Here is a 50,581-nt window from a genome sequence, read left to right on the forward strand (position 1 = left end):
AGAGCGGCAAGAAGAAGGTCGTGCTTGAACTAGGCGGCAATGCTGCGGTGATCGTCGACCACGACGCCGATCTAAACCACGCGCTCGAACGCATCATCTTCGGCGCCTTCTATCAGTCGGGCCAGTCATGCATCGGCGTACAGCGCATCATAATTCATGAGGACATATACGATCGGTTCCGGACCATGCTCGTCGAAAGGACGAAAACGCTGGTGGCGGGCGATCCCAAGGACCGCAAGACATTCATCGGTCCCATGATTTCCGAGAAGGAAGCCAGGCGGCTCGAAGGATGGATCCAGTCTGCCCGTGAGGCCGGAGGCAAGCTGCTCGTCGGCGGACAGCGCAACGGCGCCATGCTGGAAGCCACGCTGATGGAGGACGTGCCGGCCGGGTGCGACGCCGTACGCGAAGAAGCCTTCGGACCGCTGGCGATCCTCTCGAAGTTCAGCGACTGGAACGCAGCGCTGAGCGAAGTGAACGATAGCAAATTCGGCCTTCAGGCAGGCCTGTTCACCCGAGACATCCACAAAGTGCTCAACGCCTGGGACGATCTCGATGTCGGCGGCATCGTCGTCAATGACGTTTCATCCTACAGGGTCGACAACATGCCCTATGGGGGCGTCAAGGATTCCGGTCTCGGCCGTGAAGGTATACGCTTTGCGATGGAGGATATGAGCGAAATCCGCAACATGGTCATTCGGCGCGGCTGAGAGCGACCGGCCTGCAGATAGACGTTCAATCCGTCTCGCCTTTTTGGCGCATCGACGGTCCTAGAGCGCGCTGCGTTAAATCTGAATCGGTCAGCGCGCTGCAAGTTTTTTTATCGCATCGTTTTGGCGCAAAACCGGTTCCCACCCTTCGACAAGCTCAGGACAGGCTTTTGCGCACGATGCTCTAGTGGCTTTCCCACGATGCCAACATGGCTTCCGCATCCAGTGTCGGCCTGATGGCCGAAGGTGTTCGGGAAAAGCGCGGGGCCGGTGCCGCGTGGTGGACCCCGTCCCTCTCCACATAGGTCTCGCGCGCGCGCAGGTGGGGGTGAGAAAATGATTGCTCGAGCGTCAATACCGGTGCGACGCACGCGTCCGAGCCGTTAAACAGTTCGGTCCAATAGGCCTGGGTTTCGGCAAGAAAAGCCTGCTGCAAGGCGGCCGTCAGCATCGGCCATTGGCTCCTATCGTCCTGGCAGTTGCCAAGCGCCTGCAGACCCAGCTTCTCCAGCATTTCGTTGAAGAACTTCGGTTCCAGCGAACCGACCGCCATTTCCCTGCCGTCCTTGCAAAGATAGGAACGATAGAAGGGGGCGCAGCCGGCGAGAATGTTTGTCTCGCGCTCGACAGATATGCTTCCGGACGGGATCAACCCGGCGAACATGGTCATGAGCGACGCCACGCCATCGATTATCGCCGCATCCACCACCTGCCCCAGTCCGGATTTCTCGCGCTCGAAGAGAGCGGCGACAATGCCCAGCGCAAGAAACATCGAGCCACCGCCAAAGTCTCCGACAAGATTGAGCGGGACGGTGGCAGGTTCGCTGGGCTTGCCGATCGCCGCAAGTGCACCCGTCAGCCCGATATAGTTGATGTCATGGCCGGCCGTCTGGGCAAGTGGTCCATCCTGTCCCCAGCCCGTCATCCGACCGTAGACCAGGCGCGGATTCCGCTCGAGCATTTGCGCAGGGCCGAGGCCAAGTCTTTCCATCACCCCGGGCCGGAACCCTTCGATAACGACGTCAGCCTTCGCCGCGACGTCGAGGCAAAAGGCGCGACCGGCTTCAGACCGGATATCCACCGTTTTTGTCGCGCGGCCACGGTCCGCGACCGGATTGGCCCAGCCATTCCCCCCCTCCCGGTCAATCCGCAATACGTCTGCCCCCATATCGGACAGCAGCATGGCACAATGAGGACCGGGCCCGATGCTGACAAACTCGATCACGCGAACACCCGCGAGCGGACCGGTCGCTGACGTCTCAACCCGCGCAGTCGTCATGACATGCCTCCCTCATCTACACCGCGATCATCGCGTTCATCCGGTTCCGGATGATCGATTGCGCATCTTCGACTATCCGGTCCACCAAGGTCTGGCAGGTTGGGATGTCATGGATCAGCCCCTGGCTCTGGCCCGCCCAGACCAGTCCGGCATCAAGATTGCCCGTTTCCAGCGCCTCGCGGCCGAGGGCGCCGCCCACAAGCGGGCGGATATCCTCGAATTCGGCATCAGGCCTGGCCGAAATTTCCACGACACGATCGGAGACGCTGTTCTTGGCCACCCGCCCGGTATTATGAAAGCGCCGGAAAATCAGGTTTGTGGCGCGCTCGTCATTGGCGACGATAAACTGCTTTACGGCATCGTGTATCGGAGCCTCCTTCGTCGCGCAGAAGCGTGTTCCCATATTGATGCCTTCAGCGCCGAGCGCAAGCGCCGCCGCCAGGCCACGTCCGTCGGCAAAGCCTCCGCTCGCGATCATCGGGATGGAGATCTTGTCGGCCGTCGCCGGGATCAGCACCAGCCCCGGGATATCGTCTTCTCCCGGATGACCGGCGCATTCGAAGCCGTCAATCGAGATGACGTCGACGCCCATTTTTTCGGCGGAAACCGCATGCCGCACGGCAGTGCACTTGTGGATCACGGTGATGTCGTGGCCCTTGAAGTCATCGACATGCTCCTTCGGTTTGTACCCTGCGGTCTCGACTATCTTTACACCGCTTTCGATGATGGCCTTGCGATACTCCGCATATGGCGGCGGGGTGACGGAGGGAAGAATGGTCAGGTTAACCCCGAACGGCTTGTCCGTCATGGCCCGGCACCGATCGATCTCGCGCCGGAGATCGTCGGGCGTCGACTGGGTCAGCGCAGTCAAAATCCCAAGACCACCCGCGTTGGACACGGCCGACGCCAGCTCGGCGCGACCGACCCACATCATGCCGCCCTGAACGATCGGGTGCTCAATTCCGACCAGTTCGGTGAATCGCGTTCGCAATGCCATTAAAGTGCCTCCATGATCGTCACATCGGCAACACCGCCACCCTCGCACATCGTCTGCAGACCATAACGCTTGCCTCGCACACAGAGCACGTTGGGGACCTCTGCTCCCATGTCTGCGGGATGCCATTGCGCGAATTGCCCCTTGCGCTTGGTACCCGGTGTCCGCACGGCATCCATTATATAGGCCTCGGCCATTCTTAGACTCCTCTGAAATCGGGTGTACGTCTGGCGAGGATGGCGGCTAGGCCCTCGCGGAATTCCGCCGATGCGCCTGCGGTGCTGATCGCCCGCACTTCCCGCTCAAGCTGCGTTTCAAAGCCGCTCGAATAACCCTCCTGCAAAAGCGCCCGCGTCGCTCCGACCGCGCAGACCGCGGCCGCGGCAAGCCGTGACGCGGTTTGGCGCCCTTCCTCGTACAGAACCTCGTCATCCACGGTGCGCGTGATCATTCCGATCGCTTCGGCTTCGTCGGCGTTTATGCGGCGGTTCGTAAATATGATCTCCTGCGCCTTGCGGAGCCCTATGAGCCGGGGCAACAGCCAGCTCAGGCCGCCATCCGGCGTCAAACCCAGCGCCCCATAGGCGGCGGTGAAGTGCGCAGAGCGCGCCGCCAGTACAACGTCACCTGCGATTGCGAGGCCGCAGCCGGCTCCGGCAGCAGGGCCGTTGACGAGAACAAGCATTGGCTTGGGCATCCGCGCAAACCGCGCCAGCGCCATATGCAACGTCCCCGCGAGTTCGCTGAGCAGCGCCGGAGCCTGATCGCCTGCGGAGGCAAACGTGCCGACATCGCCACCTGCGCAGAACAGCCGGCCCGCTCCCGTGAGAACGACACACCGAATGGCCGTATCGGTTTGGCAACGGATCGAGGCTTCGACCAAGGCGCGAGCCATGGCCAGGTCGATAGCGTTTCCCGCTGCGGGGCGGTTCAACGTCAGCCAGGCTATCCCTTCGGCCACCTCGGTGATCAGCGGCTCCTCCGCGCACTGCGCCGAAGAGGCCGGACCGCTCATTTCGGCGCCATCCGGATAGCGCCGTCGAGACGGATTGTCTCGCCGTTCAGCATTGGATTGGCGATGATGCTTTCGACCAGTTGCGCATATTCTTCTGGCGCACCCAGTCTGCTCGGGAACGGAACCTGACTGCCCAGCGAGTTCTGCGCCTCCTGGGGAAGGCTCTCGAGAAGCGGGGTCAGGAACAGGCCAGGCGCAATCGTCATCACGCGGATGCCGTAGCGCGCAAATTCGCGCGCAATCGGCAATGTCATGCCAACCACGCCACCTTTTGACGCCGCATAAGCGGCCTGGCCGATCTGCCCTTCGTAGGCAGCGACCGAAGCCGTATTGATGATGACGCCCCGCTCCTCGCCGATCGGATCTGCCATGGACAGACGCGCCGCAAACTTTGACAGGACGTTGAAGGTACCAATCAAATTGATCGTTACAATTTTGGAGAATTCGCCGAGCGGAAGCGCGGCGCCGTCGCGACCGATCACCTTGGCCGGAGGGCCGATCCCGGCGCAGTTGACGAGGATCCGCGCCTTGCCGTGCAGCCCCTCAGCCTCCTGAAGAGCGGATTCAACAGCGTTTTCGTCAGTAACGTTTACCGCAACGAAGTGCCCCCCGATCTCTTTTGCGAGCGGGGTAGCCAGATTCGCGTTCAAATCGAAGATCGTGACTTTCGCACCGGCGGCGGCAAGGCGCTTTGCCGTTGCACCGCCCAGACCGGATGCGCCCCCGGTAACGATTGCTGCTACACCTTCAATGTTCATTCTCAGTCCTCTATCAGAGCATTTCAAACGCCATGGCGGTAGCTTCGCCGCCGCCGATGCACAGGCTGGCCACGCCCCGTTTCAGCCCGCGCCGTTCAAGCGCAGCGAGCAGGGTTGCGACGATCCGCGCGCCCGATGCCCCGATCGGGTGGCCCAGCGCCGTCGCACCGCCATTCACGTTGAGCTTGTCGTCGGGGATCTGAAGATCGGTCGCCGCGATCATGGCGACAGCGGCGAATGCCTCGTTTACCTCGAAGAGGTCCACATCGCTAACCGACCAGCCGATTTGCGCGAGCAGCTTTTCGATGGCGGCTACCGGGGCCGTTGTGAACAGCGAGGGCGCATGCGCATGAGCCGAACAGCCGATCACCCGCGCAATAGGCGTCGCGCCAAGACGATTGGCAATGCCCTGACGCGTAAGAACAAGGGCGGCGGCGCCATCGGAAATGGATGCCGAACTGGCCGCCGTTATCGTTCCGTCAACAGCGAAAGCGGGCTTCAGATTTGGTATCTTGTCCGGCTTGGCCAGTCCGGGCTGCTCATCCGTATCAACTATTATAGAGCCGTCGCGCGCGCTGACTTCTACCGGCGCGATCTCGCTGGAGAAAGCACCAGAGGAAATGGCCTCGCGCGCCCGCTCCAGCGAACGAATGGCAAAGGCATCCTGCATCGCGCGGGTGAACTGATAGGCGTTCGCCGAATCCTGCGCGAAGGCGCCCATGGGCTTGCCCGGTGTGTATGCGTCTTCCAGGCCATCCATCATCATGGTGTCAATAATGCGATCATGGCCGATCCTCGCGCCGCCGCGATGTTTGCCGAGCGCGTAGGGCGCATTCGTCATACTTTCCATGCCGCCGGCAACAACGACGTCAGCGGCTCCTGCCTGCAGAGCTTCGACTGCCATGATCGCCGCCTGCATGCCGGAACCGCACATCTTGTTAATTGTGGTCGCCTGCACGCTTTCTGGGAGGCCCGCACCAAGCGCCGCCTGCCGCGCGGGCGCTTGACCCAACCCTGCTGGGAGAACGCAGCCCATGTAGATGCGATCGATGCTCGACCCGGCTACGCCCGCTCTCTCGACCGCAGCCCGGATCGCGACCGATCCAAGCTCAGTCGCCTTCACGGAAGACAGCGCGCCCTGAAACGCGCCCATTGGCGTGCGGGCGTAGCTTGCTATGACAATGGGATCACCAACCATGTTCAGTCCTCACAAAGAGCGTGCGATCACCATCCGCTGGATGTCGGACGTGCCTTCGTAAATCTGGCAGACCCGAACATCGCGGTAGATTTTCGCGACGCCAAATTCTTCTAGATAGCCGTATCCCCCCAGTGTCTGAATAGCGCCAGACACGACGATTTCGGCCGTCTCCGATGCGAAGAGCTTCGCCATCGATGCCTGCGCCAGTGCGGGCAGCCCCTCGTCCCGCAACGCCGCGGCCGAAAGGACGAGCTGCCGGGCCGCTTCAAGCCGGGTCGCCAGATCAGCGAGCCGAAAGCCGACCGCCTGATGATCGATGATGGGTTTGCCCATGGACACGCGCTCTTTCGCATACTGGGTCGCAATATCGAGTGCAGCTTGCGCCATCCCCACGCATTGCGCCGCGATACCGAGACGGCCGGTTTCCAGATTGGAAAGCGCAATCCGATAGCCCTGGCCGACCTGCCCGAGAACCAGCTCATCCTCGACAAACAGATTTTCAAACCGCAACGCGCAGGTGTCGGAGGCGACCTGGCCAAGCTTGTGCTCAACCTTGTCGACGATATAGCCGGGCCGATCGGTCGGCACGAGGAACGCGCTCATTCCCTTCTTGCCGGCTGAAGCATCGGTTACGGCAATCACCATGGCCAGTCCGGCTATCTTGCCCGAGGTGATGAACTGCTTGGCTCCATCGAGCCTCCAGCCGCCGTCGACCTTCGTTGCCCTGGTCCTGATCGCCGACGCGTCCGAGCCAGCATCCGTCTCGGTGAGTGCGAAAGCGCCGATGCACCGTCCCGAAATCAGTTCAGGCAGGAAGAGAGCCTTCTGCTCCGCTGTCCCATCCCTGAGCAGCCCGGACACCATGATAGAGTTCTGAATGGAAACGATCGTAGACAGCGCGCCATCAGCCGCCGCAATTTCGATGAGAGCCAGCGCGTAGGAAACATAATCGCTGGCCGCCCCGCCATATTCCTCCGGCGCCACCATTCCCAGCAGCCCAAGAGCGGCGATACGCTCGAACAGGCCGTCGTCATAACCGCCCTGCTGTTCGAAATGCGACGACAGGGGGCGAATTTCCTCCTGCGCGAATTCGCGAACGGCGTCGCGTATGGCGACCTGCGTCTCCGACAGAATCACGAAACCTCCAAATATTGTACGAACTGAGGACTACGTTGCATAATGCACAGTTTCTTGCAGCTTGACATGACCGCACCAAGATCACGCAAGGCCGAGCGCGTCTTTGGCGGCGACATAGCCCCATAGCAGCGACGGCCCGACACTGGCGCCTGCGCCGGGATACTTGCGACCCATTACAGATGCGGTGGATATGCCGGTGGCATACAGACCGGGGATGGCGGTGCCATCCTCCTTGAGCACGCGGGCGCGAACGTCCGTGACGACGCCTCCATACGTACCAACATCCCCCGGATAAACCCGGAAAGCATAGAAAGGCGCGCGTTCTATCTTTCCTAGCGTCGGTGTGGGGCTGTTGAACGGATCGCCAATGAAGCGATCATATGACCTTTCCCCTCGATGGAAATCTTCGTCGACTTTGCGGTCCACAAAACCATTGAAGCGTTCTACCGTGTTTCGAAGAGTGGTTGCCTCCATCCCTAGCCTCCTGGCCATCTCGTCGAGATCGTCTGCCTTGACCAGGAACCCCTCATCGAACCACCGTTTCGGCTTTCGCGCACCGGGCAGCGTCTCTGCCAGCATGTATCTGGTGATCGCGTTCGTGTCGAAAAGCGCCCAGCTCGGTACGGCAGGGACAGTCCTGTTACGCTCAAGCATGTGCTGGCAATATTCCATATAGGAGCCGGATTCGTTCATGTAGCGGACGCCGCTCTGGTCGATCACGATCACATGGGGAAGGCCAGTGAAGAGATGGACGCCCGGCTTGATATCATGTTCACCGATCCCCGGAACCATCGCCGTCTGCGAACCGACCATTTCATCCATCTGGGCGACGGCTGCGCCATGGCGCATCATCTCCTCAATCATTTCGCCCGTGTCGCCCGGACAGGTGCTTGTCCATTCGACGGAAGTACCGGGCTGATATTTATCCCTCATCCGCTGATTTCTGGAGAAACCGCCCGCATTCACGAGCACGCCGAGGCGGCCCGCAATCCGCCAGGGGATGCCGCCACGCGTTATGACCACGCCCTTCACCGCGTCGTCCTGCACGATCAGTTCCGTAACCGCCGCATCGGTCCGAATGTCAGTCCCCGCTTTCAACGAAGCCTGCAACATTCGACCCTGAAGAGCTTCTCCGGCCGTTACCCATTGCTTGCCCGTCAGTTTCGCAGTGAACATCTTCCAGCCAACTTTGGCGGCCATCCGTTTCAGGCGCCAGGACTGCTTCACATGTTGAAGCGCAAAGGCATCCTCGACCAAGACGGCCATCGGTATCCAGCCCGGCCGCAGCTTCTTGCGCCATGGACCCAATTCATTGACGTTGAATAGCTGGGCGACCACGGTACGACCTACAGCAAGCCCGCCAGACAACTCATCATAATAGTCCGGCCAGTATCTTGCTGCCTGCAGCTTGACACCTTGACCGACCAGAAAATCGACCAGCTGCGGCGACTGCTCGATATAGCCGTGCCGCCGCTCGCGCGAGGCTCCGGGTGTATCGTTATGATCACCGACTACAGCGTCGAAATAGAGCTTGGCCTTCTCGTCGCTTTCATCGATGCCAGCCTGCTTCATGAACCGGTTGTTCGGCAGCCACATTGCGCCCCCGGAGCGCGCGGTCGTGCCGCCGATGAGATCGGTCTTCTCCAGAATTACGACGCTCTTGCCCTGAGAGCGCATCATCAGCGCGGCCGCCATCGAGCCGGCTCCGCTGCCGACGACCACGAAATCGAACGTTTCGTCGAAGGCTTCCATCTCCCTGATTTCCCCTCATGGAAGGTTCTCGCACGCTGTCAGATCCAAGCGACAAGAAGGGGTTTGCACGCCTTTTCGCGAATGCCGCCTGAGCACAGCAATAATTGTCGGCTTCCGGACGCTTTAGAGCGCGCTGCGTTAATCTGACGCAAGACGCGCGCGCTCTCTTTGTTGTCGCATCGCTTTTGCCAAAAGCCGGTTCCCACCCTTCGCCAAGCTCAGGACAGGCCTTTTTGGCACGATGCTCCGGTTGGAAATATCACCCAATTGCAGATCAGGCCGCCTGCATCGAAAAGATTATATTTCGGGCAAGATGCGTATCGCAGAACTCGTTAAGCTCGATGATCTTGTCACCGGAGAAGACAATTCGCCACGCATAGACGTTTCTATAGGCTCTGCCCGTTACCGTCTGGCCGTCCGATTTTCCGAAAATAACCACTTCATCGCCCTCAGCAACTACGGACGTGAACACGAAGTGCATGCCATCTACGGTGACTGAGCGGATCAGGGGCACACCACCTGCCAAAAATTCCGGAGCCGCCATGCGGTTGGGGATATCCCCCCCGCTCTCGAAAATGGGTGTCTGGTCCATAAACTGGACATGGAAGTCATCTGAAATATGCGACCGGACGAATTCGGCATCACCGGCATCCAGCGCCAACATAAAAGCTTTGGCTGTCTCTTTCCGTGTCTCAATATCCACTTACTCGCTCCGTCTGTTTCTCGTTCGTCGCGCACTCGCCGGGGCGAATGGAAACCATCCGAACGACTGGATCGCCGTTCCAATCTTCGCAACATCCAGCGTTCTGAGCCATTGCCGACTATTAACACCGCCAGATTGTGCCAGCTGGCTAGACCAGCGCCTCAGACGGCGAAGATAGACGAATGGGGGCAGTGCTCTTGCCAGTTAGAGACATAATCTTGACCGCGCGGAGCAAACATCCCTGTGGTGGCCCGAGCACAAACCGATAATCCAAAGCGCGCAGCGTTGAATCTGACGCAAGACGCGCGCTCTATCTTTTGTTGTCGCATCGTTTTTGCCAAAACATGTTCCCACCCTTCGACAAGCTCGGGACAGGCCTTTTTGGCACGATGCTCCAGCCCGCAAATCGCCTGCACTTCGCGACAGCCCTATTTCCCTAACCGCATCAGTTCCGCGCGGTAGCGAGCAGCCCAGTGATCACCTGGTCGGAAAAAAGCTCTAGGAACCAATGAGGATAGCGCGGTTCACCTGCACTGACGGCATCCAGTGCCGCGCACTGCTCGGCGCTGAGCCGAACGTTGACGGCCTTGAGTGTATCGGCAAGCTGATCGGATTTGCTGGCTCCAAGCAATATGCTTGTGACCGGTTGCCGCTCCAGCAGCCATGCAAGTGCGATCTGAGCCAGACTAGCTCCGTGCGTATCAGCAACCTGACGCATCACATCGAGCGTCGCGTAGCTTCTATCGACATCCATGGGCATGGCAGGGAAATCGGCAGCACGCGTACCTTCGTCCGGCTGCGCGCCGCGACGATATTTGCCTGTCAGGAATCCGCCGGCCAGCGGGCTCCACACCGTCAGACCAAGACCATAGTGCGCCAGGGCGGGGAGCAGCTCATCCTCAATGTCGCGCCCTACCAGTGAATAATAGAGCTGGCCGTGGGTGAAAGGGACGAGGTTGTTTGCTCGCATCATCTCCATGGCCGCCACGACCCGCCAGGCCGACCAGTTCGAGAAACCGAGATAGCGCACCTTGCCTGCGCGAACGATCGCATCGAGTGTGGAAAGCGTCTCTTCCAGGGGCGTATTGGAGCATTCGCGATGGACGAGATACACGTCGATCCAGTCCGTCCCCAGCCGCCGCAGACTTGCATCGACGGAGGCCAGGATGTGGCGCCGTGTCAGCCCGGCATCCAGGGGTTGCTGAGAGGAGCGTCCACCCACTTTCGTTGCGATCACCACATTCTGCCGGTGAGGGGCCAATGCCTTCCCCAATATCTCCTCAGACTGACCGCCGGCATAAACGTCCGCTGTGTCGAAGAAGTTTACTCCTGCGTCGATCGCCTGGCCGACCAATCCATCGGCACTGTCAGGGTCCACGTTGAACAGCGAAAGATCGCGATTGCCGCTACTGAAGGTCATGGCACCAAAAGCAAGCCGCGACACGAGCAGGCCGCTGTTGCCCAACAGTCTGTATTCCATCGCTTGCTTCTCCAACGTCTCATCGGCCCCACGCGCCAAGCAGGCAGCTAGGGTCAGGACCCATTGATTATCGGGCTGCAATGTGATTCAGGCGCGCAGTAAGGAGCCTGAGAGATGCGTGATTTGTTTTGGCTGACGGACGAGCAGATGGCTCGGCTTCAGCCCTATTTTCCGAAAAGCCATGGTCGCCAGCGGGTTGATGATCGACGGGTGTTAAGCGGGATAATCTTCGTCAATCGCAATGGATTACGGTGGTGCGATGCGCCAAGGGAATATGGCCCGGCGAAGACGCTTTATAACCGCTGGAAGCGCTGGGGAGACAAGGGTGTCTTCGTCCGGATGATGGAAGGCCTAGCCGCACCGCAGGCTCCCGAACGCAAGACGGTCATGATCGATGCAACTTATCTCAAAGCCCACCGCACGGCGTCCAGCCTGGCGGTAAAAAGGGGGAAGCTGGACGCCTGATCGGGCGCACGAAGGGTGGCATGAATACCAAGCTGCATGCCGTCACCGATGCAAACGGTCGCCCAATCAGCCTCTTCATAACCGCAGGTCAGGTCAGCGATTATACAGGGGCCGCCGCCCTGCTCGACACCCTCCCCAAGGCACAGTGGCTGCTGGCTGATCGGGGTTATGATGCGGACTGGTTCCGTGATGCCTTGCGGGAAAAGGGCATCAAACCCTGCATTCCGGGCCGTAAATCCCGGAACAAAGCCGTCAAGTACGACAAGCGCAGATACAAACGCCGCAACCGCATCGAGATCATGTTCGGTCGCCTCAAGGACTGGCGGCGTATCGCAACACGCTATGACAGATGCCCAACCGTCTTTCTCTCGGCCATCGCCCTCGCTGCTACCGTCATCTTCTGGCTCTGATCAATGAGTCCTGACCCTAGAGCGCGCTGCGTTAAATCTGGATCGGTCAGCGCGCTCTAAGTTTTTGTTTTACCGCATCGTTTTGGCGCAAAACCGGTTCCCACCCTTCGACAAGCTCAGGACAGGCTTTTGCGAACGATGCTCTATAGGACGGCCAAACAGATTTATACGTCAATGAGCGGGCAATGCGCTGTCGGCCTTCGGTGAAAGCGGCAGTCAACATGTCGATCAACCACCTTCAAGCCGAGCGGTAGGGCGTGATCGTTTCCGCTATCCCCATATATATATCGGCCATGTCGAGCGCATCGGTCATCGTCATCCGGTCGGTTCCGGCACGTGCATCTAATTCATTTTGGACATCGGTAACGTTATCGCAGTCGACATCATAGATCGCGAGGTAGTTCCATCGGGAGCCTTCCCGCATGCGAAACCGCTCCGCGCCCACGATGCCCGGAATGTCCATAACATCAGGCAGGTGAACGTCATCATACCAACTGTTGAACTCGGCGTCGCGACCATCGACAGCATTGGTTAAAACCACCATCTTGAATTTTGCCATGTCCTCGCTCCCAAAATGAATATTGTCTACCTGGTTGGTCGTCCGCGACTGTATGTCATAACCATTTTATCTGACAATCATGTAGGTATATTTCGTCGGGTGTTTATTGCCCTTGAATTTTTGGTTCGTCACCTGGTTTCAGGGTTCCGGATTGGTGAGTTTACCGGTGATACGGATGCCTGCGCCGTCTAGGTTGTATGATTTGTTCATGAAAATGAGTATGGAGGTGAGGGCCTCTGCGGCGGCGGAGTTGACGAGGGCACCTGCGTGCAGGCCCCGCAGCCCGGCGTGGCGGGCAAGTTCGATGACCTGGGTCCGGGCGGCCTTGTCGTCTCCGAACACGAGGACGTCGCAATCGACCTCCTCGTCGGTCGCGAGTTTATGGGCGGCGACGCTGTGGAAGGCCGAGACCAGCGTGCCCTGCCCGCCGAGCAAAGCTTCCGCCCGCACCGCGGCGCTGCCTTCGACGGGAAGCTGCACCCGCATCACCTTGGGCGGCACGAGCGGAACCGTGGTGTCGACCACCAGCTTGCCGGCCACATGAGGCGCGATCTCGCGCAAGGTCGCTTCCTGCGCGCTCCACGGCACGGTGACGACGATGATATCGGCCTGAGCGGCCGCATCGGCATTGGCAGCGCCCGACAGGCCAAAGCCGAGTTCGGCCGCCTTCTCCTGCGCACCGGCGGCAGAGCGCGACCCAAGGATCACGGTGAGGCCCGATTTTGCCCAGCGCCGCGCGAGCGCCGCGCCCAGATTGCCGGTCCCGCCGATGACGGCGATCGTGCCGAGCATAGTCACGCGGGCACCCGTTCGGCCGCTACGGGACCATAAAATGTGGTGCGCTGGCGGGCAAAGCGCCCTGCCGCCGCCGCTGTCGCCTCCATCCTCGCCGCATCGAACAGCTGGCCGTTGACGCCGCCTGCCGACCGGGTGATCGTCTCATCCATCAATATGCCTCCAAGATCATTGGCCCCAGCAGTGAGCGCCTCGCACGCACCATCAGGACCGAGCTTCACCCAGGATGCCTGGATGTTGGGTATGTGCGGATGCAGCGCCAGCCGGGCAACGGCGTGCATCAGCAAGGCCTCGCGATAGCTCGGCCCCGATCGCGCGGCCCCCTTGCGCCACAAGGGTGCTTCCATATGGACGAACGGCAACGGAACGAACTCGGTAAAGCCGCCGGTCTGCTCCTGCAGCGCCCTGATCCGCAACAGATGGCGCGCCCAGTGGTCGTAGCGGTCAACATGGCCGAACATGATCGTCGCGGTCGATCGCAAACCCACCGCGTGCGCCGACCGCATCACATCGAGCCACTGCTGGGTGGAGACCTTGTCCGGGCAGATGACAGCGCGAACCTCGTCGTCGAGTATCTCTGCCGCGGTGCCGGGCAATGTCGCAAGGCCGGCGGCCTTGAGGCGCCCCAGATAGTCCTCCAGCGGCAACCCCAGCGTTGCCGCGCCATGGCTGACTTCGAGCGGGGAAAAGGCGTGAATGTGAATGCCCGGCGCCGCCTGCCGCACGGCACGCGTGATGGCGAGATAGGTCTCGCCATTGAACTCGGGGTGGATGCCGCCCTGCAGGCAGACCTCGGTCGCGCCGCGCGCCGCCGCCTCCGCTGCCCGGCGTGCCACTTCCTCAAGGTCGAGCCGGTAGGCCGCGCCGCGCAGCGACCGCGTGCTTCCTTTGGAAAAGGCACAGAAGCCGCAATGATAGAGGCAGATGTTGGTGTAGTTTATGTTGCGGTTGACGACATAGGTGACGGCATCGCCCACGGCCTCATGGCGCAGCGCATCGGCTGCCGCAGCGATGTGGCGTACCTCTTCGCCCTCGGCGCAGAACAGCCGGACGATATCCGCCTCCGACAGGCCATCGCCGCTCGCCGCCCGGCTGATGATCCCATCGACCGTCGACAAGGCGGCGGAGGGGCCCGGCGCCATGGCGGCTATGGCACTGCCCGATCCGGCGCGCCATCCATCGGTAAAGGGCAACCCGCGCCCATCGACCGCCCGGCGCACCCGCGTGGCCATCGACGGATCCAGCCATTGCTCGGGATCGCGCGCATGACCCGGGCCGATCGCGAGCCGTTGCCGCAGCACGCGCCCTGCAGCGGCGGTTGCCGCGTCGAGGGCGGCAAGATGCGGCCAGGGCGCCTCGGGGTTCACATGATCGATCGTTACCGGCGACACGCCACCCCAATCGTTCACACCCGCCCGCAGCAACTCTCCCAGCTCGTCCGGGCGCAAATTGGGCGGCGCCTGGATCGACATGTCCGGCCCGAGGATGAGGCGCGCGGCCGCGATCGTCCACAGATGCTCTTCCAGCGACGGCTCGGGATGCCGCGCCATCGGCGTGCCGGGCTTGGCCCGGAAGTTCTGGACGATCACCTCCTGGATATGACCGTAGCGACGGTGAAGCGCGGCAATATCGAGCAGCGCGTCGATCCGCTCGCTGCGGGTCTCGCCGATGCCAATCAGAATGCCGGTGGTGAAGGCAACGCGCGCGCGGCCCGCCTCGGCAATCGACGCGAGGCGCTGTTCCGGATGCTTGTCCGGCGACCCGAAATGTGGCCCGCCCCGCTCGGACAGGCGCGCCGCCGACGTCTCGAGCATGATCCCCATCGAAGCGGCAACCGGGCGCAGCATCGCATAATCGCCCGCACCCATCAGCCCGGGGTTGAGATGCGGCAGCAGCCCCGTCTCACTGGCCACCAGCGCCGCCATCTCGCGAAGATAGGACAAGGTCGTCTCGTGGCCCAGCCGGTCGAGCGCGGCGCGCGCCGTTGCAAAGCGCAGCTCGGGCTGGTCCCCCAACGTAAACAGCGCCTCGCGGCACCCCGCCGCCTCCCCCGCACGCGCAATCCGCAAAACCTCGTGGCGATCAAGATAAGGCGCCTCAAGCCGCGACGGCGAGGCCGCAAACGTGCAGTAATGGCAAACATCCCGACACAGCCGGGTCAGCGGGATGAACACCTTGCGCGAGTAGGTGACAAGCGAACCATGGCCCGCAAGCGTCAGCGCTTCGCTCTCCCGCATGAGCTCGTCCAAGGACGCGCCAAGCAGCCAATCACGCCTGGCTTCCAGATCAGGAACTTCAAGACTAGGTCCTGTCAACACGAGACACACCACTCCACCATCTTAACCCGCGAGCATCGTTTACCTGGGGCGGATCGAGATTCGGCCCTAAAAAACTATGCCCAATCCTAACCGGGCCTTTTGGTTACGAAACGCAACTTGCTTTGATCATCACTCCCAGCGCTGCTGCGATCGACAAGGGGCACAGGTCATCACGCGCTATTTGGGCAAATCAGGCATTGCCACTTCGGCGTGCTCGATCCCCGCCAATTGTCCGCCGTCGACAACCAGGTCTGTTCCTGTGATGAAGCTAGCACGGGGCGAAACGAGAAAGGCCGAAACTTCAGCCAGCTCGACCGGATCGCCCTTCCGCTGAACACCTGCCACGTCGATCATGAACCGCATCGGATCGTTCATTTCACCCTCGGTCATGACGGTGTCGACGATCCCCGGGGAAATCGACACAAGCCTGACGCCGCGCTTGCCGAAGCTTCGCGCTTCGCGCCGTACCAGCGCACGCACTCCACGTTTGGACAGCTTGTAGGCCTCCATAGCGCCGGGAACCCGATCCGCGTAGCTGAGACTTCCCCCCGGCGGAAGCGGATTTTCGAAAAGCGCTTCAAGCTCGGGCGCTTCGGGGATGTGCGACGCCGTCGACGCGTAAAGAAGAATCGCGCTGCCCTGTGTCATCAGCGGCCTGACAGCTTCCACAAGCGCCAATGTTGCGTCGAGGTTGATGGCAAGAACCCGCTCCTTGGTACCCATCTGCGGCGCTATGCCGGCCGTATGAACGAGGGCGCCGATTCCACGCGCTTCCGCTGCCGAGACGATCTTCGCGATGAAGGACGGATCGGTGATGTCGCCGGCAATGATCTCTACGTTGGTCCCGTTCTCACGAAGCGGCCGCGCCACCGCTTCCAGTCTGGCGGCGTCAACATCACACAGCAGCAAATTCTTCCAGCCATCGCGCGCGAGACACGCCGCACATTTCGAACCCATTCCCCCTGCGGCTCCGGTAACGACGGCGACGCCGGTCGGCAACGCGCCGCCCGCCCCTTGCCAACCGCTCATCAAGCCACCTGCCGACCGAACTCAACCAGCTGCGGCACCAGCAGGGGCCAGCGCTTGAAAAGGGCTGTCGGATCCTTGATACGCTCGATCCATTCGCGATCGCCCCAGGGCGGGTCGACGATCTGCGCGCCGGGTATCAGCGCAGCCAGTTCTTCCGATGTGGCGCGCGGATGACTGGGGTCTGACACACCACTACGAAAAATGAGCACTGGCATGTTCAATTTTGCCAGATCAGCTCGCGTGATGCACGGCAGCGGGGAGTCGGTGATCATGAAGAACGCTTTCGCCCACTTCTGCATGATATCCCAGAACTGCTCTACATCGTAGGCAAGTATCCGCTCCAGATTGTCCGGGTTGCGCTGGACGCATGGAGCCAAAGCAAAATGTTCCGCTGCGGCACGCATGCCGTCCTTCCGCGCTGCCTCGGCCGGACCGCCGCAGTAGAAGGACGCGAGCACGGACATCCCGGTCCAGCTTCCCGAAATCCACAGCATCGCCAGACCGCTGACGACTTCCGGATGACGCAGCGCGGCAATCAGTGAAACGCGCGAACCGGCCGACCCGCCGACGACCAGCGCAGGCGCCATATCGAGCGCCTTGAGCAACCCGGCCAACACATCCGCGTTGAGAATGGATTCGCTCTCGCCCTCGAAAGAAATATGGGATTCACCGCAATTGGGTCGATCCCAGATGACGACCCTGTATCCGTTTTTGGCTAGTTCTTGAGCGGTTTCCCTTACCCCTGGCGTGTCCTTCGATTCCCGCCCGCCTGGCGTGATGATGGCGTTTTTTTGCCCATCGCCAATTATCTCATAAGCGATATCGAGACCGTTGACGCTGATTTTGGCCACAACCCCATCTCCTCTATATGCTTCGTTTTTCGATTTCGCGCTTATTATATATTGCAGCTCTTGCTGCCCTTGCGAATACCGCATTCAGGCGGTCACGAGGTCCGCGGGCATCTCGATCTTGTAGAGGTCAGCAGCGTTTTCGAACAGGATTTTCCGCTTACGAACTGGATCGAAGCTGCCCAGGGCAGTATCAATCGCCTCGGCGACATTGTCGTACAGGCATGTCGGGTGCGGGAAGTCGGTTTCGAACAATATGTTGTTCTCGCCGATCGTGTCGATCACCTGGCCCGGCGCATCTTTTTCGAACCAATAGCATGCATAGACATTTTGCCGGAAGTAGTCGCTTGGCCGCATTGTGAATTCGGGCCGGTTTTTGGCGACATCGTTCACAGCGAATTGGTGATCGGCCGCTTCCAGCACGAACGGTATCCAGCCAATACCGCTCTCCACCGAAACGAACTTGATCTTCGGATGACGTGCCAGCACGCCAGAGAACAACAGGTCGTTGAGTTGGAACGCGTTCATCAGGAAGCAGTCGGCGCTGCCCCGCGCCCACGCCGATGCAAACCCGTCCACCTTGCACCGCTCTTCAAAATTGAGGCTGGAAAGATCGCCGCTGCCGATATGGAAATTAATCGGCAGATCGGCTTCGACAGCAATCTCCCACAACGGATCCCAGTATCGGTCGCCGATAAATGGAAAGCCGAACTCGTGCGGCGCGCCCGTGAAAGTGATGCCACGGAAGCCCAGATCGACGCAGCGCTTGATTTCCTTGACGGTCTCGTCGACATCCCAAAACGGCACCGCCACGCTCTTCACGAACCGGCGGGGATCGACCGAAGTCCAGTCGACCAGAAAGTCGTTGTATGCCCGCACGCACTCGTTCGCCAGATCACGGTCGTCGCCGGTCAGGAACTGCTGCGCGCCAAAACCGCCCACATTGCCATAAAGAACCTGGGCCCATATTCCCGCCTCGTCCATGAACTTGAGCCGCTCCGCCGAGTCATAAGACGACGTGATGGCGTCTTCGTAATTCAGCGGAAAGGCCGGCAACTCCCCGGCAAAACCCGCCATTGCCGTCAATCCAACGGTCGCCAGCTTGCTATCCCCCATATACCAGGTAGCCGCACCGTTCGCTGGATCCGTGCGAACCTGCGGCACGCGATCCTTGAAACGCGCTGCAACGCGGCTTGTCCAGGTATCGGACGGCTCGGTGATGTGCGCGTCCGCGTCGATGCAAATATAGTTCGTCACTGAAAACCTCGCCAATATTGTGGAGAACGGGCCACCGCTTTCCGGCGGAGCCCCGTACAACCGGTCATCGCCGAAGCGGCGATCTGAGCCGAGGTCATCTGTAACCCGGAAGGCCATTGTGTCAAGCCATATTGTCCAACAAAATTGGCCGCCTCGAACGAACGACATCCCGGTTTTGAGCTTCCGGCAAGCGCTAAGGCGAAGCCCGGCGAGACGGTCACTGCGGCGCCCTGCTTCCGTCACCGGGCACTATGCCCACAGAGCAATATGCGGTGAACCGCTCGGCGAACTTCTATCGAAACGACAGCAGGCCCATAAGCCACAATCGACACGCGCCAAGAGAATATGAACCGTAAAACAATTGGATACTGACCGGCTACACCCAAAAGCCCCTCCCGATCCGGTCATATTTCGTCGAACAATATGACTTGACAATATCGGGGGCGTCGGCAAATCTGAGCCACAGCCTTTTGCGCCGAGACTTGGGCGCATCTCGCATCATGCCATATTGAAACATGCCATATTGAAAAAGGTCAGCCAGAATGACTTCGAAACTTCCCAGTGAATGTATCGAACGCGGTCCCCGCATCAAGGATATAGACTTTGCGCAATTTCGCATGCACGTCTCGACCGATCGCTATCACTGTCCGGCGTTTCATGCGCGCGAACGCGAACGCCTGTGGATGCGCATCTGGCAGGTCGCCGCACGACCGGATGACATCCCCCAACCGGGCGACTGGACCGAATATCGTATCTTCGATCAGTCCTTCATACTCGTCCGAGGCAAAGACAACGTCATTCGCGGCTTTGTTAATGCTTGCAGGCATCGCGGCTTCGCGCTCTGCGAAGGGCATGGCAAGTCGGCCCGCTTTACCTGCCTTTATCATAACTGGTCATACGGCCTCGATGGCAAGCTCCTCGCGGTTCCGAAGCCGGATTACGATGGTCCGGTCGAGGACTTCGTCGGCAGCAAGGACCAGTTGGGGCTTCGGCAAGTCCCGGTTGAATGCTTTGCCGGGTTTATATTCCTGAATCCTGACCCCGACGCCCGCCCGCTGAAGGAGTATCTCGGTGAATTTGCCGATCTCATGGCACCCTACCATCTCGACGAGATGGTGCCGGTAGGCATTAATGTAATCGAAGCCGTCGATTGCAACTGGAAAATCGTAATGGATGCCTTCCAGGAAGCCTATCATCTGCAGGGCATTCACCCGGATTTGGTCTCGACACTGGACGAAACCAACCAGCGTTACGGCTTCTTCGGGGATCATTCGGTAAGTTCTGGCCCGTTTGGGGACGCCAATCTCGAGAATTACGGGCCTGAAGATCAGGCACAGGCAATGCGTCGACTGATGGACAATTTTCCAGGTATTGCCCTCGTGCTGCCCCGCTTCGATGAACTTTTAGACCAGTACCGCAATTCGAACGGGGAACTGGCTTTTCCCGCTGGAGTCACTACGCGAAGGCTTTTCCAGCAGGCGACCCGCGAAAGCCTGGAGGCCAAGGGGCTCGACCTTGCCCAGCTTTCCGACGCACAGATGATCGACAGTCATTTCTATGTCGTCTTTCCCAACATATTCATTTCGGCACGAGCAGGCGAGGCGCTGGTCATCATTTCCTATCCGCATCCTGATGTGACCCTAATCGCTGCAATTGGTGGGTGCTCAATCTGGCCTGGCTGCCTGCCGAGCAGCGCGCCGCAGCGCGCGAGCCGCGAAAAGTCATGGCCGAGGGTGACCACTATCCCTACTTCATCACCCTGGAACAGGATTATGAGACAATGCCCCGGCAACAGCGCGGTCTCAAGAACAATGGGCTGGGCTATATGGCGCTCACGCGGCAGGAAATACGCCTGGCCTATTTTCATTCGGTGGTGGACAGCTGGCTGGAGGTGAAGAAGCCGATCAACGGCTGACGCGGTCTGCTGCCTGCGAGCGCTCACCCTTCGCAATTACACAGGATCGCGCATTGCGCGCTCCGGCAAATTACGGCAAATGATAATGCACATGAGCGATCATTTGAGGAACAAAAACTGGCTGCGCGGAACAGCCGCCCTGGACTATCGTGCGCAAAAGCCTGTCCAGAGCATGTCGAAGGACGGTAACCGGTTTTGCGCCAGAACGATGCGGTAAAACAAAACCTTGGAGCGCGCCGGCTGATTCAAATTTGACACAGCGCGCCCCGGCAGGAAGACATGTGTTGAAGAGGCGCGAGCGCAGATAGCCTGGGTAAAACATTGCCAAGCAGAGTGTCCTGAATTCAGAGGTGCTTGCAGAATAGCAGGGGAGCGAGACATGATTAAAGACCTGAGGTTCATGGTATGGCTCGGCCCGGTTGGCATAGTGCTGATGACGGTCGGCATGATGCCCCTGATGGGCTTTGTACCTCCGCCATCGCCTGCACTCGCTCCCGAAGCCGTCAAGGCACTCTATCTTGATCACTCGATCGGTATACGGCTCGGCGCAATGTCGATGATGTTCGGCGCAATGTGCTTCCTCGTATTTCTCGTTCCGATCTCGGCGGTGATCTACAAGATCAACCGCTCGCTGTGGCCGCTCGCCATCGTTCAGCTCCTTTCCGGCGCATTCGGCACCTTCCCCTTTATCACTGGAGCGGCCTCCCTACAGGTCGCCGCCTTTCGCCCGGACCGCGACGCTTATGCGATCCAGGCATTTTCCGACATGGGATGGTTTTATCTGATCATGACGGCGATGACGATCGTTCCGCAGTTTATCGCAATGGCTGTCGCCGCACTCCGAGACAAGTCCAGCCCGCCCCTGTTCCCGCGTTGGCTGGGCTATTTCAACTTGTGGTTGGCACTTTTATTCCAACCAGCGGTGCTCGCTCCGCTTTTCCAAACCGGCCCCTTTGCCTGGAATGGGCTGCTCAGCTTTTGGATACCCTTCGGCATATTTTTCATCTGGTACCTGGTCATGGTCCCTACGTTATTACGCGCACTTAAGCACCCGGCGTTTGCAGAGGAAGCCTGAGGATTGTTCAGGACGAAGACCAAGGTGGGCAGGCTGCCCGCAGAGCCAGGATGGTGGGCGTTTGTTGCCGGCGATCTGGTCATGTTCGGCATCCTCTTCGCCACCTTCGTCTACTATCGAGCGCTGTCGCCGCAAGTGTACGAGAGGGCGCAAACGCAATTGAGCACGCCCCTGGGCCTGCTCAACACCCTATTGTTGCTGACAGGCTCGCTGTTCGTGGCCCAGGCAGTAAGTGCGTTCAAGCACAAGAGCGACAGGTCGTTCATGCTCTTCGTCGCCGGTCTCGGGACCGGGGTCGCCTTTGTCGGCGTGAAGGTTGTTGAATGGGGAAGCAAGCTTGCCCATGGCATCACTCCGCTGACCAATGAGTTTTTTATGTTCTATTTCACATTTACGGGAATTCACCTCGTGCATGTGGTCGTGGGAATGGGCATGTTGCTGGTTATCGCACTGAAAGCGAAAGGCGGGGTTTTCGCTGACGAAGATCGGGTGTTTGTGGAGATCGGAGGAATCTTCTGGCATCTTGTCGATTTGATCTGGATCGTACTTTTTCCACTCATCTACCTGACGCGGTAGTCGTTAGCGCAAGGCGATTTCCATGCGGTTCTTTGTAGTCTGGCTATTGCTTATAGCGGCAACGCTTGCGAGTTTCGCGATCGGTGAAGACGTAAAAGCCAGCCCGGTGACAACCGCAATCATACTTGCAATTGCAATCGTCAAAGTACGTTTCGTCATACAGGAATTCATGGAAGTGCGGGCCGCGCCGTTGCTTCTGAGCATTGCGACGGATCTATGGGCCGCCGTCCTGTGGGTGGCACTTGTGGCGATACCCTATCTCGTGTGAACGCACGGTTGGGCCAACAAGCGGTCGCCCGGAGAAGATGGGCGGGCGATCAGAACCGAAAAGCCCGGTCTGATCGCCCTTCTTAATCAATATTTGAACCCGATGCGAACCGCGACGGAACGACCGAGCGCGGCCGAGCAAGCCAGCTCGTCTTCCCCGCCGACATTCCGTGTTGTGCCGCCCGCGATTAGCGTGGAAAACGCAGCGGCACCGGCAGAGTGCTGAGTGCTGCAAAAGCCGGGCCGCAGTTTGTCGGTGAGGTTCTTACCCGCCAACCCAACGCTCCATCGATCGTCGGAGCCGTATAGAGTAAGACTGAGATCCACTTTGAGAGCCTCGGACTGGCGAACCTGGGGTCTTGTGGCCGGATCGGAGACTACCGTGATGTATGATGAAGAATACTGATTTTCGTTCGCAAAAATCAGGCGCTTGCCGTTAGCAAGGCCCGCTTCGTACGCGAACCCGAAATTGATCCGCCATTCGGGAGCACGTACAAATGGTATCCCCCTGAGGTCTTGCGAAGTGTAATATCCGATGCGTCCCGAGCCAGCCGGATCCAGAATCGCTCCGGGGGCGTTGGTGGGATCAGGAGCGGGAGCCCACTGCTGGGTGCAGCCTTGGGAAATCAACTGGCCGCCGTAGCACGGCACATTGTTGAGCTTGAGAAACTTGGTCTTGTTCCAGTTGGCGACAAGGCTGAGGCTCAGGCCTTCGACCGCCGGTGGACGGTAATTGAGTTCAAGGTCCACACCATGGATATCCGCCTTGCCCGCGTTGATCGTGCGAACGACGGGCAATCCGTTCTTCTGGAGTTCGTTCACGCCTGTCTGAAGGCCATCATATCGATAGTAGTAGCCTGCTACGTTGAGCGAGAGCGCGCGATCCATCAGGCGCGCCTTGATGCCCCCTTCACCGCCGGTCACCCGTTCGTCACCGAAGCTCTTGTCCTCGCCCGGATTGCCAGGCACCACGATGCTGAAAGAGCCAGATTTATAGGCGCGTTTGGCGGCAGCGAAAACGGTCAGATCGTCGGTCGCCAGATAAGTCAGCGTCAGCTCGGGTGACCAGTTCTTGGAACCGATGTGGTCCGACCCCGGCTTCAGCGCCACCCGCGTGTTGGTAAAGCGATCGAGGACATGAAGCTTCCTCCGCTCGTTCTGCCAACGGGCGCCCGCCGCAATTTCAAGCTTGTCGGTCGCTTGCCAGCGCAGTTGGCCGAAGAACGAAATCGAATCGATATCGATGGTGCTCTTTCCCTTGACCAATTCCGGCGGCAAGATGGGAACTGCCGGAAAGATGGGTACGAGATCGCTCAACAAAAACGATTGATTGCCCAGCAAGAGAAAATCGTTCGAGATTTTGCCCTTCTGATAGAAGGTGCCGGCCGTGAAATTGAGGGGGCCGTCGAAGTCTGATGCAAGCCTGAGTTCCTGAGTGAACTCGCGCCGACGAAAGCGCGTGTCGACCAAGAAGGCGGGGGCTGCATAGCTCGCCGAAGTTGCGTTTACGGACGCGTCCCCCTTGGCATCGTAAAAGCCGCTCAAAGAGGTGAGGGACAGCTGACTGCTCAGATCGTAGTTGAGCTCCAGCGAGCCGAAGTTTTGCCGAAGGGTGTGAAAAGGCACGCCATTGTTGCGTACACCTCGAAAGGCGGCAGGGTCGAAATCGATAATGGTAATCTTCTTGTCGAACTTGCAATCCTCGGCAGGTGAAAAGAAGTTCCAGGGCGCGCCACCGATCGGCCCTGTTCCATCGGGGCATGACGCCAGCTGCAGAGTGGAGCCGTATCTAAATTTGTCCTTGGTGAAGTTGGCTTTAAGTCGAGCGGTGAAATTGTCGGTTGGCTTCCACAGAGTCGTCAGGCGAACAAGATGGCTCCGACCGCCGCCGAGCCTGGAATAACGAGGATTTTTGCCACCAAAGCGGGGTTGCGCAAAGGCTATGTTCTTGAGGTCTCCATCCAGATTGCTGTAGAGAGCCGCGACACGGACGCCCAGCGTTTCGTTGATTGGAGTGGAGATAACGAATTCCCCGCGTTTCTCCCGAGTTTCGAACTCGTAGGAAGCGTTGGCTTTGACCTCAAGCTCTTTGCCCGGATCGGCCGTCTGGAAGGAAATGAGGCCGGCAGTGGTGTTCTTGCCAAAATAGAGCGCCTGGGGCCCCTTCAACACCTCAACCTGCTGCAGATCGAACGCGGCAGCGCGAAACGCAAGTCCGTGGGTCAACTGCAGCCCATCGATCACAAGCGAAACAGATTGGTCGACACCCTGATCGAGAGAGTTCGAGCCGACGCCCCGCAGCGACATCTGCTCGCCGATCGAACCAATTGTGCTGCCACTTGCCAGACCTGGAATGCGCGTTGAAATGTCTTGCACATCGCGGATCTGAAAACGCTCGATCGCGTCGGCCGTTAGGACCTGCTCGACGACAGGCACGCGCAGAACGGACTCCTGCTGTTTTCGCGCGGTGACGATAATTTCGCCGTCCCCACTGCCCTGCTCGGACTGCGCCGCTGCCGGCATCACCGAAAGCGGCGCTACACATAGAACCGCCATCAATGCGGCACCGGCGGCTTTCCTCGAGTCATCCATCACTTGGCATCCTCCCGTTTCGGCGCGAGTATTTCTCGCCATTCTTATGAATTCTGGTCTTATGGCTAACCGGCAAATCATCTGTTGATGCAGCGGCACTCCAGACCTGCCGCCCGAATCTAGCCAAAGCCTGCATGATGTCAAATATTATTGTCCTACAACTTCGCCCTATTGTTTCGTCGGTGTCCGAATGTAATGCGCGTCACTTCCGGTTAGGAAGGGCAGGAAGAGCGCATCCCTGTTGGCGCAGCCCGACATGATCCTCCCTCGGCGCGTTCAGGCCCCGTTTCGCACTATCACACGTCCTCAAAACATGTGCCGCGCGAGCATCTTATCTCGCGCGGCACAAAGGACGGACTGAAAGCCACTCCTCAGAGCCTGACCGCCTTTGATTGAAGCGCCGCAGGCGTTCAATAAAGGCGAAGGCTCATACTTTGGATGAGACCGTGATCGAAGTTTCAGGCGATTCAGCCTGAACCGATCATGGTCTAGTCGTGAAAACGTGAGGTTGCCGCTTTCACGCCACCGCCAGCTGCGGCATCTCGATGTTGTATAGCTTGGCCGCGTTGCCGAACAGAATTTTGTCTTTCACGACATGGTCGAATTTTCCGAGTGCCGTTTCGATGGCCTCCGGGATATTGTCATAAAGACAGGTTGGATGCGGAAAGTCGGTTTCGAAAAGAATATTATCCTCTCCTACGGTGCTGATCACCTGACTGGGAGCGTCCTTTTCGAACCAGTAACATGCGTAGACATTTTGCCGAAAATACTCACTCGGAAGCATTTTGAAGTCAGGACGCGATCTTGACACATCGTTCACCTTGAACTGATGATCGGCCGCCTCAAGCACGAACGGTATCCACCCGATGCCGCTTTCAACGGATACGAACTTGATCTTCGGATGCCGGGCGAGCACGCCGGAGAAGAGCAGGTCGTTCAGCTGGAAAGCATTCATCAAAAAGCAGTCTGCGCTTCCCCGCGCCCAGGCCGATGCGAACCCGTCAACCTCGCAGCGTTTCGGAAAATCGAGAGTGGTGAGGTCACCGCTGCCGATATGGAAGTTAATCGGCAATCCGGTGTCCACCGCCACGCTCCACAGCGGATCCCAATGCCTGTCGCCGATGAAGGGAAACCCGAAATCATGAGGCGCGCCCGTGAAAGTGATGCCGCCAAACCCCAGCTTGGCGCAGCGCTCTATCTCCTTTACCGTCGCATCGATATCCCAGAACGGCACCGCGACGTTTTTCACAAACCGGCGGGCATCAACCGACGTCCAGTCGACGAGAAAATCGTTATAGGCCCTGACACATTCGTTGGCGAGATCGCGATCATCGCCGGACAGGAACTGCTGGGCTCCAAAGCCCCCCACATTTCCATACAGGACCTGCGCCCAGATCCCGGCCTCGTCCATAAACTTCAGCCGCGCGCCTGAATCGTAGGATGCTGGGATTGCATCCTCGTAGGTAAGGGGAAATTCCGGCATTTCACGCGCGAAGCCGGCGGTCGCGGTAAGGCCAACAGTGGCCATCTTGTTGTCGCCCATGTACCAGGTTTCGGCGCCCGTTGCGGGGTCGAGCCTCACCGTCGGGACACGATCCTTATATTTGCTGGAAACCCGGCTGGTCCAGGTGTCACGCGGTTCGGTGATGTGGGCATCTGCGTCGATGCAAAGATATTGGGTCATCTCGTTCCTCGTCATGATCGTTTTCTACGCGGCCGGTCCGCTGCGCCGCCTGCCATTGACAGACTCACTGGACCGACGCCGACCATCGGGAACTTAGATCATAAATATTTTTTGTCAATCAATATTGTCGGACAATCTGCATCATGCCCCCTGGAGGATCAGTGCTGCCGCGCGCCGGGCCATGGCCATCATAGGCGCATTGGTATTACCCGAAACCATGTGAGGGAGCACCGAATTATCCATGACTCGAACGCCTTCTACGCCGCGGACCCGCAGATTCGGGTCCGTGACCGATTGGGGATTGGACCCCATCGCACAGGTACCGATCGTGTGATAGCCGCAACCGCCCTTGGTCGACCACGCGGCGAGCAATTCCTCGTCACTCTTCGTGTCGGGGCCGGGAGACGTCTCGCGCACGATAATATCACGCAGCGGCGCGGCTCCTGCAATCTTTCGTATGTAGCGGATCGTGCCGATGGCCACCGCACGATCATGCTCGGTTGCAAGGTAGTTAGGGCGGATCACCGGCGGCGCCATCGGGTCGCTCGACCGCAGTTTCAACGAACCCCGGCTGTCGGGGCGCGAGATAAAGCCCGCAAAGGCGATTTGCGGAGTATCGCCCGTACCCAAGGGAAATTTCGCGGGATCGATCGTATAGGGAAACAGCAGTATCTGTGAGTCAGGGCGGCCGGGGCCTTCCGTGACCTTGGGGAATATTCCAATCTCGAAAGAGCCCCGGCTCAAGGTGCCGGATCGAGCGGCGTAGTAGGCACTCACACCGGCCAAAAGCCGCCATCCCGAAAAGCGATTATTCTGGCTGAATCTATAGCTGCTGACCTCATATTCAGGCGTCAGCGTGCGGTGCTCGATAAGATTGCAGCCCATTTGCGGAGCATGGTAAATTGGCTGAATGCCCATCGCCTGCAGCTCCCGCGCATCGCCGATGCCCGAGCGCATCAACACGCCCGGCGATTCCAATGCCCCTGCGGACAAAATGATCTCCCGCCCGCACCGATATTCCGTTCCATCGACGCAGCGGAGTCCTGCGACGCGATTTCCCTCGAAGAGAAGCTTGTCTGCGCGTTTCCCCGTGACGACCCTCAAGTTCGGCCGCCGCATGGCCGGCTTGAGAAACGCAACTGCCGAACTCATCCGCTTCCCGCGATATATGGTCTGGGGCAGGAGGCCGAACGCCCCGGCGCCATGATCCTCATTGAGATCCTCGAGCCGCCGCAAGCCTAGGGATGCAAGCGCTGACAGCACAATCTTGTTCAAGGGGTCGTCCGCCGGCGGAAGGGACAGCCCCAACGGCCCGCCCTCACCTCTCCACGCAGATGCACCGAGCGGGTGGTTTTCGATCGCCTTGAAATGAGGGAGCATTTCGCTCCAACCCCAGCCGGGGCAGCCAAGGCTTTCGAGGTGGTCATAGTCCGCAGGCTGCCCCCTGTTATAGACCATTCCATTGATTGCGCTGGACCCTCCGAGCGTCTTGCCACGCAACCACACCTCGCCAACGCCCCCGTTTCCCGGTTCAGGCTCTGTCTGGTAAAACAGGTTTCGCTTCGGATCGCCGACGATCCGTCCGATCCCTTTTGGCATGTGTATATACGGACTATTGTCCGGTCCGCCCGCTTCGACAAGTAACACCGAGTGACGCCCTGATGCAGAAAGCTGGTCCGCAAGCACGCATCCCGCAGACCCTGCACCGACGATTACGAAATCAAACTTCTGCATATGACGGTGTCAACCTTGCTTCTTTACGCGTCAAACAGCACGCGAACTTGCCGAGGTGACCTGAGCTGAAATCCCGTGGCCCGTGGTTCCGGATAGTCAGGATCAAGCCGCAAATTGGGCAACCGGTCCAGGAACGCCTCCAGCGCGCGGGTCATCTCCAGCCGCGCGAGGTGCTGGCCGATGCAGACATGTGGCCCGGTCGAGAAGCCGAGATGGCGATGGGTGGACTTGCGGAAAATGTCGAATTTGTCTGGATCGGGAAAACGGGTTTCGTCACGATTGGCCGACCCGGTCACAATATTGACTGCGGCACCTTCCGGAATGGTAACACCGTCCAAAACCACGTCCCTCGCTGCGGATCGCCAGGTAAAAATGACAGGGCCTTCCCAGCGCAGGGTCTCCTCGATTGCTGCGGGAATCAAGGACCGGTCCTTGCGAATTGCCTCCAGCATGTCGGGATTGGTCAGCAGCGCGGCCAGCAAAGTCCCCGTCGCGCGGAAGGTGGTATCTCCAGCAGCATTAACCAATTGCTTGACAAAGGATATTGCGATTTCACGCGGCAGGCGCTCGCCTTCCACCTCGGCAGTAGCGAACAGGCTTATCAGATCGATGCCTGGCTTTTCGCTGCGGATGTCAATCAATCTATCGAAATATTCTCCGAGGCGGCTTCCCGCTTCGATCGCTTCGTGCGGGTGCGATGGCATGAAGTTCTGTGCCATCGCGAGTTTATGAAAGGTCGCGCAATCCTCTGCAGGCAGGTCCAGTTGCCGATAGACGATCTGAAATGGAAAATGGCTGGTGAACTGGGAAACCAGATCGGCTTTTCCATCGGCACGAAAATCGTCGATCAAACCGGCGATGACCGGATCGATGATCTCCTTCTGCCACTGCGCCACGATCTGCGGCAGAAACGCCTTTTGGAAAAGCCGCCGGTATCGCGAATGCTCCGGCGGGTCCATCATGACGATGCTTCTGCCGAGCGCCGGGCCCAGTGCATCCATGAACAGGGAATTGGAAAAGTTTTCCGGGCTCATGAGCGCACCGGACACCGCCTCATAACCGAGGATCGTGTATTTCTCGTCCGATTTGAATGTCGGGTCGGGTGACCCGGTAAAGATCTCGCGATAGTCGATCTTATGAACCGACTTTTCCCGACGCATGCGCGCTATTGTCGGGTAGGGATCGTCGACGCCCCCCCAGGCGATGTCATCGGAAATAAATGGATTGAAATCCGAGTTATCGAGATCTCTTATTCGCGGCATGTTATACATTGCAATCTCCAGGTAGCGCTCGTCTGCAGCTTTCGATCAACTTTGATATCGCTTGGCGCATTCGTCTTGACCGTGCGGCGCTAGTTGCTGTCGATGCGAGACAGCTATTTATCGATCAGTTCATCCCTGAGCCTGCAGCATCGCCAGCCCCTCGAGAGCCAGACCGTGGCTCAGATTTTCGAGCAGCAGCCGCTTGAGGGGCTGGGTCATCAGCTCACGCGTGTATCGTCGTGCAATGCGTGGGCACGCCGCAATCTGTGCGGCCAGCTCCCAGGCCCGCGGCAAGACATCGACCGGCGCGACAACTTCGTGGACAAACCCGGCCTGAAGAGCCTCGCTTGCGCCTATGATCTGCCCGGTCATAAGGAAATAGCTGCCGCGAGTGGGGCCGAGCAGCGCAGGCCATATCGAATGGGTGCCGTCGCCCGGCACGGCGCCAAGAAGGAAATGCACTCCGTCCTGGAACGAGGAAGTATCCGAGGCCACGACAATATTCGAGATTAGCGGAATTTCGGCATGGACATGGGCTGGCCCGTTGATCGCAGCAATGACCGGTACCTGCACATCAAGCAGATTTTGCAGCAGGCGGAGACCCTCTCGGTGGGTCAATTCCCACGTCGTGGCATTAAATTCTCCCATGCCTACCCAGTCGACCTCATTGCAGAAAGCCTCGCCAGCTCCCGTCAGAATTACGACTTCGTTCTCGGGATCATTGGCAATGTCAGAGAAGCAGTAGCCGAGCTCATCATGGATCTTGGCGTTCCACTTCAGGCTGTTTCCTGCACTATGCAGTTTGACTTCCAGGATGCCGGCTTCCCGGCGCAATGCAATAAACTCGTAGGCATCGCAGTAATCGGAAAATTTGGGCATTCCCCGGGTCGTCATAAGCTCTCTCCCTCCGTGCATGTCCGCGCGTCAGGCGCGGAGATGCTCTTGAAAGGAGCCTTATCTGCAGCTTGATCGAAAGCTTGACGTATCAGGACCAAATCATGATCTTATGACTAAGATTGGCGGGTCCAGCCAACCGCCATCGCCACAGGGACGCGCACGACATGTTGGTCCCTGCAGATGCGCAACATGCCGCCACAGAGCCGATTTTAGAGCGCGCTGCGTTAAATCTGACGCATGACGCGCGCTCTATCTTTTTGCTGTCGCATACCGGTTGCCAAAAACCGGTTCCCACCCTTCGACAAGCTCAGGACAGGCCTTTTTGGCGCGATGCTCTAGTTTGCGAAGGCTTCCTGGGGGAGTTCAGCCCATTGCTTCTTCACGAGCTTGGTATAGCGCTTCATCAATCGCGCCGCTTCGGCTTCCTGACCATTACGAACCGCGCTGACAATTTGCTTGTCGATTTCGATGCTGTCCTGACGATCCACGTTCGAGTAGCGGAGGAATTGCAGGCGAAGAAGGCAAACCAGCATCACCGGCACCGTCGCGGGCAAATGGGCATTGTCGGCGACGCTGATCATCGTATCGTAAAAGTTTCGCCGGATATCGAGATACTCCAAGTCCCCGCCCGAGTATTTGTTCAGTCGAGCCAACAGGGCGTCCAGCAATTTGACGTTGGCACTAGTGTTGAGTTTGACGGCTTTTGCCGCAAGCTGCACCATGAACGGACCGACCACCTCCAGAACCTCGACCAGGTCCATTGTTTCCTTGCGCGTCAACGTGCGCACGTGAGCGCCGCGATTGCGCGAAATTACGATAACACCATCCGACTCCAGACGTTTGAGTCCTTCGCGCAGGGACCCTCGACTGACGCCGAACGTCTTGGTCAACTCACTTTCTATAAGCTTCTGTCCAGGAACGTAACGCCCCGTCATCAATCCGGCGTGAACCGCTTCAACAACGCGGTCGGGCAGTCCTTGCTCTCGATCGCTGTCCGGTGGCCCCTTGGCCGCGGCAACCGCATCCACCGTTGGCTTTTTCGCTCGCATGTCCCTGCCTGCCCCTGAAACTGAAGATCGCTATAGTGCGCCATTGCACGTATCGCCGCGTTTTAAAAGGGCTTCAGTCCCGTCGCCGACCGGAATGCTAGCGATAGAACGGAACAATCTGGACAGACATTCTCGTTCGGCGAACTCGCTATTGCTGCCGCCCCTCGCCTGAGCGCGGCATCAGCCGCTGTGTCAGGCGGGCAGAAAATCAGTGTTGGAGGGGCAAGCGCATCGGTGCTTCAAAATGTGTAGGCGTGCTCTCCGCCGTCGACCGCAATCCATTCGCCGGTGATATATCCACCCTGGCGCGAGGCGAGGAATGCGACCGTCGCGCCGATTTCCTCCATTTCGCCGGCGCGCTCGAGAGCTATCTCCAAGCGCATCTTTCCCTCCGAGCCGGGAAAGCCGATTTCGCCCGCAAGCCACTGGGCGGTTTCCTCTTTCGTGAACCCGAGGTTATGAGACGTAAACCATTCGAACGAGGGCGTCCGGATAAGGCCGGGTCCGACGACATTCACTGTGATGCCGTATTTTCCAACTTCTTGCGCCAACGAGCGAAAGAACCCCACCGTCGATGGCCGCACAGTGTTATGGTAGATGTGGTCCCACTTCAGCCGTGGCTCCTTGCCGGCCAGGGAACCAATGTGGATGAAGCGCCCCCAGCGTTTTTCGCGCATGGCAGGGATCGTTGCATGCGCGAGGGCTACCTGTGACAGGGTGAAAGTCTGGAACACTTCCGCGAATTTTTCTGCGTTCGAGTTTTCGAATGATCCGAAATTGAAGTCGTTGACAAGGCTTACGACGATATCCGGTGACCCCACCGCATCGGTCAGGCGCTGCACGGCGCTCCGGATTCCATCGGGCGTCGCCATGTCCGCCGATATCCCGATCGCTTGGCCGCCCGTCGTGCAAATCTGATCCACAGCCTCGTCGATGCCAGCCTGATCACGCGCGACGACACCGACGATACAGCCCTCCGCAGCCAGAGCTTCGGCGGATCCACGGCCCATGCCCTTGCTCCCGCCCACGACCAAAGCCACTTTTCCTCTGATGCCGAAGTCCATGATACATACCCTCCCTATTGTCCTGTCGGACCTTTCACAGAACTTTCACGACATCATCGCTGTAGAAGATCTGACCCAGCGTGAACGCGGTGTTCATGATGGCAGTGACCGGCCGTTCCCGAATACTGACCTTGTCGTGCCAGGGCGAACCTGGTGCATCGTTCAACTCCTTGCCCACAGCGAACCCAAGTGCGGTCAATCTGTCGGTTTCGCTTTCGATGTCGGCAACGCCGAAAATAACCGAGCGAACACCCTCGCCGCGCTCGTCCAGCCAGTCATGCAGATGTTGGTTGGAGGGGCTCGGTTCCCCAGTCGGTGCGATAACGCCGACGCCTCCCTCCCAGGACATGTACATTTCGAATCCGAATGCAGTCAGATCGAGGTGCTGCATTTTCAGGCCTGTCAGGGCTTCCAGCCGCGTGACGTTAGCGTGAAGATTCTCAGGCCGCGAGATCCAGTTGATATGGTCTACGTGTCGGGAAAAGCCTTTCATTGAGCATGCCCTTTCGATCTTGAACTGCCATCTTGAAAACGATCTGCCAGGCAAAATGAGGCTTCATGCACATGTGCATGCGCCGACTGAATTCCGCGCCTGTGCCTAGACAATCTCGCCTATTTCCGTGCCGACCTCATAGGTCTCGCCGGGCGCCGCTCTTTGGAGCAGCTTTCCGGCGACAGGTGCTTCGATGTCACGCGCAGTCTTGTCGGTTTCAAGAACGTAAATCACATCGCCGGCTTCAACATGCGCGCCGTCCTCTACGCTCCATTCGGCCAATGTTCCTTCGGTCATTGACATTTCGAGTTTCGGAATGGTCAGTGTCAGAGCCATCAGTCTTCCTTCAACAATCAATAGAAGTGTTTCAATATCCTAGCGGAATGCGGGAATGACCTTCTTGGCAAACAGCTCGATCGACGGACCGATCACTTTCATTGGGACCATGCCGGTGTTCATGAAGTAGAGATACCGCTTCAGATTCATTTGTGATTGCATGCCCTTGATCTCTTCGATCATCTCGTCAGGCGAAATAACACGGAACACGCCCAGCGCCCGAAATGCTTCCAACGAAGCCGACGAGGCTTGGCTGCCTTCTTCTTGCGTGAAATAGCTATCGGCTGCGCCCTGAGCCGTATAATAATTTATATGATACATCGCGTACGGGGCGACTGTATTCCAGGTTTCCTCGGGCGTTTCCGACACATAGGTCCACGCTTTGCCGCCATAGATCGCACCCGAAGCGACGTCGCGCCCGGCAGCACGCAGCTCCTCCTCATAAACCTCGTTTTGGGACAGATCGCTTCCTATCAGAAGCCCATCGTAACGCGCAGCGCGCCGGGAGGCCGGCTTCGAAAACCCGCCGACCAATATCGGCGGACGTGGTTGTTGGACGGGTTTGGGACGCAGGCTTGCCTTGTCGACCCGAAAATGGTTGCCGTGGAAGGTGACTTCCTCTCCTTCCCAGAGCCTGCGGATGATTTCGACGGCCTCGTCGGTGCGCTCGCCCCGCTTCTCCCACGCTATGCTCATTCCATTGAATTCTTCGGAGCGGTAGCCGACACCGAAGCCAAGCTCATACCGGCCGTTCGAAAGGTTATCTATGAAGGCGGCATCCTCTGCAAGGCGCACCGGGTTATAGAGCGGCAGGATCAGTACCGAAGACCCGATGCGGATTGTCTTGGTGCGGTATGCAGCCAGCGTCGCGAGCAGCAGCGGAGAGGATATATATTCATCTTCGTAGAAATGATGCTCTGTGAACTGGATGGCATCGTACCCCAGTTCTTCGGCCCGCACTGCTGCGTCAATAACCTCATCCACGCGTTCACGAAAGGGCCGCGCCCAATCCTTGGGATTGCGGAACTCGCACATGAGTCCAAATTCGAGTGATTTAGAGTCTTTCATCTTTGCCTACCATTAAGTGCGCGCGTTAGCGCGGTTCTGCAGGATTGCCTCAAACTCACCGTACAAGACCTTCGGCGCGGTGAACCGCCCCAGATCTTCGATTTCAGCCAGGTTCGCCTCGATGTCCTCAGGGCTCGCTGCTTGTGGAAAGTTTGACAACCAGCCATGCGTGACCCCGGTAAACACACGGGCAAAGCGCCCCCCGGCCACACTATAAACGTTTTGCGTGCCTTTGCAGTTCTCGCTCGCCAGCCAGACGACCATAGATGCAACGAAGTCGCGTCCATGATCGGGCACCAGCAATTCCTGGGCCCAACCGGCAGGAGCAGCGTCGAAAAATCCAGGCGCCCAGTCATCTTCCTCGACACCCAGCCTCGTTGTTGCCAGCGGCAGCACCGTATTCACCAAAATGCCATGCTCTGCGCCTTCGTTGGCGATGTCGTTCATAAACCCGACCACGCCCGCCTTGGCAGCGGAATAGTTGGCCTGCCAGTAGGATCCGAACTCGCCCGCAGCGGAGCCAATCAAAACGATCCGGCCGTAACCGCTGTTCATCATCGCGCGGAAGGCAGGCTGAGCGGTGTAAAAAGCGCCCATCAAATGCACATCGATGACAGTGCGGAACTGCTCCTCCGTCATGTCAGCAAACGAGCGGTTACGGAGAAAGCCCGCATTGTGCACCAGTATGTCGATACGCCCGAAAGCATCAAGCGCAGTGGCGATAATCGACTGCCCGCCCTCATATGTTGAACACGAGGCCTTGCTGGCGACCGCACGGCCGCCCTTCATCCGAATTTCTTCGACGACACGATCCGCGGGATGGTCCCCGACCCTGACTTCCTTGCCTCTAACATCGGTGCCCAGATCGTTCACGACCACCGCAGCACCGCGCTCAGCCAATGCCAACGCGTATTCGCGCCCCAGTCCGTTACCGGCTCCGGTTACCACCGCTACACGATCATCGAGGCGCACAGTCGACTGCTCGCTCATCCCGAACTCCATCAAAATCTCGGACACGCCCTGCAAAAACTCTCGTAGAGCCCGCACCTCGTTCAACCGGTGTGAGGAAGTGTCACTATAGCGGGATCTTGGTCGATTCTTGGTCAACCGGGCCAATTTGTTGGCAGCATTGGACTTGAGATTATGGGCAGCATCACAGCGATTGCATCACCCCGCCGTCGACCCGCAGATAAGCGCCCGTGATATAATCGGCGCGGCGTGAAGCGAGGAAGGCGACCGCCGCAGCTATCTCTTCGGGCCGCCCAAGGCGCGGAACCGGCTGAGGTGCGAAATGTGACGTATAAACGCGCTCGTTCTCCATCACGTCGTCGGTCCAACCCAGCTCAGGATATTGCGTCCGGAGCGTGGCGATCCAATCATCAGACATTGGCGAGGCGATCGTTCCAGGCGCGATCGTGTTCACCGTTATTCCAGAGGGTGCAAGCGTCTGGGAAAGATTGCCGGCCAGATGATCGACAGCGGCCTTGGATGCACAGTATGCGTGAATACGCCCGGCCAGCATACGGCCGCCGATCGATGAGATCGAAATGATTCTGCCCCATTTGCGCTCAGCCATTGCCGGCGAAAGATTCAGCGACAAACGCGCCAAAGGGACGAGATTGCTGTTGACTGCTTCCAGATATTCGTCCGGCAAGGTGTCGGCGAACGTGGGGTTGTCTTCCCGCACCATGCTGGCGGCATTGTTCACCAGGATGTCGATGCCGCCCAGAGCTTCCTGCGCCTCTTGAGCCAGCCTCTCGGCACCAGCGTCTGTCCTGATGTCTCCAAGCACGACAACTGCCCGCCCGCCCTTTGCATTTAGGTCAGCCGCAACTTTCTCCGCGCGATCGCGGTCGCGCCCATGGATCACCACCGCTGCGCCCTCCGCAGCGAGCTCCGCAGCAATGGCCGCCCCGATACCGGAGTTGCTGCCCGTGACGAGCGCGCGCTTTCCCTTCAACTGCAAGTCCATTGGGTCCCTCCGTTCATTTATGTGAACCTGCTTCGGCCGTCACCGGGAGGCGACGAACGGAACAGCGATCAGAAGTGCTCCGACGCCCAGAACCCAGGCATCGGTTATCACGCGAAGCAGGATCGGTGCGGTGTTCACCTCCATGAATTCCTGCAGCACCAGCCTCGCTTTAAAGAAGGCGATGGCGAGGATGGCAGCAGTTGTCATAGCCTGGTGCTTGGCATCCTCGCCGATAACGAAACTCGCTAAGGTGGCGGCAACGAGTACTGCCCAAACGATCAACAAGCGCATTTCGGCCTCAAGAGGTGAGATAAAGCAGGGGGAACAGCACGATCCAGATGAGGTCCACCAGGTGCCATACGATTCCCCCAGCTTCCGTCGCGATCAGTGCTGCAGCTGGCCTCGCAGGGTCGACCTTCCAGTTACGGACGATGATCAACAGGATGGATGCCAGGATGACATGCACCAGATGGATGCCGGTCAACATGAAATAGAACATGTGGAAATCGCCAGCCAGCGGTGTCAGTCCGGCCACGAATGCGTCGTTCCACTCGACACACTTCACGCCCACGAACAAGGCGCCACAGGCGATACCCAGCAATATCAATCGCCGCGATCGATCGAAATGCGCTATGCGAAAGGCCTCGACCCCGCGGGCCACAAACAGGGAACCGGTCAGCAGAACTATCGTATTGAGCAGCCCCAGCCCCACGCTGAGAGGGCGGCTGCCCATCGCATAAAGCTCCGGAGCTTGCGAACGATGGTAGACGAAGCTCGCGAACATGATGGCGAACACCATCATGTCGCTTATCACGAAAACCCAAACGCCCGCTTCCGCCGGTATCCTGCGGTTCTCCGGCTCGCTCATTGTCGTCCCATCAATTGGAGCCGGCGTAGACCGGATGCTTTTTCAACGCGCGCAGCATGGCCCACATCATGATAATGAACCACCAGAAGAACATCGTGAAAGGTATCCAGAACGCCAGGATCCCATTCCACGCAAACGGACCGGATTTGAACACGGCGACAAACATGGAAGTCTGGAAGAGGATCGCATCGCAGAAGTTGAAATACCCAATCCAGCGCGGAAAAATCGGGACATCCGACCGATCCCTCAGGACCGCCGCTCCAATCGCGAACATCTGTGGCACTGCGAAAATAGTGGGAACGAACAGTCCCAGCCAACCCACGTCTGCGAGCGCCTGGATCGTCAGCGCTGCCTGGTCGGGCCGGTAGGCTGCGGCGATCAGGAGCAGGGTGAAAAACATGAAAGGTATCACGGCGAACGTGCCGCAGATGAGTTGAATAGCGGCCAACTCCCAAGAACGCGGTTCCATTCTAGCCATCATGGAGGACAGCGGAACATAGAACAGGATGAACCCGGGCGACCCCGCGAGGACGAGCAGCGCACCAATCCTGATGCCCAGAGAGTTATCGATGTAGAACGCTTTGACCGCATCCGGACCTAGCAGAGGATCGGGCGGCGGAACCGAATGCATCAGCGGCATCATGCCGGCGCCCATAAGCACCAGGCCGAACAGGCCCAGCCATATGCATATACGATGGATAGTATTCATGATCGCCCCTCCTCTCAGCAGCTTTCCATCTCGGACCCGTCTGCCAGGCCTCTCTGGATCATTTTCGAGCCGAATGGCCGTCCACGGCCATTCTGAAAATGCTCTGGCACATGATGAAAAGTCTGATCGCCTCGGCGCCGAGCGTCTTTACCTCACGACCCAATTGTTTGATATGAACGGACAGCGACCAGGCGCATCTTCATGGGTGACGCATTAGGGGCTGTGGGGATTCAATTCATATAGGCCTGCAAAGCGCTATTTTCTGCGCTTCGGTGCTCACGTACCTTTAAGTACGCTGCGCTCCGATGCTCGAAAATCCCCCTTTTCGGCTCCATCTGAACTGAATCCCCACAGCCCCTAGTCGATGTTACGAACGCATTTTTCTGACGTGCTATGAATTTGCCCGTGCCATAGTAATCGGATAGTCATGCATTGAAATTACCTCGAAACTACGATGCGTGAACCGCCAGCCATCAGCAGTTCGCACAAGATCATCATGATAGATGCCGACGATTTCCATCGCTTCTTCTCGACCCTTGTGTTTGCCGCACTCGCGGATCATGGACTTCGCTGTAGCCTTGTCCCCGTCTATCTCGATCAAGGCAGGTGAATTGATTTGGGCGATAAAATCCATCGCGCTTACGAAATTGCCGATCACGCTGGCGATTGTCTCGACGCCGCTCGCCGACACATCGAATGCGGGGATTGCCCAGACGCCATTCGCGGTGAACGTCGATAGCGCTGTATCCCAATCGCCCCTTGATCCATGGATAGTGTAGGTGTTCAGCAATTCTTGGATATCGCTTTTATCGGACATAGCCCACCAGGCCTCCTCCAGTAATTTGAGAGTATAGACCACTATTAGGCCTGACGACGACCGTCTTTGCACATCAGGACACGAACTTGACCAAACCTACATGCGCCGTGCGACTGCCTCCTCTTTCGTGGCGATGTCCCTATCGATCATAAGTTCGATCCATCCGGCAAATACATGAAATCCGATGCCGCTAACTTTCGCAGGGTATTCGCCGCGAAATGGGCGCAGCCCAGTACGAGAATCCGGCAAGCCGAGCGACGGAGCATCAGCTGATGAATCTTGATTTTTACCAGTTCGGCTACGTTACCAACGACATCGAAAAGGCAAAGTCAGAGATCGAAATCACGCATGGCTTGAAACCCATGGTTGTGATCGCGAATATCGCCGTACCCTTTGTGGAAGTCGGCGAGATCTGGATGCACGTTGCTTTTGGGTGGAAGGCGGGCGCCCAGTTTGAGCTGATCGAAACCGTAGGCGGCAATGACGGGCTGTATCGCAACGTACTGCGTGATCCGGAATACAGCCTCGTCCTCCATCACGTGGGCAGAAACTTTTCAAACGCCCGCGACCTTGAGGCCGCGCTCGACCAGGCAAGCAAGCGGTGGGACTTGGTGGTGCATGGCCAAATGGCAGGGGGATGCTACAACTATTTCGATTCACGCGCCGAACGCGGATATTATTTCGAGCTATCAATGTTGCCGGAGCACGCATTTCCTCCGGGCGCTCTGGGATAGCCTCTGTTTGCGCTTTTAGGGAGCAACAATGGTGGACCTAAACTTCTACCAGTTCGGTTACGTGACCAACGATTTCGACCGAGCGAAGCAGGAAATGATAGAGCAGCACGGTCTCAAGGCTGTCGCTGATCTTCGAGGAATCGAAGTGTCATTTCCCGCGTTCGGTCCTATCCGCCTCAATATCGGCTTCGGCTTCGCGGGCGGGGCGCAGTTCGAACTTATCGAGCCGGTGGATGGAGATGCCCGGGTCTACCGCTGCGTCCTGCCTGACACGGGCTACGGACTCAGGCTGCACCATATAAGCCGCCATTACTCGGATTTATCCGAGCTGCGGGTTGCCTTGCGGGAGGCGCGTCGCCGCTGGCCGGTGGCCATGTCCGGGGAAATGTATGGCGGCGAGTATCATTATTTCGATACACGCGATACTTTGGGCCATTTCACGGAGCTTTCTTCGCTTCCTCTCGAGGTTTTTCCTCCAGAAGGGCTGCCCCCGCACCGCGATACCTGACGAGACTGTTGTCGATCTCGGCTATGCTGCGGCAACCCGCGAGGCGCATCGCCTCTTCCAGTTCACGGCGAAAATCTCAACCACTCGCACGATACCCGGCGCTCCTGCGGCCGCCGGACCGTAGCCGCGCTGATCCCTGTCGCTTTCCTTGTTTCATCGGCACGCAACACGCCCCTGACCAAAAAAGGGGCGCCCCATCGCGTTGTCGATGTTTGTGCATCAAGCCAGTGCGCTGGCGCCGTCGCCCCGCTTTCCCTCGATGGCGGTCACACGGCGACCTGAATCTCATCCCCGTCGATCAAGACTTCATAGGTTTCGATCGGGCGTACCGCCGGCGGGTTCATCGCTTCGCCCGTCTCCAGTCGAAAGCGCGCGCCATGAACGGGGCATGCGATCCAGCCCGCCTTCATCTGACCACCATCCAGCTTCTCCGACGCGTGGCTACACAGATTGCGCACGGCGAATATGCGGTCCTTCGAATGGCACAAGACGATTTCGGTACCTGCGACTTCCACAACCTTCTTTGATCCGGCCGGAACCTGATCGATGGTTGCAACCGTAACGAATGTCTTAGCGGTCAATGTTTCGGAATCCCATTTGTGATTTCCGGGGCGCTCGAGCACACCCCGGAGATCATGCCTACGTCAATGCTTGAAGGTCAAGCGCACCCATACTGAGCGGCCCGGCCCGTCAGGGAAGCACAGCTTTTCGATAGGCGTTAAATTTCCGCCCGCCGCTGTGCCGGACCCCGAGACGCCAAGAATATATCCGCCCGAGACGTTCGATGCCGCGCAGTTCGAGGCGACGAGCTTGTCCGTCAGATTTCGGCCGATCAAAGCTATCTCCCAACGGTCATTCTCGCTGCTGAGAGCAAGGGTAGCATCGGTGCGGAAATAGCCTTTCTGATACTGGTCGTTGTTCGGCCGCCCAACAGCGGGGATGACGACATATTTGGATGAGAACTGGTTGTTGTTCGACAACGTCACCTTCATTCCCGACCCCACCGGCATTTCATAGCTGAAGCCGAAGTTTCCGCTCCACTCTGGAGCACGGACCATCGGCGTGCCGTTGAGATTTTGCTGCGTGAACCGACCGTTGGCAAACGCCAGATTACATCCCTGGGCAATCGTCTGGCCATCATAGCAGCCAATGCTCTCAAGCTGGTCGTACTTGCCCTTGTTCCAGATGATAGCCGCATTCAGGCTCAGGCCCGGCACCGCAGCCGGACGATAAGCCATGTCGAAGTCCGCGCCATAGCTGGTCGCCTGACCCGCATTCGAGGTGACGATCGGAATCTGGCCGTTGGGGTTCTGCTGGCGGATCGCACTGAGCTGGAGACCACGGTAGCGATATCTGTAGAACGCCAGATTCGCCAGCAGTTGACGGTCGAACATCCGCGCCTTCACGCCGCCCTCGAACCCTTGAACCCGCTCGTCATCGTAGGAATTGTCGTTTTCGGTATTGCCGTTGATCAAACGAGGATCCTTCGGCACGGAAATATCGAACGAGCCCGATTTATATCCCTTTTTCCAGGAGGCGAACAAGGTGAGATCGTCCGTCGGCGTGTAGGTGAGCGTGATTTCCGGCGAGTAGGTTTTCGCATGGAGCTTCGGACGTGCTATGAAAGGCGTCAGATCAAGGCCTGTAACGAAATCATATATACGCTCGCGACGGACTTCATCGCTGAACCGAAGACCTCCGGCAACCTCAAGCTGGTCGAATATCTTGTACCGAAGCTGGCCGAAAACGGAAGCGGTACGAATGTCTACCGTCGTCTGGCGATGATCGTTCAGAATGTCAGCGCCCACAATCGCCGGCGACAGGAAGCCATAGGCGATGTTACGGTATTGATGCGCTTCCAGCTTAACCTTGCCATCCTCGTAAAAGCCGCCCAGAGTGAAGTTGAACGGACCGCTGTAATCGCTTTCCAGCCGCAATTCCTGAGTGAATTCCTGGCGATGCAGTCGGTTAAATACGGCCACGGAGCCTTGGTTTGTCTCCGAGGCGAAGGGAAGGGTGAGGGAGTTTGAATTGATCTTGTAATAACCCGTGGTCGAAGACAGTGACAGCCCACTTCCGAAATCATAGCCGAGGTCCAGGATCGCGAAGTCCTGGCGGTTCCGCAAATACGGCGTGCCGCCATTGGGTATTCCCGGAAAGAAACTCGGAATTGCATAGACCTGATTGGTCTTGCGGTCGAACTTACAATCGCTCGGCGTGCCGAAGGTCACAGGATCGATCGGAGTCAGGAAATTGGGCGCAGGCGGAATTCCCGTTCCCGGGATGCCGCTGCCAAACGGAAATGACAGATTCGGATGATAGCAGGCAGCGACTTGCTTCACCTCGGCATTTTCAGCCTTGTCCCACACATGGTTCAGCTTGAGGCGCGCGGTAAAGCCATTGCCCGGCTTGAAAAGCATTGTTCCGCGCAGGACCATGCTGCGAGGCTGGGGATTGCGCCGATGGTCGGGTGCGCGTGCACCAGTGATCGGATTGGGCGTGGCTTCGTTCCGGAAATAGCCTTCCGCATCCGAATACATGCCCGCAAGACGAATTCCCAGCGTTTCGGTGAGAGGCGTCGAAACGACCAGTTCACCGCGCTTCTCGCGCGCGACGAACTCGTAACCTCCGCGCGCGATGATCTCCAGCTTGTCACCGGGGTCGGCGGTCCTGATCGAGATCACGCCACCCGTGCTGCTTTTGCCGTAGAACAGGGCCTGCGGTCCCTTGAGCACTTCGACCTGGGCGACGTCGAACATGGCGCTGCCGAAGGCAAGGCCATTGTTGAAGGACATGCCGTCGACGTTAAGGGAGACCGATTGGTCGGCGCCGGTATCAAATGACGATGTACCGATGCCGCGGATCGTGGTCTGCGGCCCGATTGAAAGAATGCTGCCACCTATGACCAAGCCGGGGACCAGGCGCGGCAGATCGGTGATGGTCGATACCTGCGTCTTTGCCAGTTGCTCACCGGAGACGGCAGAAACGACCACCGGCACCTTGAGGATCGATTCCTGCCGCTTGCGGGCTGTAACGAGAATTTCGCCCTGATACTCCGGCTGGCCCTCTGCGGCCGCGCCTTGAGCCGCAGCGGGCGCGGAAAGGCCTCCGAATGCGAACGAAACACAAGCGGCAGCGATAGCAACACGACTGCTCTGGATGAGCGTCATGTGACCAGCGAGGTCACTCCAGCCCGGCCTCAATGTTACGGATTTCATAGTCCCCTCCCCTTATGATCGTTGCCACTCGATAAGAACGGACGGCCCAATTGTTTATAGCGATGGCCGTTCCAGAACTGCCCCATCCCCAAATGAGACACCGGCAGTATGGCTGATCGCTACCAGTAGACAATTCAGCGATCTTGGCGTGTTGGAGCAGTAAGTTGACCTCAAGGAGCCACGCGGCCAAGCCCTCGCGGGCCGGGTAGAGCGCCTGTATCGAGCCCCAAATATAACGAGTTTATCTATCCTTTAGCCCGGCTTCGCGAAGGCTGGCCGACGTGCATCGCAACAACCCTGCCAGCACGGTCCCCAACCACAAATAGTCTTCAAGAAACCGGCAGCACACAACAGTACAGAAGGATTGCACCGCGCCGTTGGTCAGTTGAATTCGTCGGTGTGCAGATCAATCAGCAATCGTTCGAGCCTTGATTCAGCGATGCGCCAGGCGCCATCTTCGAATGCATATCGCTCGTAATAATGGCCGTAGCCATGCAGTACCGGGCTCTTGCAATCGGGCCTGCGGACCACATCTTCCATCGCGATCACACCGTGCGCCTCGGTTTCACTCACGATTGTGATCTCATGGCCATGGCCGTGATGCGCCGAGGAGGTGACCGGCAGGCTTTGCCCCAGCCAATCCATGATGTTGTCGCGCCCGTGGATTACCGGCCCGGTGGGCCCGACCGGATCCCCGCCCAAGGGAACGTAACGGAACACATTTCTGACGTCCAGTACTGCGTCCTTGCAGAATACCTCCGCCATCCCTTCCAAATCATGCGTGTCCATGGTCCGAAAATAGCGTGATTTCAGTTGCCTGATTTCTTCGATTGCCACCAGCCTGGTAAGAGCATCCATTATCGACCACCTTCAATAAGAAGTTGAGGGCTACCAAACGAGCTCCAGTGACTGCAGACCGTTGACCGAACCAGATACCATCGTCGGCCAGGTGCCCGGTTTGAGAGAAAACTCGGGTATGCGCGAAAGCCATTCCTCGAGAAATATGATCAGCTCTCGCCTGGCGAGCGCAGCACCGGGGCACGCATGGGGGCCATTGCCAAACGCAGCGTGGACGCCGTTCACGCGGTCAAAGTCGACCGCCAAGGGATCGGGGTTTCGCCGTTCGTCCAGCCCGGCGAACACATTTGCCGGTAGAATGTGATCCCCTGCCTTAAACTGGATGCCGTTATATTCTAAGTCCTGCGTGATCACACGGCCGGTGTTGGCCAATCCATGGCGGCGAATGAACTCTTCGACCGCGCGCTTTAGAAAGGCCTTGTCATCCAGCCTTTCTGCCAGCTGGCGGCGGTGTTGCGGGTGCTCCGCCAGGAACAGCGCAATAAACCCCATCATGGCGGCGACCGTATCGAGCCCCCCGAAAAAAACGAGCGCGGCGAACGAGACCGCCTCGGCCTCTTCGATCAGCTCGTCATCGATTTCCAGATTGACCATCATGCTCAGCAAGTCTTTGCCGGGATGCTCACGCCGCTTCCGGACCCAGCGACCGAGATACTCGAACATTCTGAGCTGCGCTTCCCACTGCGCCTCCGCCGTCTCGCCATGCAACCCGGCATCCGCAAGGGCCAGCAGTTCGTCCTTTTCGCTTACGGGCACATCGACCAGCGAAAAGAATACCACGATCGGTATGATCTGCGAGAATGCGCTCATGAACTCACAACCGCCGTTGGGCACCAGTTGCTCGATGGTCTCGACTGTAACCTTGCGAACGCTGTCTTCCATCGCGGCGATAGCCCGAGGCGTCAGATATTGCGTCAATATCCTGCGATAAGGCGTGTGTTCCGGAGGATCGAGTTCGACAGGAATCAGCAGCGGCTGTTCCGGTCCGACTGGAGGGAGCCTGACTTCCTTGTGAGAGAAAAGCTTGTAATCAAGCTGCATCCTGCGAATATCGTCTGCGCGGGTCGCCACCCAGTGCCCCCCGTTGCGGGGCGTCCAGAAAATGTCCAGCGCGTTTTTCTGGACAGCCGAATAGGCGGCGTGGAGATCATCGACTCCGTTTGCGATCGTCCAGAAATCGAAATCCTGCACCAGATTGGCAGGCACGTGCGCTGGGCGTTCGGCCAGCGCTCTTGTAGCATCTGATCCCATCTATCCCTCTTGATGACAGCTCTTTTCCTACCTTCGCAAGGTTGCAACGGTCCATGTTGCGGAATAGCGCTCAAGCAACCAAGGTTCTTTGCTTTCCGGTATTACCGTTTGATCAGTTGAGACAAACTCTCTCAGAGCTGACGCGCCATTCAAATGCGGGAAATCGATTTTTGGCGGCTTGTTCACACGCACCGCCCAGACAGCTGCCAGCCCTCGCGCGTCACGAGCTCTTGTTCTTGTAGATTATTATTGTAGAACAATATTAATCTACGCGGAGGGACGAGCGTGCCGAACCAGGAAACTGCCAGTATAGCGGGCATGGAGGAGCTCGATTTTTTCACGGATATCCGTGTGACCGAGGATCTTCCCGGCTACTTTGCGGCAAAGCGAGCCGAGTGCCCCGTGGTGCGCGAGAAATATCATGGGGTATACATGATCACGGGCATGGCGGAGGCCATCCAGGTTTTCACAGAGCATGCAGACGCCTTCTCGAACGCCATTTCGGTAACCGGTCCCATCCCGCCGCTGCCGTTCACGCCGGAAGGTGATATTCGCGTCCAGATCGCCGCCCATCGCCACCAAATGTCTTGGACTGATCATCTGGCCACGCAGGACGGGGCAGAGCACGCCGCGCAGCGCGCGATGCTCAGCAAGCTGCTCACGTACAAGCGCCTCAAGGCAAATGAAGAATATGTGGAAGGCTTGGTCGAGCAGTTGGTGGAGGGGCTGATCGACAGGGGTCGATGCGAGGTTACCGAAGATTTCGGTCACGCGGTTTCGACGCTCGTCATCGCCGATCTGCTCGGCGTGCCTGAGCAGGATCGGCAATGGCTGCTCGACGCACTGGGTCCGGACCCGACGCAACTCGGCGGCGACACGGAACTCAAAATGGGGCCCGATCCGATCATCCATCTGCACGGTCGTTTTCACGACTACATGGAAGAACGCCTGCGCGTGCCGCAGGACGACATGCTTACCGATCTGGCGCAGGCCACGTTCAAAGACGGCACCGACCCCGGATTGGCAGTCAAGGCCCGCTTGGCGTGCTTTTTGTTTGGGGCCGGACAGGACACCTCGGCGCAGCTCCTCGGCTTTGCTTTCCGCATTCTTGGCGACCATCCGGAAATTCAGGAAAGACTGCGCTCCGAGCCGGAACGCATTCCCGATTTCATCGAGGAAGTCCTGCGTTTCGAACCTCCGGTTAAGGTGTTATCGCGCCTGGCTTTGCGCGACGTGGAAGTGGGCGGCGTCACCGTTCCGAAGGGATCGATCATCTCGATTGGTACCATCGGCGCCAATCGCGATCCGCGACACTTCGACGATCCGGACACGTTCGACTATCACCGGCGTAATGTACGCGACGGCCTCGCTTTCAGTAAAGGAGCCCACGGCTGCATCGGCGCGCCCCTCGCCCGGATGGAAGCCCGCGTGGCAATGGAACATTTCCTCGGAAAAACCAGGCAGATCAGGATCTCTGAGGAACATCACGGACCGCCCCACGCGCGGCGTTATGCATATGAGCCCACCTATCTGCTTCACGGGCTGCAGGAATTACATATCGAGTGGGACAAGGCCTGAGGCAATAACCTTCCGGAAGTTCGGACGCGCGAAGTGCGACCCCCACGTCGGTTGCAATCATCGCTTAATTGGTTTCCTCATCGTCGCTCTGCTATGTGAAAACTGGATCGTTTTGAGTTAGAGTTTCCGGCCTCATATATCCTTGGCTGGGCAAAAGGCATGGCATGAAGACATCGAATTTTGCGGACGCGCAGAAGGCGTTCGTGATCAAGCAGAGCGAGGAAGGTACGCCGGGGACGGAGCCGATCCTACAGGGCGCGCGGGCCTTCAGCCGTGGTGTGTGCCGCATGCTTCATCGTCACGATATCTTTGCGGTGCCGGAAGTGCCGCTGCGCAATGGCCGCCGGGTAGATCTGATGGGGCTGTCGAAGAAGGGCGATGTCATCATCGTCGAGATCAAGTGCGCGCGTGGCGATCTGATGGGCGATACCAAGTGGACAGAATATCTCGACTATTGCGACCGATTTTACTGGGCGGTCCCATCGGAGCTGCATTGCCAGGAGCTGTATCAGGAACGCTTTCTGCCGGAGCGGTGCGGGCTCATCGTTGCGGATGCCTATGATGCAGAGATAGCACGACCTGCCGCGCTTCATGCGCTCGCCGCCAGCCGACGCAAGGTCGAAACCCTGCGCATCGCGCGCCATTCCATGCGCCGATTGCTCACATTGGCAGATCCGGCGCTGGCGCTCGATATCCCCGCCGCGCTGACGGGGAATATCGTCACCTGAAAACGGGGGTCTGCCTTCCCAGACTATGGTATATCTTCAACCGACGGATAATCACTCCCCGCGATCGTCGCGTGGAACCGGCAGGCGGGCGATCGGTTACGCTTGTGCTGCCAGCTCAAGGAAAACACCATGCCCCACCCCCAGCAAATCCCGGACGTCACGTTGAAGACTCGCGTCCGCGACGAATCAATAGGCGGCGACAATCCGTTTCGATGGCAGGATCTGCGCGTGCGCGATGAATTTGCCGGCAAGAAGATCGTCCTTTTTTCTCTGCCTGGCGCCTTCACTCCCACCTGTTCCAACGAACAGTGCCCAGCGTTCGAGCTGCTCCACGATGATTTTCTCAACGAGGGGTTTGACGAGGTCTATTGTCTCGCGGTCAACGATGCCTTTGTGATGTATCAGTGGGGCCGCAAGCTTGGGCTTAACAAGGTGCGCCTGCTGCCAGACGGCTCGGGGCATTTCACGCGACGTATGGGAATGCTGATCAACAAGGATCATCTGGGCTTCGGCATGCGCTCATGGCGCTATGCACTGGTGGCGGAGGATAACGCTATCACGCACTGGTTCGAGGAGCCGGGCATCAACGATGAGGGGCGCGACGACGACCCTTATGGTGAGACGGCGCCCGCGCATATCCTCTCCGTCCTGCGCGGATGAGCGGCAAGGTTGGTCACATTAGCGGACCGGCCAGCCCCTTCATCGTCACTGCGGAGATGCCTCCGGATGTATTTGCCTGGGCCAATGCATTGCGCCAGACCCATTTTCCGTCAGAGCGTAATATCTGCTCTGCGCACGTCACGCTGTTTCATGCGCTCCCTCCCTCTTTGGAGGGAGAGCTACGGGACTTGCTGCAAAGGCTGGCCGCCGAACATGCACCTCCGCCCGCACGAGTGAGTGGGCTGATAAATCTTGGCGGCGGAACAGCGATCAAGCTGACGAGCGAAGGCATGACGGCTCTTCGGCAGCGGATCGCCGACCATTTCCATGGCGCGCTGACCGCTCAGGATCGGCATAAGCCGCGACTGCATATCACCATTCAGAACAAGGTTACGCGTGAGGCAGCGCAACAGTTGCAAACGGAGTTGGGTCCGCAGGTCAAACAGCGCAACTTTGCATTCACCGGCTTGGCGCTACATATTTATCGTGGCGGGCCATGGCAGGCAGTCGGCGCGTGGAGATTTCGAGGCCGAGCATCGGCGGTGGTTTGAGCCCCACACTCGGCTTGGCCGGCCATTCGGCAGCCTGATACAGGCGTTGAGCGATGCCGCACGAAGAATAACAGAGTGGGGTGAGTCCAAGCCCTTTTGGCCTGAACAATATCGTCGCCGAAGCGAGATACGCCGTGCATGTATCTGAATGGGGTTGGTTGCGGGAGCAGGATTTGAACCTGCGACCTTCAGGTTATGAGCCTGACGAGCTACCGGGCTGCTCCATCCCGCGTCAACCAGCTGGCGACAGGCAAAGCCCGCCTGATCGCCAGACAAAAAAAGCGGCCCATTGGCCGCCTTTGAAATTTGTGAATGGGTTTTACCAGATTATCTACTCATGCGCCGGCTTCAATGCCTGGCGACGACCTACTCTTCCAGTGCTTGAGCAATAGTACCATCGGCGCGGTCAGGTTTCACGGTCGAGTTCGGGATGGGATCGGGTGGGTCACTGACGCTATGGTCACCAAGCAATGAAGCCGGCGCATAAGCGGAAAATCGGGTTTTTAATCGATGCACTTTTACTGAAGTAATACAAAACCATATCGGGCTGCGAACAATCATCCGAACCACTATGCCAGCAGCCTGTGCTGTCATTGATGGTGGGACAATCAAGCGCGAAAAGAGCTATTAGGACCGGTTAGCTTCATGCGTTACCGCACTTCCACATCCGGCCTATCAACGTGGTGGTCTTCCACGGCTCGATGAAATCTTATCTTGAGGGAGGCTTCCCGCTTAGATGCTTTCAGCGGTTATCCCGTCCATACATAGCTACCCTGCTGCGCGGCTGGCGCCACGACAGGTACACCAGAGGTATGTTCAACCCGGTCCTCTCGTACTAGGGTCAACTCCTCTCAAATTTCGACGCCCACGGCAGATAGGGACCAAACTGTCTCGCGACGTTCTGAACCCAGCTCACGTACCACTTTAATTGGCGAACAGCCAAACCCTTGGGACCTGCTCCAGCCCCAGGATGTGATGAGCCGACATCGAGGTGCCAAACGATTCCGTCGATATGAGCTCTTGGGAATCATCAGCCTGTTATCCCCGGCGTACCTTTTATCCGTTGAGCGATGGCCCTTCCACGAGGGACCACCGGATCACTATGACCGACTTTCGTCTCTGCTCGACTTGTCAGTCTCGCAGTCAGGCGGGCTTATGCCATTGCACTCTAACAGACGGTTTCCAACCGTCCTGAGCCCACCATCGCGCGCCTCCGTTACTCTTTAGGAGGCGACCGCCCCAGTCAAACTACCCGCCACAGAGGGTCCCTGCACCGGATAACGGTGCGAGGTTAGACATCAGAAAACAACAGGGTGGTATTTCACCTATGGCTCCACCGGAACTGGCGTCCCGGCTTCAAAGCCTCCCACCTATGCTACACAATTCTTTCCTAATGCCACTCTGAAGCTG

General features: G+C 58.5%; 47 protein-coding genes, 1 tRNA gene, 2 rRNA genes and 2 pseudogenes (2 of these 52 running past the window's edge). 13 read left to right on the plus strand and 39 right to left on the minus strand.

What is annotated here, in order from left to right; all coding sequences use genetic code 11:
• Window positions 1-710: the end of an aldehyde dehydrogenase family protein gene (locus OOT33_RS07860; RefSeq protein WP_307749459.1), read on the plus strand. The gene continues 721 nt to the left of window position 1, outside the view; 710 of the gene's 1,431 nt are visible here — the last part of the coding sequence; its start codon lies beyond the left edge, outside the window; it ends in the stop codon at window positions 708-710.
• Between the two features lie 184 nt (window positions 711-894).
• Here the strand turns inward: OOT33_RS07860 and OOT33_RS07865 are convergent, their stop codons facing one another.
• The 10 genes and pseudogenes from OOT33_RS07865 to OOT33_RS07910 all read right to left on the minus strand — a co-directional run bounded on the left by OOT33_RS07865 (window position 895) and on the right by OOT33_RS07910 (window position 11,026).
• Entirely contained in the window at window positions 895-1,989 is a 1,095-nt protein-coding gene (locus OOT33_RS07865; protein ID WP_307749461.1) for a CoA transferase, read from the minus strand.
• Between the two features lie 16 nt (window positions 1,990-2,005).
• Window positions 2,006-2,986 (minus strand): nitronate monooxygenase, encoded by a 981-nt coding sequence (locus OOT33_RS07870; protein ID WP_307749462.1) that lies wholly within the window; start codon window positions 2,984-2,986, stop codon window positions 2,006-2,008.
• A pseudogene (locus OOT33_RS07875) lies at window positions 2,986-3,078 on the minus strand (beta-ketothiolase); the annotation flags it as partial. The gene OOT33_RS07870 and the pseudogene OOT33_RS07875, both read right to left, overlap by 1 nt.
• Before the next feature lie 104 nt (window positions 3,079-3,182).
• The gene (locus OOT33_RS07880; protein WP_307749463.1) at window positions 3,183-3,998 is read right to left on the minus strand and encodes an enoyl-CoA hydratase-related protein; all 816 of its coding nucleotides are present in this window, start codon (window positions 3,996-3,998) and stop codon (window positions 3,183-3,185) included.
• Window positions 3,995-4,756, minus strand: a complete 762-nt coding sequence (locus OOT33_RS07885) for an SDR family NAD(P)-dependent oxidoreductase (protein ID WP_307749464.1) — start codon at window positions 4,754-4,756, stop codon at window positions 3,995-3,997. The genes OOT33_RS07880 and OOT33_RS07885 overlap by 4 nt, the downstream gene beginning before the upstream one ends.
• A 13-nt stretch (window positions 4,757-4,769) precedes the next feature.
• Window positions 4,770-5,954: an acetyl-CoA C-acyltransferase gene (locus OOT33_RS07890; protein ID WP_307749466.1), complete on the minus strand. Its 1,185-nt coding sequence runs from the start codon at window positions 5,952-5,954 to the stop codon at window positions 4,770-4,772.
• Window positions 5,955-5,963: 9 nt separating this feature from the next.
• On the minus strand, window positions 5,964-7,088 hold the full coding sequence (locus OOT33_RS07895; protein WP_307750335.1) for an acyl-CoA dehydrogenase family protein: 1,125 nt from the start codon (window positions 7,086-7,088) through the stop codon (window positions 5,964-5,966).
• An 84-nt stretch (window positions 7,089-7,172) separates the two neighbouring features.
• Window positions 7,173-8,843 (minus strand): FAD-dependent oxidoreductase, encoded by a 1,671-nt coding sequence (locus OOT33_RS07900; RefSeq protein ID WP_307749468.1) that lies wholly within the window; start codon window positions 8,841-8,843, stop codon window positions 7,173-7,175.
• 274 nt (window positions 8,844-9,117) lie between these two features.
• A complete protein-coding gene (locus OOT33_RS07905; RefSeq protein ID WP_307749470.1) occupies window positions 9,118-9,546 on the minus strand; it encodes a nuclear transport factor 2 family protein in 429 nt (142 codons plus the stop codon).
• Between the two features lie 445 nt (window positions 9,547-9,991).
• A complete protein-coding gene (locus tag OOT33_RS07910) occupies window positions 9,992-11,026 on the minus strand; it encodes an aldo/keto reductase (RefSeq protein WP_307749471.1) in 1,035 nt (344 codons plus the stop codon).
• 114 nt (window positions 11,027-11,140) lie between these two features.
• On the opposite strand from OOT33_RS07910, the gene OOT33_RS07915 reads away from it, so the two are divergent.
• A protein-coding gene (locus OOT33_RS07915) for an IS5 family transposase (protein ID WP_307748392.1) occupies window positions 11,141-11,901 on the plus strand; the annotation gives its coding sequence in 2 pieces (ribosomal slippage) (window positions 11,141-11,477 and window positions 11,477-11,901; 762 coding nt in all).
• A 238-nt stretch (window positions 11,902-12,139) separates the two neighbouring features.
• Here OOT33_RS07915 and OOT33_RS07920 read toward each other — a convergent pair.
• From OOT33_RS07920 to OOT33_RS07945, 6 genes are all read right to left on the minus strand, one after another.
• A complete protein-coding gene (locus OOT33_RS07920) occupies window positions 12,140-12,460 on the minus strand; it encodes a DUF4286 family protein (protein WP_307749472.1) in 321 nt (106 codons plus the stop codon).
• A gap of 138 nt (window positions 12,461-12,598) precedes the next feature.
• Window positions 12,599-13,252 (minus strand): NADPH-dependent F420 reductase, encoded by a 654-nt coding sequence (npdG, locus tag OOT33_RS07925; protein ID WP_307750336.1) that lies wholly within the window; start codon window positions 13,250-13,252, stop codon window positions 12,599-12,601.
• A gap of 2 nt (window positions 13,253-13,254) precedes the next feature.
• Window positions 13,255-15,492: a 5-amino-6-(D-ribitylamino)uracil--L-tyrosine 4-hydroxyphenyl transferase CofH gene (cofH, locus tag OOT33_RS07930; RefSeq protein ID WP_307749473.1), complete on the minus strand. Its 2,238-nt coding sequence runs from the start codon at window positions 15,490-15,492 to the stop codon at window positions 13,255-13,257.
• Window positions 15,493-15,750: 258 nt separating this feature from the next.
• Window positions 15,751-16,572, minus strand: coding sequence for an SDR family oxidoreductase (locus tag OOT33_RS07935; RefSeq protein WP_307749474.1), 822 nt, complete (start codon window positions 16,570-16,572; stop codon window positions 15,751-15,753).
• Window positions 16,573-16,601: 29 nt separating this feature from the next.
• Window positions 16,602-17,453, minus strand: a complete 852-nt coding sequence (locus tag OOT33_RS07940) for an alpha/beta fold hydrolase (RefSeq protein ID WP_307749475.1) — start codon at window positions 17,451-17,453, stop codon at window positions 16,602-16,604.
• A gap of 84 nt (window positions 17,454-17,537) precedes the next feature.
• The gene (locus tag OOT33_RS07945; RefSeq protein ID WP_307749476.1) at window positions 17,538-18,707 is read right to left on the minus strand and encodes an amidohydrolase family protein; all 1,170 of its coding nucleotides are present in this window, start codon (window positions 18,705-18,707) and stop codon (window positions 17,538-17,540) included.
• Between the two features lie 683 nt (window positions 18,708-19,390).
• On the opposite strand from OOT33_RS07945, the pseudogene OOT33_RS07950 reads away from it, so the two are divergent.
• From OOT33_RS07950 to OOT33_RS07965, 5 genes and pseudogenes are all read left to right on the plus strand, one after another.
• Window positions 19,391-20,323, plus strand: a pseudogene (locus OOT33_RS07950) (Rieske 2Fe-2S domain-containing protein); the annotation flags it as partial.
• Between the two features lie 44 nt (window positions 20,324-20,367).
• Complete coding sequence (locus OOT33_RS17880) at window positions 20,368-20,622, plus strand: SRPBCC family protein (protein WP_373690535.1); 255 nt, start codon at window positions 20,368-20,370, stop codon at window positions 20,620-20,622.
• A gap of 433 nt (window positions 20,623-21,055) precedes the next feature.
• Entirely contained in the window at window positions 21,056-21,697 is a 642-nt protein-coding gene (locus OOT33_RS07955) for a hypothetical protein (protein ID WP_307749479.1), read from the plus strand.
• 3 nt (window positions 21,698-21,700) lie between these two features.
• Window positions 21,701-22,273, plus strand: coding sequence for a cytochrome c oxidase subunit 3 (locus OOT33_RS07960; RefSeq protein ID WP_307749480.1), 573 nt, complete (start codon window positions 21,701-21,703; stop codon window positions 22,271-22,273).
• 22 nt (window positions 22,274-22,295) lie between these two features.
• Complete coding sequence (locus OOT33_RS07965; protein WP_307749481.1) at window positions 22,296-22,541, plus strand: cytochrome C oxidase subunit IV family protein; 246 nt, start codon at window positions 22,296-22,298, stop codon at window positions 22,539-22,541.
• A gap of 86 nt (window positions 22,542-22,627) precedes the next feature.
• Here OOT33_RS07965 and OOT33_RS07970 read toward each other — a convergent pair whose 3' ends face one another.
• From OOT33_RS07970 to OOT33_RS08045, 16 genes are all read right to left on the minus strand, one after another.
• Window positions 22,628-25,132, minus strand: coding sequence for a TonB-dependent receptor domain-containing protein (locus OOT33_RS07970; RefSeq protein WP_307749482.1), 2,505 nt, complete (start codon window positions 25,130-25,132; stop codon window positions 22,628-22,630).
• A gap of 517 nt (window positions 25,133-25,649) precedes the next feature.
• Window positions 25,650-26,831, minus strand: coding sequence for an amidohydrolase family protein (locus tag OOT33_RS07975; protein WP_307749483.1), 1,182 nt, complete (start codon window positions 26,829-26,831; stop codon window positions 25,650-25,652).
• A 126-nt stretch (window positions 26,832-26,957) separates the two neighbouring features.
• Complete coding sequence (locus tag OOT33_RS07980; protein WP_307749485.1) at window positions 26,958-28,550, minus strand: GMC family oxidoreductase N-terminal domain-containing protein; 1,593 nt, start codon at window positions 28,548-28,550, stop codon at window positions 26,958-26,960.
• A gap of 23 nt (window positions 28,551-28,573) precedes the next feature.
• A complete protein-coding gene (locus OOT33_RS07985) occupies window positions 28,574-29,821 on the minus strand; it encodes a cytochrome P450 (RefSeq protein WP_307749486.1) in 1,248 nt (415 codons plus the stop codon).
• Between the two features lie 120 nt (window positions 29,822-29,941).
• Complete coding sequence (locus tag OOT33_RS07990; protein ID WP_307749487.1) at window positions 29,942-30,706, minus strand: enoyl-CoA hydratase-related protein; 765 nt, start codon at window positions 30,704-30,706, stop codon at window positions 29,942-29,944.
• 338 nt (window positions 30,707-31,044) lie between these two features.
• A complete protein-coding gene (locus OOT33_RS07995; RefSeq protein WP_307749488.1) occupies window positions 31,045-31,758 on the minus strand; it encodes a GntR family transcriptional regulator in 714 nt (237 codons plus the stop codon).
• Window positions 31,759-31,997: 239 nt separating this feature from the next.
• Window positions 31,998-32,822, minus strand: a complete 825-nt coding sequence (locus tag OOT33_RS08000) for an SDR family oxidoreductase (RefSeq protein ID WP_307749489.1) — start codon at window positions 32,820-32,822, stop codon at window positions 31,998-32,000.
• Window positions 32,823-32,856: 34 nt separating this feature from the next.
• On the minus strand, window positions 32,857-33,315 hold the full coding sequence (locus OOT33_RS08005) for a hypothetical protein (protein ID WP_307749490.1): 459 nt from the start codon (window positions 33,313-33,315) through the stop codon (window positions 32,857-32,859).
• A 105-nt stretch (window positions 33,316-33,420) separates the two neighbouring features.
• A complete protein-coding gene (locus OOT33_RS08010) occupies window positions 33,421-33,651 on the minus strand; it encodes a biotin/lipoyl-containing protein (protein WP_307749491.1) in 231 nt (76 codons plus the stop codon).
• 39 nt (window positions 33,652-33,690) lie between these two features.
• On the minus strand, window positions 33,691-34,719 hold the full coding sequence (locus tag OOT33_RS08015) for an LLM class flavin-dependent oxidoreductase (protein ID WP_307749492.1): 1,029 nt from the start codon (window positions 34,717-34,719) through the stop codon (window positions 33,691-33,693).
• 12 nt (window positions 34,720-34,731) lie between these two features.
• Window positions 34,732-35,709, minus strand: coding sequence for an SDR family NAD(P)-dependent oxidoreductase (locus OOT33_RS08020; protein WP_307749493.1), 978 nt, complete (start codon window positions 35,707-35,709; stop codon window positions 34,732-34,734).
• 163 nt (window positions 35,710-35,872) lie between these two features.
• Window positions 35,873-36,691, minus strand: a complete 819-nt coding sequence (locus OOT33_RS08025) for an SDR family oxidoreductase (RefSeq protein WP_307749494.1) — start codon at window positions 36,689-36,691, stop codon at window positions 35,873-35,875.
• 39 nt (window positions 36,692-36,730) lie between these two features.
• Window positions 36,731-36,982, minus strand: a complete 252-nt coding sequence (locus OOT33_RS08030; RefSeq protein WP_307749495.1) for a cytochrome C oxidase subunit IV family protein — start codon at window positions 36,980-36,982, stop codon at window positions 36,731-36,733.
• 7 nt (window positions 36,983-36,989) lie between these two features.
• Complete coding sequence (locus OOT33_RS08035; protein ID WP_307749496.1) at window positions 36,990-37,559, minus strand: cytochrome c oxidase subunit 3; 570 nt, start codon at window positions 37,557-37,559, stop codon at window positions 36,990-36,992.
• A gap of 10 nt (window positions 37,560-37,569) precedes the next feature.
• Complete coding sequence (locus OOT33_RS08040; protein ID WP_307749497.1) at window positions 37,570-38,268, minus strand: hypothetical protein; 699 nt, start codon at window positions 38,266-38,268, stop codon at window positions 37,570-37,572.
• A 391-nt stretch (window positions 38,269-38,659) separates the two neighbouring features.
• Window positions 38,660-39,085 (minus strand): nuclear transport factor 2 family protein, encoded by a 426-nt coding sequence (locus OOT33_RS08045; protein ID WP_307749499.1) that lies wholly within the window; start codon window positions 39,083-39,085, stop codon window positions 38,660-38,662.
• A gap of 272 nt (window positions 39,086-39,357) precedes the next feature.
• Here OOT33_RS08045 and OOT33_RS08050 point away from each other — a divergent pair, with 272 nt between their 5' ends.
• Window positions 39,358-39,819 carry a VOC family protein gene (locus OOT33_RS08050; protein WP_307749500.1) on the plus strand — a complete coding sequence of 154 codons (462 nt, stop codon included), beginning with the start codon at window positions 39,358-39,360 and terminating at the stop codon, window positions 39,817-39,819.
• Window positions 39,820-39,850: 31 nt separating this feature from the next.
• A complete protein-coding gene (locus OOT33_RS08055; protein ID WP_307749501.1) occupies window positions 39,851-40,327 on the plus strand; it encodes a VOC family protein in 477 nt (158 codons plus the stop codon).
• A gap of 266 nt (window positions 40,328-40,593) precedes the next feature.
• On the opposite strand, the gene OOT33_RS08060 is transcribed toward OOT33_RS08055, so the two are convergent.
• The 4 genes from OOT33_RS08060 to OOT33_RS08075 all read right to left on the minus strand — a co-directional run bounded on the left by OOT33_RS08060 (window position 40,594) and on the right by OOT33_RS08075 (window position 45,654).
• The gene (locus OOT33_RS08060; RefSeq protein ID WP_307749502.1) at window positions 40,594-40,908 is read right to left on the minus strand and encodes a Rieske 2Fe-2S domain-containing protein; all 315 of its coding nucleotides are present in this window, start codon (window positions 40,906-40,908) and stop codon (window positions 40,594-40,596) included.
• A gap of 63 nt (window positions 40,909-40,971) precedes the next feature.
• Window positions 40,972-43,545, minus strand: coding sequence for a TonB-dependent receptor domain-containing protein (locus OOT33_RS08065; protein ID WP_307749503.1), 2,574 nt, complete (start codon window positions 43,543-43,545; stop codon window positions 40,972-40,974).
• Between the two features lie 381 nt (window positions 43,546-43,926).
• Complete coding sequence (locus tag OOT33_RS08070) at window positions 43,927-44,403, minus strand: nuclear transport factor 2 family protein (RefSeq protein ID WP_307749505.1); 477 nt, start codon at window positions 44,401-44,403, stop codon at window positions 43,927-43,929.
• Window positions 44,404-44,433: 30 nt separating this feature from the next.
• Window positions 44,434-45,654 carry a cytochrome P450 gene (locus OOT33_RS08075; RefSeq protein WP_307749506.1) on the minus strand — a complete coding sequence of 407 codons (1,221 nt, stop codon included), beginning with the start codon at window positions 45,652-45,654 and terminating at the stop codon, window positions 44,434-44,436.
• A gap of 318 nt (window positions 45,655-45,972) precedes the next feature.
• On the opposite strand from OOT33_RS08075, the gene OOT33_RS08080 reads away from it, so the two are divergent.
• From OOT33_RS08080 to OOT33_RS08095, 4 genes are all read left to right on the plus strand, one after another.
• Window positions 45,973-47,232: a cytochrome P450 gene (locus OOT33_RS08080; RefSeq protein WP_307749507.1), complete on the plus strand. Its 1,260-nt coding sequence runs from the start codon at window positions 45,973-45,975 to the stop codon at window positions 47,230-47,232.
• Window positions 47,233-47,396: 164 nt separating this feature from the next.
• The gene (locus OOT33_RS08085; RefSeq protein ID WP_307749509.1) at window positions 47,397-47,960 is read left to right on the plus strand and encodes an MmcB family DNA repair protein; all 564 of its coding nucleotides are present in this window, start codon (window positions 47,397-47,399) and stop codon (window positions 47,958-47,960) included.
• A gap of 129 nt (window positions 47,961-48,089) precedes the next feature.
• Window positions 48,090-48,620: a redoxin family protein gene (locus tag OOT33_RS08090; protein ID WP_307749510.1), complete on the plus strand. Its 531-nt coding sequence runs from the start codon at window positions 48,090-48,092 to the stop codon at window positions 48,618-48,620.
• The gene (locus tag OOT33_RS08095) at window positions 48,617-49,171 is read left to right on the plus strand and encodes a 2'-5' RNA ligase family protein (protein ID WP_307749511.1); all 555 of its coding nucleotides are present in this window, start codon (window positions 48,617-48,619) and stop codon (window positions 49,169-49,171) included. The genes OOT33_RS08090 and OOT33_RS08095 overlap by 4 nt, the downstream gene beginning before the upstream one ends.
• 155 nt (window positions 49,172-49,326) lie before the next feature.
• Here OOT33_RS08095 and OOT33_RS08100 read toward each other — a convergent pair.
• From OOT33_RS08100 to OOT33_RS08110, 3 genes are all read right to left on the minus strand, one after another.
• A tRNA-Met gene (locus OOT33_RS08100) sits at window positions 49,327-49,403 on the minus strand.
• A 121-nt stretch (window positions 49,404-49,524) separates the two neighbouring features.
• Window positions 49,525-49,639: ribosomal RNA gene (gene rrf, locus OOT33_RS08105) — 5S ribosomal RNA — on the minus strand.
• A gap of 139 nt (window positions 49,640-49,778) precedes the next feature.
• Window positions 49,779-50,581: ribosomal RNA gene (locus OOT33_RS08110) — 23S ribosomal RNA — on the minus strand; it runs 1,988 nt beyond the window's last position.

Source organism: Sphingobium sp. DEHP117 (assembly GCF_030867385.1).
Classification (GTDB): domain Bacteria; phylum Pseudomonadota; class Alphaproteobacteria; order Sphingomonadales; family Sphingomonadaceae; genus Sphingobium.

What these genes read in the sequence shown, in the direction of transcription:
- OOT33_RS07880 (WP_307749463.1), bottom strand. Translation starts at nt 3,998, where the DNA reads ATGAGCGGTCCGGCCTCTTCGGCGCAGTGCGCGGAGGAGCCGCTGATC.
- npdG (WP_307750336.1), bottom strand. Translation starts at nt 13,252, where the DNA reads ATGCTCGGCACGATCGCCGTCATCGGCGGGACCGGCAATCTGGGCGCG.
- OOT33_RS07980 (WP_307749485.1), bottom strand. Translation starts at nt 28,550, where the DNA reads ATGCAGAAGTTTGATTTCGTAATCGTCGGTGCAGGGTCTGCGGGATGC.
- OOT33_RS08005 (WP_307749490.1), bottom strand. Translation starts at nt 33,315, where the DNA reads ATGAAAGGCTTTTCCCGACACGTAGACCATATCAACTGGATCTCGCGG.
- OOT33_RS07885 (WP_307749464.1), bottom strand. Translation starts at nt 4,756, where the DNA reads ATGAACATTGAAGGTGTAGCAGCAATCGTTACCGGGGGCGCATCCGGT.
- OOT33_RS08095 (WP_307749511.1), top strand. Translation starts at nt 48,617, where the DNA reads ATGAGCGGCAAGGTTGGTCACATTAGCGGACCGGCCAGCCCCTTCATC.
- OOT33_RS07970 (WP_307749482.1), bottom strand. Translation starts at nt 25,132, where the DNA reads ATGGATGACTCGAGGAAAGCCGCCGGTGCCGCATTGATGGCGGTTCTA.
- OOT33_RS07985 (WP_307749486.1), bottom strand. Translation starts at nt 29,821, where the DNA reads ATGTATAACATGCCGCGAATAAGAGATCTCGATAACTCGGATTTCAAT.
- OOT33_RS08010 (WP_307749491.1), bottom strand. Translation starts at nt 33,651, where the DNA reads ATGGCTCTGACACTGACCATTCCGAAACTCGAAATGTCAATGACCGAA.
- OOT33_RS07995 (WP_307749488.1), bottom strand. Translation starts at nt 31,758, where the DNA reads ATGCGAGCGAAAAAGCCAACGGTGGATGCGGTTGCCGCGGCCAAGGGG.
- OOT33_RS07955 (WP_307749479.1), top strand. Translation starts at nt 21,056, where the DNA reads ATGACGGTCGGCATGATGCCCCTGATGGGCTTTGTACCTCCGCCATCG.
- cofH (WP_307749473.1), bottom strand. Translation starts at nt 15,492, where the DNA reads ATGCGGGAGAGCGAAGCGCTGACGCTTGCGGGCCATGGTTCGCTTGTC.
- OOT33_RS07990 (WP_307749487.1), bottom strand. Translation starts at nt 30,706, where the DNA reads ATGACGACCCGGGGAATGCCCAAATTTTCCGATTACTGCGATGCCTAC.
- OOT33_RS07865 (WP_307749461.1), bottom strand. Translation starts at nt 1,989, where the DNA reads ATGACGACTGCGCGGGTTGAGACGTCAGCGACCGGTCCGCTCGCGGGT.
- OOT33_RS07900 (WP_307749468.1), bottom strand. Translation starts at nt 8,843, where the DNA reads ATGGAAGCCTTCGACGAAACGTTCGATTTCGTGGTCGTCGGCAGCGGA.
- OOT33_RS07870 (WP_307749462.1), bottom strand. Translation starts at nt 2,986, where the DNA reads ATGGCATTGCGAACGCGATTCACCGAACTGGTCGGAATTGAGCACCCG.
- OOT33_RS07910 (WP_307749471.1), bottom strand. Translation starts at nt 11,026, where the DNA reads ATGGAATACAGACTGTTGGGCAACAGCGGCCTGCTCGTGTCGCGGCTT.
- OOT33_RS07975 (WP_307749483.1), bottom strand. Translation starts at nt 26,831, where the DNA reads ATGACGAGGAACGAGATGACCCAATATCTTTGCATCGACGCAGATGCC.
- OOT33_RS08020 (WP_307749493.1), bottom strand. Translation starts at nt 35,709, where the DNA reads ATGAGCGAGCAGTCGACTGTGCGCCTCGATGATCGTGTAGCGGTGGTA.
- OOT33_RS08040 (WP_307749497.1), bottom strand. Translation starts at nt 38,268, where the DNA reads ATGAATACTATCCATCGTATATGCATATGGCTGGGCCTGTTCGGCCTG.
- OOT33_RS07965 (WP_307749481.1), top strand. Translation starts at nt 22,296, where the DNA reads ATGCGGTTCTTTGTAGTCTGGCTATTGCTTATAGCGGCAACGCTTGCG.
- OOT33_RS08080 (WP_307749507.1), top strand. Translation starts at nt 45,973, where the DNA reads ATGGAGGAGCTCGATTTTTTCACGGATATCCGTGTGACCGAGGATCTT.
- OOT33_RS08075 (WP_307749506.1), bottom strand. Translation starts at nt 45,654, where the DNA reads ATGGGATCAGATGCTACAAGAGCGCTGGCCGAACGCCCAGCGCACGTG.
- OOT33_RS08090 (WP_307749510.1), top strand. Translation starts at nt 48,090, where the DNA reads ATGCCCCACCCCCAGCAAATCCCGGACGTCACGTTGAAGACTCGCGTC.
- OOT33_RS08085 (WP_307749509.1), top strand. Translation starts at nt 47,397, where the DNA reads ATGAAGACATCGAATTTTGCGGACGCGCAGAAGGCGTTCGTGATCAAG.
- OOT33_RS08000 (WP_307749489.1), bottom strand. Translation starts at nt 32,822, where the DNA reads ATGGACTTCGGCATCAGAGGAAAAGTGGCTTTGGTCGTGGGCGGGAGC.
- OOT33_RS08030 (WP_307749495.1), bottom strand. Translation starts at nt 36,982, where the DNA reads ATGCGCTTGTTGATCGTTTGGGCAGTACTCGTTGCCGCCACCTTAGCG.
- OOT33_RS08070 (WP_307749505.1), bottom strand. Translation starts at nt 44,403, where the DNA reads ATGGATGCTCTTACCAGGCTGGTGGCAATCGAAGAAATCAGGCAACTG.
- OOT33_RS07920 (WP_307749472.1), bottom strand. Translation starts at nt 12,460, where the DNA reads ATGGCAAAATTCAAGATGGTGGTTTTAACCAATGCTGTCGATGGTCGC.
- OOT33_RS08025 (WP_307749494.1), bottom strand. Translation starts at nt 36,691, where the DNA reads ATGGACTTGCAGTTGAAGGGAAAGCGCGCGCTCGTCACGGGCAGCAAC.
- OOT33_RS08035 (WP_307749496.1), bottom strand. Translation starts at nt 37,559, where the DNA reads ATGAGCGAGCCGGAGAACCGCAGGATACCGGCGGAAGCGGGCGTTTGG.
- OOT33_RS08065 (WP_307749503.1), bottom strand. Translation starts at nt 43,545, where the DNA reads ATGAAATCCGTAACATTGAGGCCGGGCTGGAGTGACCTCGCTGGTCAC.
- OOT33_RS08045 (WP_307749499.1), bottom strand. Translation starts at nt 39,085, where the DNA reads ATGTCCGATAAAAGCGATATCCAAGAATTGCTGAACACCTACACTATC.
- OOT33_RS07890 (WP_307749466.1), bottom strand. Translation starts at nt 5,954, where the DNA reads ATGGTTGGTGATCCCATTGTCATAGCAAGCTACGCCCGCACGCCAATG.
- OOT33_RS08050 (WP_307749500.1), top strand. Translation starts at nt 39,358, where the DNA reads ATGAATCTTGATTTTTACCAGTTCGGCTACGTTACCAACGACATCGAA.
- OOT33_RS08015 (WP_307749492.1), bottom strand. Translation starts at nt 34,719, where the DNA reads ATGAAAGACTCTAAATCACTCGAATTTGGACTCATGTGCGAGTTCCGC.